Here is a 56,118-nt window from a genome sequence, read left to right as displayed (position 1 = left end):
GCCTGTTTAGGCATATCGGGGCGGGCTCGCCACCCTGCCGTTGGGACAATCAGCGGGCCATCTGCCGCGAGACCTTGTCGGCGATCATGATGGTGGGCGTGTTCGTGTTGCCGGAGGTGATGGTCGGCATGACCGAGGCATCGATGACGCGCAGGCCCGTGGTGCCGATGACACGCAGGTCGCTGTCGGTGACGGCGAGCGGGTCATCGGTGCGGCCCATGCGGGCGGTGCCGACGGGGTGGAAGATAGTAGTGCCGATGTCGCCAGCGGCGCGGGCGAGTGCGGCGTCATCATCGCCGACGGAGGGGCCGGGCAGGATTTCGGCGGGGTCATAGGGGGCGAGCGAGGGCTGGGCCATCAGGCGGCGGGTGACGCGGATGGCGTCGGCGGCGACGTGGCGGTCGTCTTCGGTGGCGAGATAGTTCGGGGCGATGATGGGTTTGGCGTGAGGGTCAGCGGAGGGGACGCGGACCTCGCCGCGCGAACTGGGGCGCAGGTTGCAGGCGCTGACGGTGATGGCTGGCGTGCGGTGGAGGGGTGAGCCGAAGGTGTCGAGCGAGAGGGGCTGGATGTGGAATTCGAGATTGGCGCGGGCCTGTGAGGGATCAGACCGTGTGAAGATGCCGAGCTGTGACGGGGCCATGGTGAGGGGGCCGCGCTGGCGCAGGGCATAGTCGAGGCCCATCGCGGCGCGGCGGGGCAGGGAGTGATAGGTCTCGTTGAGGGTACGAGCGCCGGTGACGCCATAGATGGCGCGCTGCTGGAGATGGTCCTGCAGGTTGCGGCCAATGCCGGGGCGGTCGATGCGGGTGTCGATGCCTGCGGACTGGAGCGCCGCGCCAGGGCCGATGCCGGAGCGCTGGAGGATCTGGACTGAACCAATGGCGCCGGATGAGAGGATGACTTCCCCGCGACATCGGGCGGTGTGGCGGGCGCCGTTGCGGACATATTCGATACCGACGGCGCGGGTGCCATCCATGACGAGGCGGTCGGCGAGGCAGCCGGTCTCGACGCGGAGGTTCGGCCGTTTGCGGGCAGGCTTCAGGAAGCCGCGGGCGGCGGACCAGCGCAAGCCCCGTTTCTGGTTCACATGGAAATAGGAGGAGCCTTCATTGTCGCCTGTGTTGAAGTCCGGCACTTGAGGCACGCCCATGTCACTGGCGGCGCTGCGGACGGCGTCGAGGATGGGCCAGGTGACGCGGGGCGCCTCGACGCGCCATTCGCCGCCGGTGGCGTGATGGTCGCTGTCGCCAAGGAAATGATCCTCGATGCGGCGGAAGACGGGCAGGACATCGGACCAGCTCCAGCCGGGCAGGCCGAGGCTGGCCCAATGGTCATAGTCGGCAGCCTGACCGCGCATGGAGATCATGGCGTTGATCGCGGACGAACCGCCGAGCACCTTGCCACGGGGGTAGGCGAGGGCGCGGCCATTCAGGCCGGGCTCGGCCACGGTTTCGAACATCCAGTCGGCGCGTGGATTGCCGATGGCGAAGAGATAGCCGACCGGGATGTGGAACCAGATCCAGTTGTCGGCGCCGCCCGCCTCCAACAGGAGGACGCTGTGCTTGCCCGTTGCCGAGAGGCGATTGGCGACGACGCAGCCGGCGGACCCTGCGCCAACGATGATGTAATCGTATTCGGTTTGCACTGCGCGGCCTGCCTTACCCGACCAGACTGAAGGGGGATTCGTGGGCGATCTGGAGGCGTTCCTTCAGCGTCTGGCGGACGAGCAAGTGGGCGCCCTTGATGAACTCGCTGGGCGTGCGCCCGTTGAAATGCCTGAACTCGCGAATGAAGTGCGACTGGTCGAAATAGGCTGTGGTGGCGATGTCTCGCCAGTCTGTCAGCTCCTGCCAGGTCAGGCGGTTGGCGGAATGGAGGGCGCGGAACTTGCGGTGGAGGCGCTTGGGCGCGCTGCCGAAATAGAGCTTGCAGAGCCGCTCGACCTGACGGGCCGAAATGTCGGTGGCGGCGAGGAGGTCTTCCAGTTCGTTGGGTTCGGGATCTGTGATCCAGCGCGTGGCGAGGGCGAGGAAATCCTCGTGGACGCGGCGGGCGGGATCGTCCAGCGCGGCGAAGAGCGTGTCTGCGGCAGCGGCGCGGCTGGCGGCGTCCGTGGCGTCGAAGATGGGCTGGATGTGTAGCGCGCATTCCGGTGGCACATGGTCGGCGAATGGCACAGTGCGGTCGGCCAGCGTGTTCGCGGGAATGCCCAGCATGCGGGCCCAGCCAAGCGGCGTGATCGCCGCGCCGAAGATGAGCGTGTCATCGTCAAAGCCGACACTGCACCATTTATAGGTCGGACCACAGAGCAGGGCCGAGCCGGCCGGAAACGTCTCCTCCTTGCCGTTCATGTTTGTGCGGACGGCGCCCCGGACGACGAAACGGACATTGGCGATTTCGGCGCGCATGACATCGTCGAAGCCGACGGGGATGGTGGTGTCATAATAGCTGCCGACAAGGGCGCGGATATCGGCGCGGGGGAGGACATATTCGAACTGCATCATGGCTTTCCGCTCCCCGTTGCAGGCCTCATGCCCGTCTCCGTTCTGATGCAAGTTGAACAGGATGGCGAATTTATACAATCCCGGATTCGGATTTGCGGAAATAATCCGAGATCGCCATTCCGGTTCCGGTGGCCGTCAAGGCCGGGCTGGACAGGCGTTTCGCAAGGGGGATTCCTTGCTCCAGAACGCCCGGGGATAGGCGAAGTGGAGGCGCGAGTGAGCGCCGAACGGAATGAGCTGGGTGAAGGGGACGCACCGCTGTGGACTGGGCCGACGCGCCTGCGCCACAGTCTCCGCTGCGATGATACGCGGCGGTCAGCTCGCTTCGTTCGCTTTCAAGCGCACATGATCAGCAGCACGTGCGGCCGGCATGGCGAGGCCATCCGGTTGCGTGGAGTCTTGTTTTGGCAGGCATGGTGGCGTCAGGACGTGTCCAGCATATCAGGCGCTGAAATCAGGTGCAATTCGCGCAGAGGCAGGACGGTCCCAGGCCGCGCGGGGCGGGCCGTGGCCGCGAGGGTTTCCGGCATGTCGGAGGCGAGGCCCGGCGAGGCCCATGCGGGCACGACCGGGGCCTCGTACGTGTAGCGCGAGGGATCGCGCGGCGCGTCGCTGATGAAGTCGATACGGAGATTGCCGTAGCGATCAACGTGGAAGAGCACGTCGCGCTTGTTGGACTGGATCCACGCTCCAAGGCGCCATAGCTGGAACCAGAGCCATGGCCAGCAGACCGGATGCACGAAGGCATAGAGTTGGGCGCGGGCGGGAAGATCCATGCGGACATTCTAGGCCGGGCGCGGTAGGGGGCGGACAAGTATTCAGGCAGGCCTGTGGTTGTTGCAGGATACGGGCCTGGACCTGTGGGAAAGCGTGCGGATCACACGGCTGCGGATCAATTGTGATGCCGAAAATCGCACTGCGAGCCGCAACAAGAAAGAAACATCTCCTTTGAATACAAGGCCGTCATATTTCCATCAGATGGAAATCAGGCGGACCTCCGGACAAGGATTTACGGATGCGTGAGATTGGCGGGACAGCAAACGAGCTGTCCAGACGCACTCAGGAAACTTGTCTCATGTCCAGCCTCTTCAAAGCATTGGTCGCCGCTTCCGTCCTTGTCGTCCTGACAGGCGCGGCCGCAGCAGACGACTCATTCATTGCCGATTTTGAATTCTCACCCGACGCACCCGTTGATGTCACTTATGCGAACTTCGAGAAAAGGGCGAAGAAAGCCTGCCGCGTCGAAAGCCGCATGGTGGGCGGTGTCGCAGCCCGTGTGCAGATCGAGAAACTCTGCCGCGAGCAGCTGATGACCGACGCGGTTGCCGCCACGAAGATGGACGCGCTGATCGCCCATCACGAGGGGCGCACCCTGCTAGAAACAAAACTTGAGCTCGCAAGCCGGAACTAGGGTTCTCCAACCCGACCTCAATTGTTCCGGCCCGAAAAGAAGGGGCGCTCGCAAGGGCGCCCCTTCGATACATTTCAGGCGCTGGCAAACCAGACGGCGCTGACGGCCCCGAAGGCGAGCGCGGCAGAGATAAGGACGCGGAGCCAGGAGGCGCGGGCATCGGTGGGATTGTGGGGCGCGAAGTCTGCCTCGCTGCGCCGGCCGGTGAGCATGGGGCGGACGAGATTGTCACGGAAGACAAGGTAGTAGGCCGCGATCGCCACGACGTGGAGCGCGATCAGGGCGAGCAGGACGTTAAAGCTGGTCTCGTGGATTTCGGCAAAGAAGCGGCCGGTTTCGAAGGAGACCTTGGTGGCGAGCGGGCCGGATTCCAGACCATCCACATCGACCAAGAAGAGGCCGGTGGTGACCTGCGTGGCAAGGGCCAGCAGCATGGCGATGACGCTGAGCGAACCGACGGGATTGTGGCCTGCGTGCGGGGTGTGGCGCCGGGCGAGCAGGTCACGCCCATAGGTCATGAGTGACCGCGGAGAGGACACGAGGCGGTAAAGCCGGGCCGTTCCCGGACCAATCAGGCCCCAGACAAGGCGATAGGTGAGGAGGCCGAGCAGGACGAGGCCGACCCGCCTGTGCCAGTCCATCATGCCCTGTTCGGCCGTCCACCACATGGTCGCGACGCCAAGCACGATGAGCCAGTGGAACAGACGGATCGTCCAGTCCCAGACAAGGACGTGCTTTTGCGGTTCCGGCATCAGGATCTAGTCGTCTGCGCGATAGGTTTCGTGGCAGGATTTGCAGGTGGCGCCGGTGGCTTTGAAGGCCTCGCTGATGGCGGCGATGTCGCCAGCCTCGGCGGTGGAGGCGAGCGTGGCGGCGGCGGCCTGGAAATCAGCGATCTTGGAATCGAAGTCCGCCTTGTTTTCCCAGATGGCGGGGAGGGCATCTGTCTTCACGCCGGAGGCCGGGCCGGAGCCTTCGGGGAACCAGTCGCCCATGTCTGCGGTCTCGGTGGGCACGCTGGCAGCGGCGGCCTGGATGGCGGCCATGTCAGGCTCGCCGGCCTTGAGATTGTCGCTGATCGTCTTGAAAGCCTTGCCGACGGCTTTGAGGTGGGTCTGGCGGGCGTCGACGACTTCGGTGACGGTCATGCCATTGTCGAGAACAGTGGCGGTTTCGGACGCCTCAGGCGCAGCCGGGGCATCGCCGGAGCCGCAGGCGCCGAGCAAAGCGAGGCCGGCGAGGGCAGCAAGGGTGAAGCGGGTCTGGCGAATCGTCATGAGGCTCTCCGTTCTTGGTCTGGAGCCAGTCGTAGGCAATCCGTGTGACAGGCGCAATCTCTGCCGCGCGAGGCGGTGGCCGAAAGCGCTGTGCGCCTCAAGGGCAGGCAGGCGCGCGCTTTGCAGCACGGGCGACCGGCATGGCGGGGCCACCCGGAGCGTGGTGTTGCGTTCCTCCTTCGACTTCGCTCAGGCTGAGGGTGGTGTGGTGTGAGGGCGAGTGGTGGGTATCGCTGCGCTCAACCCACCCTACGAGCCTAGGGCCGCAGTGGCCCTGACCGGTGCCTATTCGGCGGCGACCAGCGTGAACTCTTCTTTCCATTGGGCCATGACATCGCGGTTGTCGTGGTCCCATGGGTGGAAGCCGGGCTTGAACCATGAGAGCCAGACCTTCCAGCCCTTGCCGAATAGGGCGGGCTTCTTCCAAAGAAATTCCTTTACGGCGCGTTCGGCATCCTTCTGGGTATAGCCGTCGATGACGAGCATCCTGGCGGCGTAGTCGGCGATATTCGACGTGAAATTCTGGGTGATGAGCAGCATGGACAGGCAGCGGCGGAAATAGCGCTTGATCGGCGCCCAGTCTTTCGTTGCCTCAAGGAAGACGTCATAGGCGACGGCCTTGTGCTCGGTCTCTTCCATGGCGTGCCAGCGCCACAGGCGCTCCAGCGCGGGATCCGTCTTGCTGAACAGGGGCGCACCGTCGATTTCGAGATCGATCATCAGGTCGGCCATCATCGAGGTGAAATGCTCAAGGCAGATCGTGGCCATCAGCATACGGAAGCGGCCACCGGCGCGGCCGAATTCTATGTTCGTATTGATCTCGGATTCAATCTCGGCGACCGGGTATTTCGTGCGGTCGATCTTGTTGTTCAGGAGGTGATGTTCGCGCGAATGGATGGCTTCCTGGGCGATGAAGTCTTTCACGTCCTGCGCCAGCTTGCCGCTGACTTCGCCGCGATAGGCTTTGACGGCATCAATGAAGAGGCGCTCGCCATCCGGGAAGGTGAGCGACATGACGTTGAAAATGGCCGTGGCAACGGGGTCGCCATCGAGCCAGGGGCCGGTGTCTGCCGCGTCCATGTTGAAATGGATATCCCGGGGGAGAATCGTTACATCGTCAGGTGTGCGCTTGTTCGTCATCGTTATTAGTGCCTTTTTAGAGCGGAACCGTTACTGAACATGTAGCCAAGATGGATACTACTGACAAAAATGTCAATAAACAATAAACCGTCCCCGCGTGTGCGCCGCTCTCCGGAGGAGTCGCGCAGCAATATCCTGTCGGCGGCGGAATCGCTGTTGGTGGAACAGGGGCCGCAATCGCTGCGGCTGGCGGACGTGGCAAAAGCGGCGGGCGTGGCCAATGCCACCGTGCTGCACCATTTCGGCTCGATCGATGCCGTGCAGAAGGCGCTGATGGAGCGCATGATTGGCGACCTGGTGGACGCAATCATGGCGGTCGACGTGTCTGCGGATGCGCCTGCGGAAGCGCGCGGCGTGGCGCTGCGCACGCTGTTCGACGCGTTCGAGACGCGCGGCGCGGCGCGGCTGGCGGCGTGGCTGGAGCTGACCGACGAGACGAGCCGGCTGACGCTGGTGCGCGAAGCGGTGCAGGAAGTGGCGCAGAAGAAGATTGCCAATACGGGCGTGCCGACGGAGATGGCCGAGGAGCTGATCCTGCTGAGCGTGACGCTGGCCGTGGGCGTCGGCCTGTTCGGGCCCTCGCTCAGTACGCTGATCGGCAAGCCGCCGGAGCGGGCGCGCGAGCTGACGCTGCAGATGTTGCTGGCGTACCTGCAGAGCCTGTCGGCTTAGGGCTCGGCGCCTATTCCATCGGCAGTTCGAGGAAGTCGAGCGAGCGCTCCATGACGACGGTGCCGAGGTGTTCGCCGTAGACGCGCATGGCGTATTCGAACATGGGCGAGCCGACCTCGTTGAAGCCGACGCCGCAATTGCCGGCGGCGCTCATGCCGGCCGTCATCATCAGCGAGCCGAGCACGCCGGTGGCCTCCTGCTTCTTCTCCTGCAGGGCCAGCAGCATCAGCTGTTTCATCTGGGCGATGTCGGCCTCTGTCGCATTGGCGACCATGCATGCGGCGACCTCATCGGCCCGGTCCTCGGCAAGGGCCGGGGCGGCGGCAAGGCTGGTGACGGCAAGTGCAAGGCAAAGCGTGCGGATCATGGGAGGACTCCTGAATTTGACCGCCGAGGGATAGGCGCGGATCGTGGCAGGAATGGGGTGGAGCTGCGCAGGGGAGGTTACGGTTGCGTTAGGGTGGTAAGCGCATGGCTATTTAATAGCGCTCATGCTGAGCGAAGTCGAAGCACGAGCGCGGGCGGAGGTGCTCAACTTCTTCATCCTTCGACTTCGCTCAGGATGAGTTCGGTGTGTGGTGGCGGGATCAGTCTGGTTCGTCTTGGGAGTCCGGATGGGTGAGTTTGTAGAACTTTCCCAACTCCCTGATGGGTGGTGCTGACTGCGATTTCGACAAGGCCTTGAGGCCGGCCCAATCGCCGCGAACGAAGGCTTCCTTCTTCGCTCGGCTCCAGCCTTTTATTTGGCGTTCGAAATTGACCATGCTGGTCGGGTCCGGGAACGCGCCCGCCCAGATCAGCTCGACAGGCCTTCGCCTGAACGTGAAGGCTTTCGGATCGACGCCTTCATTGTGAGTCCAGACGCGGTTTTCCACGTCCTCTCCCCTGTGGGAGCCGACATAGTATTTCCCGTCTGAACACAGCAGAAGATAGACCCAGAATTGCATCACCTTCTTTTAGCGCTCATCCTGAGCGAAGTCGAAGGATTGAGCGCGAGCGTATAGGGTTTTTGGTGCGGGAACGCCATCCTTCGACTTCGCTCAGGATGAGCCTGTTCTTGGGGCGATGGGGAGAGCGCGTAAGGCGGATTAAGCGAAGCGCGATGTACTTTTCAGTACGTGCCACGAAAGCGGTGCATTGCGACCTGCGGCCCTAATACACCCTACTTTGTTTTTCCGTCTTGTGACGATTCAATCCGGAGAGCCTGTTTCGACAGAGAATGGTTCGGCAAATTCAACAACGCGTTTCGATTTCAAAAATCCCTGCCGTTTGATCCGGTAAGGAGTATAGGCATGTCTTGCGTAGTCCGCGCTCTCAAGGGATATTCTGACACCATCTGGAAATGCAGGTGAAAATTGGCTCGGAATATTTACGTCAGCGGCGACTGCTATAGCGATCACTGTTCCATCAGAAAGTTTAGTCCGAAGTGCATTGTTCAGGAATGAGAAAGCCTCTTGTTTGTCCGGGTGCTCTTCTCCCATCCAGGCGCCGCTCGCGCTGAGTTCGCCCTGCTGATCTATGGTTGCACCAAAGGGATAGAACTCCCCTGCTTTTTCGAGCATGAGTTTGGCAAAATCCAAGCAGTAGATCAATGCAGAATGAAGTTGTTCTGATGTTGCGGTCATCGCTGTATCCTGAAGTTAATCTCTTAGGCAGTTTAACCGCCGAGCTTCTCCGCAGCTTCTTCCGCGAAGTACGTGATTATGCCGCTCGCGCCAGCGCGTTTGAAGCACATTAGTGACTCCATCATGACGCGGTCGCCGTCGATCCAGCCGTTCAGGGCGGCGGCTTTTATCTGTGCGTATTCGCCGGAGACCTGGTAGGCGAGGGTGGGGACGCCGAATGTGGTGGCGACGCGGTGGACAATGTCCAGATACGGAAGACCCGGTTTGACCATGACCATGTCGGCGCCCTCGGCGAGGTCGAGCGCGACTTCGCGCAGGGCTTCCTCGCTGTTGGCGGGGTCCTGCTGGTAGGTTTTCTTGTCGCCCTTGAGGGACTTGGCCGAGCCGATGGCGTCGCGATAGGGGCCGTAGAAGCCGCTCGCATATTTGGCGGCATAGGCGAGGATCATCATGTTGGTGAAGCCCTCGTCGTCGAAGGCCTGGCGGATGGCGCCGATGCGGCCGTCCATCATGTCTGACGGGGCGACGATGTCGGCGCCGGCGGCGGCATGGGCGAGGGCCTGCGTGATGAGCTTTTCGACGGTGGCATCGTTCGGGATGGTGCCGTCGGCATCGAGCAGGCCGTCATGGCCGTGGGTTGTGTAGGCGTCGAGGGCGACATCGGTGATGAGGCCGATCTCGGGGGCGGCATCCTTCATGGCGCGCAGGGCACGGGGGACGAGGCCGTCGGGGTTTAGGGCGCCGGAGCCTGTCTCGTCTTTCCCCTCTGGGCCGATATAGGGGAAGATGGCGATGGCGGGGATGCCCAGCTCGCTGGCGCGCTTGGCGGCGAGGGCGGCTTCCCTGACGCTGAGCCGGTCGATGCCGGGCAGGCTGCCGACGGGCACGCGGCCTTCGCCATCATGCACGAAAATGGCCCACACGAGGTCGGCGGGCGTGAGCGTGTTTTCGGCGACGAGGCTGCGGATCCAGGGGGACTGGCGCAGGCGGCGCATGCGGGTGGCGGGGAAGGATTGGGGAAACTGGGTCATGCGCGGATAGATGCGGCAGATCGGGGCGATCTACAACCAGCCAATGCGACGCATCATGAAGCAGCGCTTGGACAGGTCGAGGCTGGTGGCCTGCACCTTTTCAAGGTCGACCATCCAGTCGGCCTTCTTGGTGGCGGCAATCTCGCGGAAGCCGAGACGGCGGTAAAAGGGGCCGTTCCAGGCGAGATCGCGGAAGGTGGAGAGCGTGATGTATTTCAGCTTGCGGGCCTTGGCCTCGCTGGCGAGACGGGCGATCAGGGCGCGGCCGAGGCCCTTGCGGCCATGATCGGGATGCACGCTGATCTGGTCGAGATAGAGTGTGCCGCCGCGCTGGGAGGTGAGCGCGAATCCGACGGCGCGGCCCTTGTGATCGCGGGCGACGAGGAGGTCGTCATTGGCGATGGCCTGCTCGAAAACCTCTTCCGGGACATGGTCATTCAGGGCCTCTGCCGAGAGGAGACCGGTTTCGGCAAATAGCGTGCTGGCCGCCAGATCCACGCGGATCAGGGCAGGTATTTCATCGCGAGCGGCGCGCGTGATCGAATAATCGTCGGGTAAACGGCGCATTGACTCTCGTGGCGGCAGTTTGTCATTGCTGGCGAGTGTAATGAATAAGGGACAAAATGCCAATGAGCGCCATGTTTACAGACGAGCAGGTCATGATCCGCGATATGGCGCAGAAGTTTGCCGTGGAGCAGCTGCTGCCGCATTCGGAGAAATGGGATCAGGAGAGCCATTTCCCGGTCGATGTGATCAAGCGCACGGCGGAACTGGGCTTTGCGGGCATCTATGTGAAGGACGATGTGGGCGGGTCCGGCCTGACGCGGACCGATGCGGCGCTGATCTTCGAGCAGCTCTCCTATGGCGACGTGTCGACGGCGGCGTTCATCTCGATCCACAACATGGCGAGCTGGATGATCGACACGTTCGGGTCAGAGGAGCAGCGCCTGGCTTGGGTGCCGCGGCTGACCTCAATGGAGCTGATCGCGAGCTATTGCCTGACCGAGCCGGGCGCGGGATCGGATGCGGCGAGCCTGAAGACGAAGGCCGTGAAGGATGGCGATGACTATGTCATCACCGGCACGAAACAGTTCATCTCGGGCGCGGGCACATCGGACGTTTACGTGCTGATGGCGCGCACGTCTGATGATGGTGCCAAGGGCGTGTCGGCCTTCATTATCGAGAAGGGCACGCCGGGGCTGTCGTTCGGCGCGAACGAGCGCAAGATGGGCTGGAAGAGCCAGCCGACGGCGCAGGTGATCCTCGATGGCGTGCGCGTGCCGGCAGCGAACCGGATCGGCGAAGAGGGGCATGGCTTCCGCTTCGCGATGGCGGGGCTGGACGGCGGCCGGCTGAACATTGCGGCCTGTGCCCTCGGCGGCGCGCAGCTGGCGCTGGACAAGGCGGTGGCCTACGCCAAGGAGCGGATGCAGTTCGGCAAGGCGCTGGCGGAATTCCAGTCGATGCAGTTCAAGCTGGCCGACATGGAGACCGAGCTGCAGGCGGCGCGCGTGATGCTGTACGAAGCGGCCGGGCGGCTGGACGGCAAGACGCCGGACGCGACGCGCTGGTGCGCGATGGCGAAACGGTTCGTGACGGACACGGCGTTCAAAGTGGCCAATGACGCGCTGCAGGTGCATGGCGGCTATGGCTATCTCGCGGACTATGGCGTGGAGCGCATCGTGCGCGACCTGCGCGTGCACCAGATTCTCGAGGGCACGAACGAGATCATGCGGGTGATCATCTCGCGGGACATGCTGAAGGGCTAGGGGTTAGCGCCAAAGTTTAGACCAACAGAAATAATTCCCAGAAGTAGCATTGCGATCTTGTCCGGATTTCGTAATCTGCCACCAATAAAAATTGGAACGTCTTATCCTGGGCGCGGGAATCCTCCCCGTTGTGGAAGATAATTCCAATCAACAAGGGTAGGGAACATAATGAATAGATTTGCCAGCGCGGGCAGTGTGCTCGCGATTCTGGGTGCCGTGGCATTTCCGGGCGTTGCCGCCGCAGATTGCACGAGGGTAGGTGCCCCCGCCGCAACCGAGATCATCGTTTTTGGCGACGCTGAATGCACAGGTCCGAAAGAGACATACAAGTTGGGACGCCATGCGCGTCTCGAGGGCTGGAGCGACGAGATATCGTCGATGAAGGTCGGTCGGAACGTGAAGGTCACAATCTACATTGACCGTGACCTGGGGCCAAAGGCTGATTCCGCGACGCTATGGGGCGGGAATTATCCGCACATGCAATGGTTCGGCGACGCGATCAGCTCGCTTGAGATTTCTGCGGCCGGAGATGGCCCGACTATTACCATGTATGAGCATCCGCAGACTGAAAATACCAAGCCGAACCAGACGATTCACACTGTTGGCCTTGGCAACTATAATCAGAGCCCAAAAAAAGCATGAGCTGCTACTGGCCGACCTGATGTCTTCCATCCGTATTCCGGCGGGCGTGAAGGTTACGCTTTATGACGGTCACAATTTCGAAAGCCAGAATGAGGTCTTTGATGGCGGTAGCAATGGCCTTGATGTGAACTTGCTGAAGGAGGGCTGGGATGACCGGGTATCGAGCCTGAAAGTCGAACGCCTGGGCTATGAGATGTACAAGGTGGATACCTGGAAAGAAGCCGAGACGAACGCAGGCTCTGACAAGGAAATGATCGGCGGTTCGAACGTCTGCAAAAACGATGTGAACGCAACGAACCCAATTACGTGTACCCTCGAGATTTCGTATTCAGAAACGAAGAGCAGCTCCTTTTCATGGAACCAGAATACGTCGGTGACCGTGGGCGTTTCGCTGGCCTCCAGCGCATCCGTCGAAGTGCCGGGTGTCGGTGCCGCCGGTAGCGAGCTGACAGTGAGTACTGAATTGGCGCAGTCGTTTGGTACCGATTCCAGCAAGGGTGAAGAGACGTCCAAGGCGATCACCGCATCCCAGGAAGTGACGGTTCTGCCGGGCGAGGAAATCAAGGCCTCGGTTATGGGGCGCAAGAACACAAAGACATTTTACCCGCGCTATCACTACCGCCCCGAAGGCAGTAAAACGGAAGCGAATGCCTACACACGCAACGGTACAATCACCGTCGATATGTTCGCTGAGGTCGAGACTGATACGAAGGTGATCAAGAACGCCGTGACGCGCAACAGTGCGGCGATCCCGTCAATCACGCGCGGTTCGGCGTTGGAGGTCAACAAGAAGTATTTCACGAAGGCCAAGAATTACTACGTGGTGCTGCAGGATGACGGGAACCTCGTTGTTTATGACAAGGGTGACGCGTTCGTATGGGGAAGCCATAATGACGCGCAGGCGCCTCTCAACGGCAAGAGCGCCGAGCTTCAGATGTCCGGCAATTTTGTTCTTCTGGATGCGCGGGATAATATCATTTGGCAAACCGGTGTCGAGAATCCACAAGCCGTTCTTGCGATCGAGAACCGCCAGCTGAAGGTGCTTGACCAGAGCAACCAGACGCTCTGGCCGAAACAATAGAACCAGAGGGCCGATCCGTGCCTGTTACATGATTGGGGCGCATCGAGGCCATTGGCCATGATGCGCCCCTTTTTAATTTCAGAGGTTGGCGGCGCTTGTGGTGCGCTGATTTTCGCACATTACAGATCAGTATACATTACGAAAAATTGTGGCTGGTTTGCGCGTATAATGATGATTTCGTGCTGTTCGCGCCTCGACATAAGGGCGGCGATGCGGTGAGCTGTGCGTCCTTGTAGCGTGTGATGATGGAGGGCCCGCGATGAATGTGGTCCGGAATATATGTGTGGCGGCGATGGTGCTGGGTCTTGGGGCCTGTGCGAGTGCGCCGCGGAGCCTCAACGACAATCTGATTGTGCCGGGCGAGCGGGTGGGCGATGTCAAACTGGGCATGACGCTGTTCGAGCTGTTCGCGGCGAAGGGCAATCCGCGCAAGACGACGCCGATACCGAATACGCGGGCGACGACCTATTTCTATGACGGGCTGACGGTGGCCGCCGACGACAATGTGTACTGGATCATCGCGGACGATCCGAGCTATCGCACCGATGTGGGCGTTGGCCCCGGCGCCGAGCAGATCCTGGCGCGCGGCGCCTATGGCAAGCCGAAATGCGTGGTGACGCAGGATGATGTCACGCTGTATGGCTATGGAGACATCTATTTCGACGTGGATAATGTGTCGGGCAAGGTGAAGGATGTGGGCATTCAGCGGGATTCGCAGGCGTGTGATGGGTGATGCGGCTGCGATAGGCTTTTGTGACCTATTTGGGCGAAAGGGTTTGAACTCCTTCGGGTGATGCGGCAGCTTGCGGGCAGCCTGACATTACCGGAGTTGCCCTATGCGCCTTGTTGCCGCCCTCGCCATTGCTGCCCTTTCATTCTTGCCGCCTGCCTGTGCGGCGCAGCCGAAGGCGTCTGTGGCGGCTGAGGCGCCGGTTGCGGGCGACTGGGGCGCGGCGACGAAGGGGCTGACGCGGAGCGAGGGGTTTCTTGATCTCTATGTCGACGCCAAGGGTGGGCGCGTGCTGGCGGCGTTTCCGGCGCCGGACGGGGACGGGCTGTCGCTGCGGGCGATCCATTCGGCAGGGCTTACGGCGGGGCTTGGTTCCAATCCCATCGGGCTCGACCGGGGCTATTTTGACGAGGGCGGCATTCTTGCGTTCCGGCGTGTCGGCAAGAAGCTGGTCGCGGAGAAGGAGAACTGGACCTATCGGGCGAGCGCGGACAATCCGCTGGAGCGCAAGGCGGTGCGGGAATCCTTTGCGCGGTCTTTCCTCTGGTCGGGCGATATCATTGCGGAAGGTGCGGACGGCGCGCTGCTGGTGGACCTGTCGGGCTTCCTGACGCGGGACGCATTGGATGTGCGCGGGGCGCTGAAAGCCAATGAAGATGGCGGCACTTTTGCGATTGCCGAGGACCGCACGATGCCGGACACGGGCGCGGCCTTTGCCTTTCCGGACAATGTGGAATTCGATGCCTTCCTGACGCTGATGAGTGACGACCCGAAATCTCAGGTGCGGGCGACCGCAGCGGATGCGCGGGCCTTCACGCTGGTGCAGCACCAGTCGCTGGTGCGCCTGCCGGACGATGGCTATACGCCGCGCCCGTTTGATCCGCGCAGCGGGGCGATTGATGTCGGCTTCTATGATTTCTCGGCGCCGCTTTCCGGGCAGGTGCGCCAGTCTTTCGCCCGGCGTTTCCGACTGGAGAAGCAGGATCCGACAGCGGCGAGCAGCCCGGCGAAGACGCCGCTTGTGTTCTATGTGGACAGCGGCGCGCCGGAGGAGATCCGCAACGCGCTGATGGAGGGCACGTCCTGGTGGGCGGATGCCTTTACGGCGGCGGGCTTTCCGGATTCGTTCGAGGTGAAGGTTTTGCCGGAAGGCGTGAGCCCGCTCGATGTGCGCTATAATGTGATCCAGTGGACGCACCGGCAGACGCGGGGCTGGAGCTATGGCGGCGGCGTGTATGATCCGCGTACGGGTGAGATGCTGAAGGCGAATGTCATCCTTGGTAGCCAGCGCGTGCGGCAGGACCGAATGATTTTTGAAGGCCTCGGCGGCACGGCGAAGACGGGCACGGGCGAGGCGGACGATCCGGTGGAGCTGGCGCTTGACCGTATTCGCCAGCTGGCCGCGCATGAAGTAGGCCACACGCTGGGCTTTGCGCACAATTTTGCGGCCTCGGCGAATGACCGCGCGTCGGTGATGGATTATCCGGCTCCACTGGTGACGGCGAAGGCGGATGGCACGCTGGACTTTTCGCAGGCCTATGCCGTGGGCATTGGCGCGTGGGACAAGGTGGCGGCGCGCTGGCTGTATGGGCAATATGCACCGGGCGCTGATGCGGTCGCCGAAGGCAGCAAGGTGCTGAGCGCGGCCTATGCGAGCGGATTGCGCTTCGTGGATGATCCACAGGCGCGGGGCACGGGCACGAGCCACCCCTATGCGAGCGTGTGGGACAATGGAAACGATCCGATTGCGGCGCTGGGCGAGACGATGCGTGTGCGGAAAATAGCGCTCGCGAAATTCGGGTTGGGCGACATTCGGCCGGGCCAGCCGACGTTTGACCTGCGCGCGGTGCTGGTGCCGGTTTATCTTTATCACCGGTATGAAGTGGCGGCAGCGGCGAAGTCCGTTGGCGGGTATGACTTCCAGTATGCGGTGAATGGGGATGGCGGCGGACGCGGCATGCCGGTGCCTGCTGATCGGCAACGCGAGGCCCTGGCTGCGCTGGTAGCGACGCTGGACCCGGCTGCGCTCGACCTGCCAGATGCGACATTGAACCTGTTGAACACGCCGCTCGATTCCTTCTTCGGGACGGATAGCGGCGCGGAATATTTCAACGGGGAGACGGGCGCGATGTTCGACCTGCTGGCGGCGGCGGATACGGCGGCGTCAACGACGCTGGGCGCGCTGCTGCATCCGGCGCGGGCGGCGCGGCTGGTGGAGACGGCGCGGCGTGAGCCCGGCGCGCTGACCTATGGCGAGGTGCTGGGCGCAATTGAAGGCGCGGTGTTCATGGCGACGGGAGCGCCGCGGCAGGCCACGATCCTGCACCGCGAGCAGGTGCGCTATGTGTCGACGCTGATAGATCTGGCGGCGGGCGGCAAGGCGACGCCGGAAGTGGTGGCCGAGACGAATGGCTATCTGATGGCGCTGGGCCAGAAGCTGGAGAAGCCGGTGGCGGGAACGGATACGGCGACGCGGACCGATCTGGTGCGGCGGATTGCGGCGCATCTGGCGCGGCCAGCCGAAGCCCATATGCCGGGCGCGAAAGGCACGGATGTGCCGCCGGGCAGCCCGATTGGCGGCGGCAGTTCTGAGGAATGCTGGCATTGCGATACGGCGCTGCTGGCGGCGGGCGGGTAGGCGAATTGCGCGCTTGCCTGAAGCCGCGTCTGGAGTAGGCTGATCCCATGAGACCGGGTGAAGTCGGCGGATCGGGAGAGACCTATGCATATCGAGACATTGCCCGGCGTGGGCGCGGAGATTACGGGCGTGGACCTGCGCAAGGTGACGGACGGGGAGTTTGATGCGCTCCGGCAGGCCTATGCCGATCATGGCGTGATCTTCTTTCGCGATCAGGACCTCAGCGAGGAAGACCATATCGCCTTTGCCGAGCGCTGGGCACCGATCAATGTGAACCGGTTCTTTGCGGCGCATCCGAACTATCCGCAGATTGCCATGGTGGCCAAGGAGGCCGACCAGAAGGACAATATTGGCGGTGGCTGGCATACCGACCATTCCTATGACGCGATCCCGGCGATGGGATCGATCCTTGTGGCGCGCGTGTTGCCGGAGAGCGGCGGCGATACGTTCTTTGCCAGCATGTACCGCGCCTATGAAACTCTGGACGATGAGACCAAGGCCGAGATCGAGGGCCAGCGCGCCTTACATTCGGCGAAGCAGATTTTCGGCTCCCAGGGGCAGACTTATTACAACAAGACAGATGCGGGCGGCGAGCGGATCGGCAATGCGGCGGCGGCTGACGTGCTGGACGATGTGGTGCACCCGATGGTGATCACGCACCCGTTGAGTGGCAAGAAGGCACTTTATGTGAACCCGGCTTTCACGATGGGCATTGCGGGGCGGACGCAGGAGGCGGCAATGCCATTGCTGGCGAAACTGTATGCGCATGCGATGAATATGGAGAATGCGTACCGGTTCAGCTGGAAGCCGGGATCGGTGGCTTTCTGGGACAACCGCTCAACCTGGCACTGGGCGCTGAATGATTATCACGGCCAGCGGCGCATCATGCACCGCATCACGCTGGAAGGCTGCGCGCTGAACTAATCTTCTATGGGGACGACGTTGGCGAACTCGACCCCGGTCTCGCTGCCGCTCTGCCAGCGGCGAATGCAGGTGCGGGGGGTCTTGAAGTGCGGCATGCGCATGGTGAAGCGTTCGGGCAGGTCAGCGCCTTCGGGCGTGACGATACGGGCGCCGCCGGGCGAGACATCGCGGATTTCGCAACTCAGGCGCTTGAACAGGCCTAGTTTGATGACGCCGGTTCCGGTAATCGGCTTTCGGCCGCCCCTGCGATTTGGTGTCGTGTCCATGACGGCTCCTCGGGGACGCCGCGTGCCTGTATTGGTGCGTCCACAAGTATATATGCCAGAAACTGGTAAACAGATTGTCCTGTATTGATGGTCGTTTTAAAGCATTCGCATAAGAGAAGAAAAAGGAAAGCCAGATGACTGAAGACGTCAGGATCGAAGTTTACAAAGGCTTGGGCCGTATTACACTGACCCGGCCATCTGCGCTGCACGCGCTGAATGCGCCCATGTGCGAGAGCATCCTGTCGGCGCTGGAGCGCTGGGCGGAGGATCCCACGGTTCATCTGGTCATGGTGGAGCATGAAGAGGGCACGCGCGGCTTCTGCGCCGGCGGCGACATACGCATGCTTGCGGAAAGCGGCGCGGGGGATGCCAGCGAGGCGCGTGCCTTTTTCAATGTCGAGTACCGGATGAATGCCGCGCTGAAGACATTCCCGAAGCCTGTGCTGGCGATCATGGACGGCGTGACAATGGGCGGGGGCGTGGGCCTTTCGGTGCACGGCTCGCACCGGGTGGCGACGGAGCGGACGCTGTTCGCCATGCCGGAGACGGGGATTGGCCTGTTCCCGGATGTGGGCGGTGGCTGGTTCCTGCCGCGCCTCAGCGGGGCGCTCGGCACATGGCTGGCGCTGACAGGCGCGCGGCTGAAGGGCAGTGACGTCGCAGCGGCGCGGGTGGCGACGCATTTCATACCGTCAGAACTGATCGGCAATTTGAGGAAGCAGATTGAAGGCGCTGACTTCTCGGTGGACGCAGCGAACCTGCTGAACGAGATCCTGCGGACGCTGACGCATGCCGTGACGGACGCGACCTATAGCCCGCATGTCGACGTGATGGATCGCTGCTTTGCGCTGGATACAGTGGAGGCGATCGTGGCAGCGCTGGAGGCCGATGGAGGCGAGTGGGCGCGCGAGCAGCTGGCTGTGATGGAGACCAAGTCGCCCGAGACCATGAAAGTGGCCCTGCGCCAGCTGCGCGAGGGCGCTGCGGCGGAGACGTTCGAGGACAATATGCGGATGGAATACCGCATTGGCTGGCGCAAGGTGCAGAGCGCCGACTTCCTTGAGGGCGTGCGGGCGGTGATCGTGGACAAGGATAATGCGCCCAAATGGTCGCCCGCGCGGCTGGAGGATGTCGGCGTGGCGGATGTGGCGCGCTATTTCGAGCCGCTTGGGGCGGACGAACTCGAATTCGACTGATCGAGCGGTTTGGGGTGGACAACCGGCTGCTCCCTCGGTCAAGAACGACGCGGCAGCTGATGGAGCGATTCAATGCGTGGTGAGGTTTTGAAGGCAGATAGCCCTGACGGGGCAGGCTTGATCCTGGGTGAGGATGGGCAGCGTTACCAGTTCTCGCAGGTTCAGGTGCGCAATGGCTCGGTGCTGCAGGCGGGCCAAACCGTCGATTTCGTCAGCATGGGCGAGGAGGCGCGGGACATCTATGCGCTGGGCGCTGCGCCCGCGGCCGCACAAGCGGCGGCGGCGGCGCCTTATCCGGCGGCTCCGAGCATGTCGGCGCCTGCCTATGCTGCACCTGTTCCGCAGCCGAGCGACGGCCTGTGGACCTATTTCATAAGGGCGTTGACGAAGAACTTTGCCCAGTTCAATGGCCGGGCCCGCCGAGCGGAATACTGGGGCTATTTCCTGTTCGTGCTGATCACCTACTTCGTCTTCTTTATTATTGATGTCGTTCTGAGCCTGTCATTCTATGGAACGAGTGAATATGGCGACCCGAACATCGTTCCGGTCCTGACCATCCTGTTCTGGCTCTATAATATACTTCCAGGCCTATCGATCAGCGTGAGGCGGTTGCATGACCAGGACCTGAGCGGCTGGCTCGTCCTGCTCAACCTCGTGCCCTATGTCGGTGGGTTCATTCTTCTGGTCTTCATGTTCATGGACAGCAAGTCGGCCACCAACAAGCATGGGCCGAGCCCGAAGTATGCTGGTGCCATGACAGCCGATACATTCGCCTGACGCTGTATAAGTCTGCTTAACCAAGTATTGATGATGAATAGATGGCCGCCTCCTTCGGGACGCGGCCATTTTTTCGCGTGATGCGGGAGTTTTAGGGGTGTTTTGGGGCAAAAAGCCGTTTCGTCGCAGTAACGGTTAATGCATTCGGCCAAATGTTAACTCTCTTCACTTGAAAAAGACCTATGCTTATCAATTCATTAGGAATGCCAGCGTAAATATACTCAAACTACAACAAAAGTTGAGTGATGGTGATACTAATGATGATTTCTGAAATGCAGGAAACTGCACCCCTTTCCGTCGGCGAGTCTTTCCTCAAGTCTCTCTCCCTTCTTGAACAGGCGCACCGTCGTCTTCACGATGTCGTCAAGGACGATCTCGAGCGCGGTGGTGAACGGTCGCTGACCGGCGTCCAGGCTCTGCTGATCTATGAGATTGGCGATGACGAAGCTCCGGCTTCGGTCCTGCGGGCCCGTGGCGCCTTTGCCGGCACCAGCCTGTCGTACAACGTCAAGAAACTCCAGGAAGGCGGCTACCTGATCCAGACGCGTTCCGAGGATGACAAGCGTACGGTGACCTTGCGTCTGACCGAGCGTGGCCTGAAAGTGCGTGACCGCGTGGCTAACCTGTTCGAGAAGCAGGCTACCGCTCTTGAACCAACGGCGAGCGTGCGTCATGACGATCTCTCGCAGCTGAACAAGACCATTTCGCGCCTTGAGCGCTTCTGGTCCGACCAGATCCGCTTCCGCCTCTAGGCGAACGCCGCAATCTGCGTCTCCAAGTAAAAGCCCCTGCCGCATGGCGGGGGCTTTTTGCTGTGAGGGGCAGTTAGGTTATTGACCTCAACCTTGGTTGAGGTCCGACAAGGCCATGTTTGAAACCACTGGAGAACAGACATGACCCTTGAGCACGCGACGATCCGTATTGCCCGTCCGACGGATGACCTGGACGCCTTGCTTCCATTTTACCGGGACGGGCTGGGCTTCAGCGTTCTTTATGAATTCCGCGACCATGATGATTTTGATGGCGTGATGCTGGGGCATCCCGGCGCGCCCTATCATATGGAGTTCACAACCGCGCACGGCCATGCTGCGGGGCGTGCGCCGACCGAAGACAACCTGCTTGTGTTCTACCTGCCGGAAGCGGATCGGTTCGCGGCGGCCGTGGAGCGTATGCGCGCGGCGGGGTTCAGTCCGGTTAAGGCATTCAATGCCTATTGGGACGCGAAAGGCGTGACGTTCGAGGATCCTGACGGTTATCGTGTTGTGTTGCAGAATACGTCCTGGGGTGCCTGATAAAGGCTGGATACGGGGCGCCATTTTTTGCTGGGCGGCGCTGCGTTTTTCCATTAACCTTTGCAACCATGCGGGGATGGGGTGCAGTTCTTCTCGGTGCGATTGTCGCCGTAGGTCCGGCTGAGGCGGGCCCTTGGGCGCGTGATCTGGGCGGCTTTTACCTGCGCGGCCTCGTCTCCAGCGAGACGCTCGAGGGGATCAACGGCTACCGGGCGGATGTCTATGGCGAGTATGGTCTGACCGACCGCTGGACGCTGACGGGCAAGAGCGAAGCGGTGGCCTACCAAGACAGTATTGGCAGCATTGACCGCCAGTCATATCGGCTGACAGCGCGGCGTCAGCTCTGGTCGCGTAAGGGGTTCACGTTCGGCGTTGAGGGTGGTCCGGTATATGGCAGCGCGATTGCGGGCACTTATGGCTGCGACGAGTGGGGCGCTGAGGCGCGGCTTAGCAGCGGCTATTCAGGCGTGCGGCGCAGCCTTGGTTATTACCTGTTCGCCGATGTCGCCGCGATCAGCCACCAGGACGGCTGTGTTCGCGAGCGGGCGGAGTTCGGTTATGGCGCCGATATCAGCGACCGCATCTTCGTGACGCAGCAGGTGTGGCTGGAACGCAGCAATGACAGCGCGGACTCGAACAAGTACGAGTCGCAGATCGGCTATCACTTCGGGCATGTCGATGTGGCGGTTGGCTATCGCGAGGAATTTGGCGGCGCGTATGAGGAGAGCGCCTGGCTGGTGGCGCTCACCACACGGCGCTAAGGCTGAGGCGCTTCCTCGTTCGGGGCGTCGCCTTCAGCTGACGTGTAGCCGGTCTCAAGCATCAGGTAGGCGATGAGGGCATCGCGGTCTGCCGGCTTGCGGACGCCGGCAAAACTCATGCGGTTACCCGGCAGGTAGGCGCGCGGATTGGTCAGCCATTCGTCGAGATGGTGCGGCTCCCAGATGAAATCGGCATTAGTCAGCGCATCGGAATAGGCAAAGCCCGGAAGCGAACCGACCTCGCGGCCAAACAGGCCGTGCAGGTTGGGGCCGACGAGATTGCCGGCACCCTCAGCCGTGAGGTGGCATGACTGGCAGAGTTTGAACGTGCGCTTGCCGATCGCGTAGTTGGCCGCGTTGTAGGGGGCGGGGAGGCTCGCGAATTCAGGGCTGGGTTCGCCGGGCGCTACAGCAACAGGTGCGGGGGCCGGGGTTGACGCCGCGACCGGCGCCGGGGTTGCGGCAGGCGCTGCGGTGACTTCAGGCGGGGTGGATTCGTCGGCGCCAGAGCCGCCACATGCGGCAATCATGGCAAGGGCGGCGATTGCGGCAACGGGCTTCAGCATGGTCTTTGTATCCTCTTGAGACAGTCGAGGGCCAATGTGAGCCGAAGCGTTGCGGGTTGCAACCGCCTGAAACGCGACACTTCGCGCTGACATATATGGCCTGATGCGGGACCGCGACAAAACCCGCCTGCTGGGTTAGGGTTTGCGCATGCCTGATTCCGTTCGTCCCCAGCCGCAAATACGCAAACTGCCCCATGATGTGGTCAACCGCATCGCGGCGGGTGAAGTGGTCGAGCGACCCGCCGCCGCCGTCAAGGAACTGGCGGAGAATGCACTGGATGCGGGGGCGACCCGCATCAGCATTGCCATCGAGGATGGCGGCCTGAAGCGGATGACGATCGAGGACGATGGCTGTGGCATGTCATCGGATGACTTGCTGCTGGCGCTGGAGCGCCACGCGACCTCGAAACTGGTGCCGGGTGATGACGGCCGGGTGGACCTCTTGAACATCCACACGATGGGGTTTCGCGGCGAGGCACTGCCCTCGATTGCGTCGGTCAGCCGGATGACCATCACGTCACGCGCGACTGGTGAGGACGCTGCGGACGTGTTTGTCGAGGCTGGACGGATCGAGGGGCCAAGACCGGCGGCATTTACCGGGCGCGGCGATACCGGCACCCGCATTGAAGTGCGCGACCTGTTCCATGCGACGCCCGCGCGATTGAAATTCATGAAGGGCGAACGGTCCGAGACGATGGCCGTATCGGATGTGGTCAAGCGGCTCGCCATGGCGAACCCGACGGTCGCCTTCAGCCTTGAAAGCAATGGGCGCAGCCTGTTCCGACACGCGGCAGAACCAGAAGGCGAGGATGGCCAGCTGTCGCGCCTTGGCGCCATCATGGGACGGGACTTCCGTGACAACGCCGTGGCGATCGATGCGGAGCGGGAAGGCGTGCGGCTGACCGGCTTTGCAGGCCTGCCGACGCTCAATCGCGGCAATGCGCAGATGCAGTTCATGTTCGTCAACGGGCGTCCCGTGAAGGACCGGATGCTCAACGGCGTTATCCGCGCGGCCTACCAAGACTTCCTGGCGCGCGATCGCCACCCGATGGCGGCGCTGTTTGTCGAGCTGGACCCGGAATATGTCGACGTGAACGTGCACCCGGCAAAGACGGAAGTGCGCTTCCGCGATGCGGGCAATGTGCGGGGGCTGATGATTGGTGCGCTGCGGCACTCGCTGGCGGCGGCGGGGCACCGGGCCTCGACGACGGTGGCGGGCTTTGCGTTGGGCAAGGCGAAGGCCGAGGCGCCGATGCCGAGCGGGGCGCTGTTTGCGTCGCGTCCCGCCTATGGTGCGAATGACGGTTACGGCGCGGCGCGGCCTCCGGCGGATGCCTATCAGCCGGGCGTATTCGCGGAGCCGCCAAGACAGCCTTATGATGCTGAGAATGCACCGACGGCGCGCATAGAGCCGGTGCCAGCGCCTGCACAGGTGGATTTCCCACTCGGCGTGGCGCGGGCCCAGCTGCACGAGACCTATATCGTGTCGCAGACGGCGGATGGCATTGTGATTGTTGACCAGCATGCGGCGCATGAGCGCCTGGTCTATGAGGACATGAAGCGCCAGATGGCGGCGGGCGGCGTGAAGCGACAGGCGCTACTCATCCCTGACGTGGTGGAGCTGACCGAGGACGAGGCAGCGCGCGTGCTGGAGCGGGCGGGTGAGCTGGCCGAGCTGGGGCTCGAGATCGAGGCATTTGGGGCGGGCGCAGTGTGCGTGCGGGCGACGCCGGCGCTGTTCGGCGAGATGGACGCGATCGGCCTGATCCGCGACCTGGCGGATGATTTTGCAGAGTATGAAGCAGGGCTGGCGCTGAAGGAGCGGTTCGAGGAAGTCATGGGAAACATGGCCTGTCGCGGATCTGTGCGTGCGGGCCGGCGGCTGAATGGCGATGAGATGAACGCGCTGCTGCGGCAGATGGAGGCGACGCCCCATTCTGGCCAATGCAATCATGGTCGACCGACCTATGTCGAGCTGAAGCTCGCCGATGTAGAGCGCCTGTTCGGGCGGCGCTAGCGTCAGCTTTCAGCGCCGACGCGTTCACAGGCGGACACATCGTGAGCTGCGACATTCGCATGGAAATCGGCTTGCCTTCAGGGCGCATTTTCTGGGGCATTGACGTTGCGCAAGTGCCCTTTCGTGTGATTGCGCGCGGGGTAAATCCTGCCTAGTGTCCCGCCCATGAGCCGGGTTTCACAAGCGATCAGTATCAGTGACTTGCGCACGCTGGCGAAGCGTCGCCTGCCGCGCATGGTGTTTGATTATATCGATGGCGGGGCCGAGGATGAAGTGACCTTGCGGCATTCCGTCGACCGGTTTGCCGATTATGGCTGGCAATGGAATTCGCTGGTCGATAGTTCGCAAATCGATACCAGCACGACTGTGCTGGGCGAGACGATTGCCCAGCCGTTCTTCATTTCGCCCACCGCCGCCTCGCGCCTGTTCCACCCGCGCAAGGGAGAGCTGGCGGTGGCCGCAGCGGCGCAGAAAGCGGGTATTGCCTATTCGGTATCGACGCTTGGCAGCCAGACGCTGGAAGACATCGCGGCGGTGGCGCCCGACGTGCCGAAATTCATCCAGATCTATGTCTGGAAAGACCGGGGCATCGTGCGCGAGTTCATGGCACGTGCGAAGGCGGCGGGCTATACCGGATGTATACTGACGGTGGATGCGACGGTTGCCGGCCTGCGCGAACGCGACCCGCGTAACGGGTTCTCCATTCCGCCCAGCATCAATGTGAAAACGGCGACGCAGGCGATGGGGCGGCCCGGCTACCTGTTCGATATGTTCACTTCGGCGCCCATTGGGCCGGCCAATTTCGAAAGTGTCGATACGGGCGGGCGCGATGTGATGGCCGTGATCAACGACCTTTTCGACCGGACCATGTGCTGGAAAGACCTTGAATGGTTCGTCAATGAATGGGGCGGGCCGTTTGCCGTGAAAGGACTCAGCACGGCGGCGGATGCGCGCCGGGCAGTGGATAGCGGTGCAAGTGCCGTCTGGGTGTCGAACCATGGCGGGCGGCAGATTGATACATCCGTGCCAGTGATCGACCTGTTGCCGGAAATCCGCGCGGCGGTCGGTGCGGGTGTTGAGATTATTGCAGACGGCGGCGTGCGCCGGGGCGCGCATGTCCTGAAGCTGCTGGCGCGCGGGGCCAATAGCGTGGCGCTGGGACGCGCTTACCTCTACGGCCTGGCGGCCGGCGGCGAAGCCGGTGTGACGCGGGCGCTCGACATACTCGCAACCGATGTCACGCGCGGCCTGTCGCTGCTGGGTGTGCCGAAAGTGGCGGACCTGGACGGCACATTGCTGAGACTGTGCCGCCCCTGATGGGCCCTATGTGAGGAAGCCGAGATTTTTCTCGGTGAAGTTCGACAGGTTGGGCAAGGCGGCAGAGAGTTCGCCAGAGTCGAGCCCAAACCATGAACCGAGCGTTGCCGCATATTGCTCCACCGAAACTTTCGGGATGAGGCGGCCGTGCGTTGATGTGAACGTATCGGAGCCAAGATCCGGTGTGGGAATGTCACCATAAATTTTCCTGCCGGCGACAGAGCCGCCCGCAACGAAGTGGTGACCGCCCCAGCCATGGTCGGTGCCGTCGCCATTGTCGATCGTCGTGCGGCCGAATTCCGACATGGTGAACAGGGTGACATCGTTCCAGACGCCCTGGTTGATCATCTCTGTGCGGAAGGCGGAAACGGCCTCGGAAAGCTCGGTGTGTCGCGAAGGTATCTGACCGGCCTGTCCGCTGTGCGTGTCGAAATCACCCATGAAGACATAGAAGACCTGACGCTTTACGTTGAGGGCATCACGGATGCTGATGGTGCGTGCCACGCTGCTAAGCTGCTGGGCTGTGTAGCTCGCCGGGAACGTGGCCGTGAGCCCCGGCTTGCCGCTGAGGGCGGCGTCATAGGCATTGTTGTTGATGACCGCATTGCCGGACTGACTGATATAGTCGCGGGCATAGAGATTGTCTTCGGAGAAGCTGGCCTTGGCGACATAGTCGTCGAGCGCGCGCCGCGCGGCATCATACTTGGACTCGCCGCCGAGCGTGTAGATATCGTCGACAAGCTTGACCTGTTGCGCCCCGGCAAAAGAGGTTGTGAACTGACTAGCTTCGGTGCCCGAGAGGAACACGTCATTGGGGCCTGCCGAGACCATCGCATAGAGCGGGTTCATCGTGGAATCAGACCGGATGGCGGCATCGGCAAAGGCGCCGCCCCAGCCATACTGCGCGCCTTCCACACCAAGCGACATCCATGTGGATTGCTGGTCGTTGTGCGAGAAAAGGCGTGGCGGCAGGCTGAAGGTTGCCTTCTCGAGATCGGGGCGGGTCGTCGGTTGTATCAATGGGCCGACATTGCCGACGATGGCCATTTCGCCCGCTTCAAACATGGATTGGAAGCCTGCCAATTGCGACGGCAATCCATACTGGCGCGAGCCGAAATTGGCGGCGTTGGTTGGGTTGATGGGCAGGAGGTTGCTGCGGTCGCGAGAACCGCCCGGTCCATAGGCGCCGAACAAGCCAGGCCGGGCCTTGGCCAGCAGGTCGTAGGAGGCCACATCGCGCGGGAAGACTGTATCCGCATGATCCATGCCGCCTTTTAGAAAGATGCAGACAAGCGCCTTGTATCCGGACGTGCTGGCAGCAAAGGCCTTGCCGCTGGTCAGCGTGCTGAGGACGCCGGTGCCGGCAAGAAAGCCTGTCGCGGCTCCGGCCTGGAGAAAGTGGCGGCGATTCATTTTAGCCATTCTGGTTATCCCTGAATCTGGAGCTATCGCTGGATGGCGTAAGCGGATGAGGTGATCGTCATGAAGGCGGCGAGCTTGGCACGTTTCTCGCGGTCGGAATCAGACGCAACGGGTATGGAGGAGACGGCTTCGACAATGTCGGCCTTTGCTTCATCCGTCATCGTGTTGCCGGTGAGCAGGAGGTCGAGATAGTCGGTTAGCGCCTGAGCATCGTCGGCAATAGCGATTTCCGGGCTGTAATCCGGGATGAAATTGTCGGCAGGTCCGCTGGTGTCGAAGATGAACGCCGTCATGAAGTTCATGAAGCTGACGATTGAGCCCTGGTTCACCACCTGGAACTCCGGCGCGGTCAGTCCCTGTGCACCTGTCTCTGTTCCCGGGGCGACATAGCCGGGCCGGTAGAAGTTGAACACGGATGGAGACCGCATGGGCTGCTGGCCAAGGCCTGTGGATGGCGATGACGTATCATCGAGCATGCCTTCACGAGACGAATCTATGTTTCTGACATCAAAGGCGCGGGCCCAGTTGACGAACTTCAGGACAGGCTCGCGGATCTTGCCTTCGCTCTCATAATTGTTGGCGTCATTGACGCTCGGGTCGAGCAGGATGGCTGCCACTGTGGCTTCGAGGTCGCCGCGCTTGCCGGTGCCGAAGACGCGTCCGTTGAGGGCGGTGAACGTACCGGCGTCAAATACGTCCGCGACGCGTTTGACATATTCCGGGCTGGGCGAACTTGCGGTGAAGCGCTGGATCAGCTGGCGGGAGACGAAAGGCGCCGTGTTCGGATGCTCGAAGATCGTGTCGAGGGCAATCTTGATGCTCTCGTCGCCACCCGTGTTCGGAGGAATGACCACGCCAAGAAAACGCTTCTCTTCAGACGAATGCATGTAATCGAACATGACGAGTCGCTTGTACTGCGAGTTTGCGTCTTCCTGATAGAAATTGGGACCCGCCCAGCTCAGGCCAGTGAATACCTTGGCGAGCCCTTCGACATCATCATTGTCGAAGGTTTCGACCTGCTTGCCATTGACCAGTTTCGGTGTGCCATCCTGATTCAGCTCGACCACACCAATGCTGAAGAGTTGCATCACTTCGCGGGCATAGTTCTCGTCCGGCATGCGGCCCGTTGCCGGATCGCCCTTTTCGTTGCGCCAGTAGGTGAGGTAGCGCGACATGGCGCTGGAATAGGTCACTTCTTCAAGCAGGTCGCGGAAGTTGCCGAAGGCATTCTTCGACAGCACGTCCATGTAATAGGCAATTTGAGGCGTCGCATTATTGGCCGTGTCATCCGAGACGACGAACAATTGGGACAAGGCAAACAGCATGCGTGTGCGCAGCTGGTCGTTGCCGGCAATCATATTGTCCCAGAGCATGTCGCGATGCTTGTAGCCGTCGATATTCTCGCCACTATCCCGGCGAGCGAGCAGGGCGCTCAGGTAGAGCGACGCCGGCTTGTCGATCTCAGCCTGCAGCCAGTCTTCCGCATCGGTACCGACGAGCGACACGATGCTTGAAAAGTCGCCACCAAAGGTTGCCCGTCCCAGCCATTGCTGGGCCTCGACCCTGTTGTCGATCCGCGTGTCATATGTCCCGGTCGGCGTCGGGCCCGTGGTGGGCGGAGGAGGTGGCGATGGGGGGGGAGGTGGTGGCGGAGGAGGAGGGGGAGGCGGCGAGCCCGGCGTGGTGGGCGGGTTCGGCGTATCTATGCCGCCGCCCGTGCCACCGTCACTGCCACCACCGCCGCAGCTCGCGACGAGGCTCGCAAACACGAAGCTTGCGGCGACTGTCTGCACATATTTGCGCGACCGCTGTTTCATTGAAAATCCCTCTACACTTGCTCAACGTGTATTGCGGCTTCTCCGGCATTCGTGAACTGAAGGATTGGTTAGAATCCGCTGTCCCCATTGGGCTTTCGTGACATTCTGTCCATGCCCGGAGTTGAACTGATGGGCTCATTGCCTCATCCCCGACAAGAAGCGCAATAGTTAATGTCATCAAAATCTGAGGAATATCAGGGGGCCGCAGGCAAAGCCTCGAAATTGGTCGCCTAATGACTGCTGCAGCCATTGGGATTCGCACGGGCTCCCGCTCGCAACAAGGTAGAAACATTAATTATTTATAGGGTTGAAATTAAAGCAGTCTTGCGCGGATTTCAGGCTAGCTTTTCGGCTTTGGCGCGGGCTTCGACGCCTTGCTTTTTTCCGCCTTGCGTTGGTTCTTGCGCTCGCGTTTGAACGCGTCCGCCTTGCCCGATGCGACCCACCAGAAAATGCGCCACGCCTCGCCGAGCGTCATGTGCGGTGCCGGCGCGATCGTGCCGACCTTCTCTTTCGCCGCGATACGGGGGGCCTTTCGTTTGCGCGACCGGCGCTTTCCGACGGGCTCTGCGGGTTCGGGTGGCGACGTGATCGTCTCCACCTCCTCCGCATCCGTATATTCCACTTGGGCCGGCACATCGCCCTTCTCGAATTGCGGTTCGAGATTGTGCAGGAGATGTTCGTCCGAGAAGTCGATGGCCAGTTCGACCCAGAGGGGCAGGTGATCTGACATCTGCCAGGTCAGCCAGCGTTTGGAATAATAGTCCTTGTCCTTGGCGCGATCCTTGGGCGAGCCATCGCCATTGAGGTCGCGGTGGCGCGTCGGCAGCACCGGTGCGTAATGGTCATAGTGCTCAGGGGTGAACAGCGTCTTGGTGAAGTTGAAGACGCCGGCCGACAGAAACGTGACTTCATCCTTGCGCGTGCGGAATGCGATCTGATCGTAATACTTCGTGCCGAGAATGTTGGAAGGGAAGAGGTCTGGCGGCAGCTGGAACCCGGCCTTGGTCAGCGCCTGCATCGTCTCATCGACCGTGTTCTTGATATTGAAGTCGCCCAGTAGGATGAAGTTCTCGTTCTCGCGTTCGGCGCGGCCCGCCATCTCCTTGGCGATATATTCGATTTCCTTGACGCGGCGCTGGTAGCCTTCGCTCTCCTTGCCATCGTCACCAAAATAGATGTGCACGGTACAGAGGGAAAACTTGAACCAGCCAGCCTGGAACGACACCATGAAGGGCGTTCGAGCGAATTGCTGTTCGTCCGGCAACAATGCGTGCTTGGGCAGAACGATCTCGCCAGCGATGTTGCGGAAGCGCACCTTCCGGCTGTCATAGACGAAGGCCATGCGCTCACGGTTTCCGGAAGGGCCAACGGTCACGTCAGTGGCGATAAAGTCCCAGCCGGGGCCCATAAGGCGGATGACATCCTTGATGGGCGAGAGGTCTTCGTTGACTTCCTGGATGGCGCAGATGTCGAAGGCCGACAGGATTTCGGCAATGTAGAACAGGCTTTCGCGGCGGCGCGGGCCATGGCGGAACTTGTTATTGTCGAAGTCGCGCAGGTTCCAGGTGCCGATAATGATCGAGGCATCCTTGGTCTTGCGGGGCACGCCATCGGGCAGGGCAGACTTCAGCCGGGCGCGCAGATCAAGCAGGCGCCGGGATGTCCAGTCGCGCTCGGAGAGCGAAAATAGCCGTGTGTCCCGAAGGTCCGTATACCAGGCCATGCCCCGTCAGCTCCGCATTCTGCGCTGGTTAGCATCTCGTCAAGTTTGGTTACTGAAGGGTTAAACCGAGACGACCCGCCCCGGATTCATGATGCCGAGGGGGTCGATGGCGCGTTTGATGGCGCGCATGGTTTCGGTGGCAGCGAGGGGGCGCAGGTTGGCCAGTTCGTCGCGTTTGAGACGGCCAACGCCGTGTTCTGCGCTGATCGACCCGTCATGAGCCATCGTCTGGTCATAGATGATGCGTGTGACGGCAGGTGTGTGACCCTTGAGAACGGGGGCATTGGCGCCAGCGGGTTCGCAGACCGAATAGTGCAGGTTGCCGTCGCCGACATGGCCGAAGATGACGAATTCTGCGCTGGGCACGACTTCGAGGACGGCGGCATTGCAGCTCTCGATGAAAGCCGGGATGCGGCTGACGGGGACGGCGATGTCCTGGTTGATGGACGTGCCATAGGCGCGCTTGGACAGCGGGATCGTTTCGCGGATGTGCCAGAAGCTTTGCGCCTGCGCCTTGCTGGCGGCAACGACGCCGTCTTTCACGAGATCCTGTTCAAAGGCGGCTTCGAGGGCTTTCTCAAGCGCGTCGCGGGCGTGGGCTTCGTCCACCATGGAGACTTCCATGAGCACGCGCCATGGCAGATCGGACGGCAGCGGGTCGCGGGTGCCGGGCACATCTTCCAGTACCATGTCGATGGCACCGGACGGGATGATCTCGAAACTGGTGACCGTGTCGCCGGCATGCTGCCGCACGAGGGCGAGGAGGGAGATAACGTCTTCCGTGCTGGAGCAGCAGACCCAGGCGCTGGCGCGCTGGACCTGCGGGAAGAGCTTGAGCGTCGCGGCGGTGATCAGGCCAAGTGTGCCTTCGGCGCCGGCGAACAGGTGTTTGAGGTCATAGCCTGTATTGTTCTTGCGCAAGCCCGAGAGGCCATTCCAGACCTCGCCGGAGGGCAGGACCACTTCGAGCCCGAGGATCAGGTCGCGCATCATGCCATAGCGTAGCACGGCGACGCCGCCGGCATTGGTGGAGATCAGGCCGCCGATCGTGGCGGTGCCTTCCGAACCGAGGGAGAGGGGAAAGAGACGCCCTGCATCTTCGGCCGCCTGTTGCGCGGTGACGAGCGGCGCACCTGCTTCAATGACGAGGGAATTGTTGAAGGGGTCGACACTGCGCACGGCATGCATGCGCGTCATCGAGACAACAATCTCGCCATGTGGCGTGCCGGCATCGACGAGGCCCGTATTGCCGCCCTGCGGTGTGAGGGCGACGTGGTGGGCGGCGCAGAGCTTCACGAGCGCTGCGGCCTCCTCAGTGCTGGCGGGGCGGGCCAGGAAAGGCGTTTCGCCTGTAAAGGAGCCGCGCCACGGCGTTGCGACCTTGCCCAGCTGTTCGGGATCCTCGCTCCAGCCCTTTGGGCCGAGCAGGTCCTTGGCAGCGGCGAGGAAGGCGACGGGAGGTTTTGTCATGATGTGTGTTTTCGCATTTCTTCGGCGATGGCGATACCGCCCTGGTGGGTGGACAGGCCAGCGATCACACCCGCGCGCGGTTCTGCGGATTTGTTCTGGCCGAGCTTGGTTGTGCCTTCGAAGCGTTCAGGCGCGAGGGTGAAGGCGCGGATGCCACGCAGCATGGCCTCGAAACGTCCAGGCGTCATCTTGTGGCGCGTCCATTCGGGCTTGGGCGCGAGCGGGGTTTCATGGAGATGTGAGAGGTCGTCGAGCACCTGTGTTGCGCCTGCATCGTCCATCAGCGTGACGGGGCCCTCGGCCTCGACTGACAGGTAGTTCCAGGTAGGCACCTGATCGTCCATGCCATACCAGTCGGGCGAGATGTAGGCGTCAGGGCCCGTGAACACGATCAGGGCCCGGCTGCCGGACTGCAGCGCGGCGGTGACGGCATTATTGGCCGAGAGATGGAAGCGCAGGGCGACCTTGCCGTCTTCATGGTCGATCAGGACGGGGGCATGCGCAGCCATGACGCGGCCACCCTGTGTGGCGCAGACAAGGGCGAACGAATAGGCGCGGGCCCGCGCGACGAGCGTGGCGATATCGGTCTCGTGGAAGGAGCGGGCTGGGTGCATGCGTGTGACTTAGCAGGAGTGGTGTGACGGCGCGAGAGGATCAGTCGCGATGGGCAGCGCGGGCGAGGCGGTCATTGATGGCTTCGCCAAGGCCTGTGTGCGGAATGGGGGCGACGGCGATCCGCTCATAGCGCAGGTCGAAAGCGCGCAGCATGGCGAACAGGTTGGCGGCGGCCTCAGTCAGGTTGCCGGTGGGCGAGAGATTACCTTCAAGCGGGCAATGATCGCCAAAGCCGAGATAGCCCTCGCCGGACATGGGTGTTGCTGCATCAAGGCGGAGCGTGGCGCGGGGCGCATAGTGGCTCTTCAGTTGACCGGGCGCAGTGATGCCGGAAGCGTCGCCGGGGCGGGCCAGCGTGAGGCCAAGCACGGCCTCGATCTCGGCCGTTTCGAGGGCGCCCGCGCGGAGCAGAACGGGCGTCTCGCCGGTAAAGGCGACGATGGTGGACTCTATGCCGCGCTCGCACGGGCCGCCGTCGAGAATGTAGGCAACCTTGTCGGCGAGATCGCTGCGGACGTGCTCCGGCGTGGTCGGGCTGACATGGCCGGATCGGTTCGCTGAGGGGGCAACAAGCGGGCCGCCGAATGCATCAAGCAATGCTTGCGCCACCGGGTGGGCCGGACGGCGCAGGGCAATCGTATCGAGGCCGGAGCGGGCGAGGTCGCAGGTCCGGCCTGTCGCGGCGACAGGAAGGACCATGGTGAGCGGACCGGGCCAGAAAGCTTCCGCTGCCTTGCGCGCGAGGGGAGTGAACACGGCTTCGCGTTCGGCCATGGCCTGAGAGGCGACATGAGCAATCAGCGGGTTGAAGCGCGGGCGACCCTTGGCCTCGTAGAGGCCTGCCACCGCTTCCGGATTGGCCGCATCACAGGCCAGCCCGTAGACGGTCTCGGTCGGCATGGCGACGAGCCCGCCCGTCCGCAGCACATCTGCAGCACGGGCCAGCATTTCTGGCGTCGGGGTTACGATCTTCGCGGTCATGCGCGCGGCCATAGCATTGCGATGCGAGCGGCGGAACCTATTTGCGCGTTGCCTGACCGGTGACGGTCACCTTGACCGCATCCTTCACCCATTGGGCGTTCGGGTCTGACGTCTGGCCAAGATCGAGTTCCTTGCGGTCGAACGTCGCTTCGCCATTGAGCGTCGCCACATCGCCATTGATATCGAGCGTGAAGGCGAGCGGCGTGCTGACGCTGCGCTGTTTCAACTGCAACGTGGCGGTCGCTGTATAGCCCGTATCTGTTTTGGCAAAGTCGGACAGGCGAACCGTGGCGGCAGGATAGGTCTTGACGTCAAACCATTCCGGGGCGCGCAGGCTGTCATTATAGAGCTTCTTGGGCGTCGTCGCCGTTCCTGTCTGGATCGTGACCAGCACGGCCGAGTTGGCCAGATCGTCGGGATAGAAGGCAACATCCGCCGTCCAGTCCTTGAACGTGCCGGTGAAGTCATTGCCGTCATGTACGCCCGAGAAACTGATTTCGGAGACATCATAGTCGACAACCCAGTTCGCCTCGATGGCGGCAGGCGCTGCAGCTTGCGCTTCACCTTCCGGCGCAGGTGGCATCGGCGCAACAGCGCCCGCAGACTGGCCGATGACCGGCACAGCGGCAATCAGCGCGAACAGCAGCGTGGAGCCACCCAGAGCAACAAGGAAACCGCGCGCTGGCGGTTTCGGCGGCGCGGTGCTGCCGAACAGGCCGGGGATCATGCGTTTGAGAACGCCTTCCTCGCCGGAGAATTCATGCTTGATGGCGCCAGCCACATGCAGGACCAGCAGGCCGATGATGACCCAGGCGCCTTTGGAATGAAGCGTTTCGAGAACGGCGTGGACGATTTCGTTTCCGCGCAGGCCATTCAGGAAAGGCAGGTTGGGCCAGCTGACCGTGCCGAAGAGAACGGTCGGAACCTGGAATTTCGAGGTCGAGACCAGGGCCCAGCCGAGCAGGGGCATGGCGATTATCAGGACATAGAGGCCCATGTGAACATAGTGCGATGCCGTCTTCTCGAGTGGCTTCATGTCCGCCGGGAGGGGCGGCGGCGGATTCATCACGCGCCATGCCACACGCGCAACGGAGAGGATGAGGATCGAGATGCCGATCGACTTGTGCAGTTGGTAGCGCGCCTCGTTGTCTTCCATGTTCCAGCCGAGCCAGATCATGAAGAGGATGAGTATCGCGATCGCCCAGTGAAGGGCGATCGCGACGGCTGTGTAACGTGATGTATGTGTAGCGGACATGAAGTCGGGTTGTTCCTTATTCGGCCGGAGCGCCGACTTCGGCGAACTCGGCTTCGATGACGATTTCGACTTCGTCGCCGACATAAGGCGTGCCAGCCGACAGGCCGAATTCCGAGCGTGTCAGTGTGCCCGTGGCGGAGAAGCCGATATGGTCTTCTTCAGGCGCCCAAGGGAAGTTGGCGACGCCGTTGTACTTCACGTCGAGTGTCACGGGCTTGGTCACGCCGAGGAAGGTCAGGTCGCCGGTCACGGTGCCGGTGTCAGGGCCTGTTGTGGTGATATCGGTGGACTTGAACGTGATCTCCGGGAACGCGCCGGCATTGTAATAGTCAGGGCTCTGGCTGAGTTCTTCGTCGAACGAGTTGTACGGGCTGTCGGGGTGACCGGCCTTGAAGTCGCCAGGGTAATCGGTTTCGACAGATGTCGGGTCGATCGTGGCGGTCAGCGACGTGGCAGACGCATCATCGGAATTGAAATCCAGCGTGGCGTCAAAATTCGTGAAGCGGGCTGTGTAGTTCGACAGACCCATGTGCTTCACGCGCCAGGTCAGAGATGCGTGTGTGGGGTCGAGCTTGTAGGTGGCTGTTTTGCCGTATTTCACTTCGGCAGCGGGTGCCTCGGCTGGTGCAGCGGTTGGTGTCGCTTCGACGGGAGCGGCGGCAGGTGTTTCAGCCGTTTCGGCTGGGGTCGAGGCTGGGCCGCTGCACGCAACGAGCGCGATGGCGGATACGGAGGCTAGAAAAAGGCGCATGGGGATAACTCCTGATGGCTGAAAATTGCAGAACGGTAATTCTGGACTGCACTTGGACCTTGGCCGTAGGCGCGGTAACTGCTTATCGCGAATAACATCTATTCACAATCCGGAGACACCCCAGATGGCCTATGATGCGCCTCTCGACGAAATGGCTTTCACCCTTGAAGCTGTTGCAGGCTTGAAGCGCCTAGAGGGCCTTGCCGGGCTGGAGGCCTATGACCCGGAACTGCTTGCGCCAATCCTGGACGAAGCAGCCAAACTCGCGCGCGACGTGCTGGCACCGCTGAACCAGACCGGCGATTCGCAAGGCGCGACGCTTACAGAGGACGGTGTGAAGGCTGCGCCGGGCTTTGCCGAGGCTTATGCCGCCTTCCGCGATGGTGGCTGGATGGGCTTGACCGCGCCGGAAGAGTGGGGCGGCCAAGGCCTGCCGAAAGCCCTGTCGCTGGCGGTGATGGAAATGTTTCATGCGGCCAATATGGCGTTCGGCCTCTGCCCTCTGTTGAGCTTTGGCGCAATCGAGGCACTACTGGCGCACGGCACGGATGAGCTGAAGGCAGCCTATTTGCCGAATCTCGTGTCCGGCACATGGACCGGCACGATGAACCTGACCGAGCCACAGGCGGGCAGCGATGTCGGCGCGCTGAAGACGAAGGCCGTGCCGCAGGAAGACGGCAGCTATGCGATCAGCGGCCAGAAAATCTACATCACCTGGGGCGACCATGATGTGGCGGAGAATATCGTGCACCTCGTGCTGGCACGCCTGCCGGATGCGCCGGCGGGTTCACGCGGTGTGTCGCTGTTCCTGGTGCCGAAATTCCTGCTCAAGGAGGATGGCACGCCGGGCGCGCGCAACGGCGCCAAGTGTATCGGCCTTGAGAAGAAGATGGGCATCCACGCTTCGCCAACCTGCGTGATGGAATATGACAATGCCAAGGGCTGGCTGATCGGCGAGCCGAACAAGGGCCTCGCCTGCATGTTCACGATGATGAACGCAGCGCGCCTGAATGTCGGCCTGCAGGGCGTTGCTGTCGGCGAAGCGGCCTACCAGACGGCCTTTGCCTACGCGCAGGAGCGCAAGCAGGGCATGATCAAGGGCGTCGATGGCCCGGTGCCGATCTTGCACCATGCCGATGTGCGCCGCACGCTGACCACGATGCGGGCCCGCGTCGCTGCGGCGCGCTCCATCTGTTATGCCTGTGCCGTGGCGGCCGACCTTGCCGAGGCAGCGCCAGACGCGGAAACGCGCCAGGCTGCCAAGCTGCGCGAAGACCTGCTGACACCGATTGCGAAGGCGTGGTCGTCCGACATGGGCGTCGAAGTGGCGAGCATGGGCGTGCAGGTGCATGGCGGCATGGGCTTCATGAATGAGACGCTGGCGGCGCAGCTTTACCGCGATGCGCGGATTGCGCCGATCTATGAAGGCACGAACGGCATTCAGGCGATCGATCTTGTCGGGCGCAAGCTGAGCGGGACGAATGGCGAGTCGATGCGGGTGATGCTGGGCGAGGTCGAAGCTTCGGCGGCAGCGGCGCGGGCGACGAATGACCCGCAACTGGTCCAGATCGCTGACAGGCTGAAAGCGGGCGCCGATGCACTGCGCACCGCCAGTGACTGGATGCTGGAGCAGATGAAAAGCCGCAATCAGGACAAGGCGCTGGCCGGGGCGACGGCCTATCTGGAACTCGCAGGGGACGTGATAGGCGGACATTTCCTGACCAAGGCGGCCGTGGCAGCCCGCACCAGCGACGGCGCCGCGCGGGCGCGCCGGCTGGCATTGGCAGGCTTCTTCGCCGAGACGGCCTTGGCCGCAGCGCCGGGCAAGGTGGCCAGCATTACTGAAGGCGGCAGCCGGTTCCTCGAGAATAGCGAAGCGCTGTTCGGGGTCTGATGCCGGCTCAGGCCTTCAGTTTCGGCAGGACAGCAAGGCAGAGCAGCGAGCCGCACGATACGGCGGCGGCAATCGCGGCGAGCGGCGTAATGCCGAGCGTCACGAAGGGCGCCGCAGCGGCGGTGCCAATGGCGGTCGTCATCAGGATTGCCAGAAGGACAAGCGCGGCGCCACGGGCGTCATCGCCGCCGGATGCAACAATCGCGCGGTAGAATCCGGGCGGCCCCCGAAAGCCGAGCCCGGCGTTGACGGGCGCAAACAGGATGGCGAGCGCGATTGGGCCGCTGCCGCCGAGCAGGCCATAGACCAGCAGTGATACAACGCCCGCTGCCGATAGGGCCGTGCCGAACCAGATCATTGGTTCAGCGCCGAACCTGTCGACGAGGCGACCGGAAAGGTTTGAGGCGATGATGAAGACCGCAATGCCTGCGACCTGCATGATGATGAAATCATTCAGCGTGCCGCCGAGGCCTTTCGTGATCATGGCCGGTGCCCCGAACACAAAGATGAGCAGGCCGCCGAGCGTGAAGGCCTGGCTGAGAGCATAGCGCAGGAACACGGGGTTCAGCGCGAGGCGGAGATAGCCGCCAGCCCCGCGCGTCGGGTCTGGCGCGGGCAGGCGGTGACGCAGGACGCCGACCAAAGCTGCGACGACGACGCTGAGGACGCCGATCACGATGAACGAGCTTTTCCAGCCAAAGGCGACGAGCAGCCAGACGCCGACCACCGGCGCGAGCGCCGGGACGAGGGATTCGACGCTGCCCATGAAGCCGAGGGCCCGGACGGCGCGCGCCTCGCTGAACATGGCGCGGATCATGCCCGGCGCGAAGACTGCTGCGGCCGAGCCTGTGAGCCCTTGAAGGAAGCGCAAGCCCACCAGAACGGTCAGGGAATGGGCAAGGATGCACCCCAGCGAGATCAGGGCGTAGGCCATGAAAGACCAGACAAGGAGGTTTCTCTGGTCGAAATGCGCACCGAGTTCGCCGTAAAGGATGAGCCCGACGCAGCCGCCCGCCACGAAAGCGGCCAGCACCAGCTGGGCCATGGCCTGGCTGCCGCCGAGCGTCTCCGGAAGCGTAGGGATTGCAGGCAGGATAAGGTCTGTTCCCGCAATGCCGAGCGTCGTGCCCAGAATGAGCAGCGCAAACGCCAAGGCAGGCGCGGACAGGGGGGCGGGCGTTTGAGACATGGGAGCGGGCATATGGCCGGAATCGCCCAGCGTGTCGACATCAGGTTGCGAGGGGCCGGGCCTGCCTATATGACGGGCGAAACCGCCGCAGGAGGCATCATTCGGCCATGGCGTGGACCAAGACATATTCCGGCAGTGAGCCGATGCGCGTCAACAAGTGGCTGGCGACCGAGGGCGTATGCTCGCGGCGCGAGGCCGATGCGCTGATCGAGAAGGGCCTCGTCAAGATCAATGGCGAAGTGCTGACCGAGGCTGGCTACAAGATCGAGGATGGGCAGACGCTCAGCCTGACCGAGAAGGCGGCGCGGCGGCTGGATAACCAGCTGTCGCTGATGTTCCACAAGCCGATCGGCATTGTGTCGGGCACGCCGGAGCCGGGCGAGATACCCGCCGTGCGCCTGATCAACGAGGAAAGCCTGTCGGGCCGGGCGCATGCCATTCCGGGCCGAAACAACAAGCTGGCACCATTGGGACGGCTGGACAAGGATTCGCGCGGCCTGCTGATCATGTCCGAAGATGGCGTGCTGGCGAAGGCGCTGATCGGTCCGGAAAGCAAGCTGGAGAAGGAATACCACGTCAAAGTGCGCGGCGACGTGACGGAGGAAAAGCTGAAGCTGTTGCGCCACGGGTTGGAGCTGGATGGACGCCAATTGCGACCGGCAGCGGTCACGGTCATCAAGGGCAATGAGCTGAAATTCCTGCTACGCGAGGGCCGTAATCGGCAAATCCGACGGATGTGCGACCTGGTGGACCTGCGCGTGCTGGACCTTATGCGGGTGCGGATCGGGCCGCTATCGCTAGCGGGGCTACCGGAGGGCAAGTGGCGCCCGATCAGTGCGCGGGAACGCGATGAGCTGCTGCGCTGGGAAGCCAAGGGCTTTTCGGCTGAGCCGACGGCGCCCGTGATCGCTGAACCGGTGCGGCGCCCGGCGCCGGCTGGCAAGCGACCACCTGCCGGGGGCGAACGCCCGCCCGCCGCTGGCAAGAAACCATTGGGCAAGCCCCGCAGCGACGCGCCGCCATCGTCCAAGCCGAAGCCCAATGAGCCGAAGTTCAAGCGGACGAAACTAACGCCTCGCAAACGGACGCCGATAAAATGAGAGACCTCGTCATCGTGATGGGTGTCGCAGGCAGCGGCAAGACCACGGTGGGCGCCGGACTGGCAGAGGCGGCGGGTTGGCCTTTCGTCGAGGCCGATGCGTTTCACCCTGATGCCAATCGCAAGAAGATGGCGTCGGGGACACCGCTGACTGATGAAGACCGCGCTGGCTGGATCAGCGCTATCACTGCGCATGTGGCGCAGAGCGACGCGCCGCGCATGGTGCTGGCCTGTTCAGCGCTGACGCGGTTCGTGCAGGCGCGCCTGGTGCGCGATAGCGGGCGTGTATGCCGCTTTGTCTGGCTGGATGTGCCAGCGGACGCCTTGCGGGCGCGCATGGCGTCGCGGGCAGGGCATTTCATGCCGGTGAGCCTGCTGGATAGCCAGCTGGCGGCGCTGGATGTGCCTGATAGCGCAGAGCGGATAAATGCCATGCGCCCGGTGAGCGAGCTGGTTCAGATGCTACAGGAAGCCTTGCCGTCGCCTGACCCAGCGTGATGGCTCGACGCATGGCAAGCTTGGCATATGCTGGGTCATGGACGGATTTCAGACAAAAACACCGAAGCGGCCCAATCTCGACTATCCGCACGGCGATGTGCGGCCCGAGCTGGCCGAAGCGATTGAGGTTGCGCCGGGGATTGAATGGGTCAGCATGCCGCTGCCTTTCTCCCTCAAGTTCATCAATCTCTGGCTGATTGATGACGGTGACAGCTGGACGATTGTCGACACAGGCATGCCGCTGAAGGAAACGCGCGAGGCGTGGAAAGCGCTGCTTGATGCACGGGTAACGCCGGAGAAGCCGCTGAAGCGTGTGATGGTAACCCATATGCACCCGGACCATGTCGGTTGTGCGGGCTGGCTCTGCTATAAATACGGCGCCGAGCTGTGGATGAGCCGGCTGGAATATACGACGTGCCGCATGCTGGTGTCGGACACGGGGCGCGAGGCACCGCAGGCGGGAATCGACTTCTATCGCCGGGCGGGCTGGAACGATGCCCAGATTGACAATTACAAGGAGCGGTTCGGCGGCTTTGGCCGCGGTGTCAGCCAGATGCCTGATTCCTTTCGCAGGCTGGCGGATGGCGACACGTTGCAGATGGCCGGCGAGACGTGGGAAGTGGTCATGGGAAATGGCCACTCACCGGAGCATTCGTGTCTGTATTGCCCGGCGCTGAACGTGGTGATCTCGGGCGACCAGCTGCTGCCGCGCATATCGTCCAATGTGTCGGTGCACCCGACAGAGCCGGAGGCCGATCCGCTGCTGGACTGGATGATGAGCTGCGAGAAGCTGCTGGCGCACTTGCCGGAGAATGTGCTGGTTCTGCCCGCGCACAATGAGCCTTTCCGGGGCGCGCATGCGCGGTTGCGCCACTTGATTGACGGGCATGAGACGGCGCTCTCGCGCCTTAAGGGCCGGATGCAGAAGGGGGCCCTGACCGTGATGGACACGTTCACGAGTCTTTTCGGCCGGGCCATACAGCCTGACGAAGTCGGCATGGCGAGCGGCGAGGCCATTGCCCACCTGAACTGCATGATTCATCGCGGCGAAGTTGTCCGGATTGCTGGCGAAGACGGCGTTGATCGCTACGCCCTGGCCTGACACCTGCTGCTGAAGCCCTTGTCATGACGGGCAATTTGCAGTGCCGGAACAGTTTACACCTTCGCAAGAGAAGCGTGTTTCGTCTAAGTAGATTCCTGAGAGACACAGATCAGGTGAGGCCTCAATGGCAGACGACGGCGAAAAGGCCCACTCCGTGGATGAGGACGAATCCCTAACTTTCGGCCAGAAGGTTAAGCGGGAACTCCACGAATGGGCGGTCACGCTCGCAGTCTTCATTCCGGTCTTCATGATTTTCTCGGGCCTGCTGTATGAGCAACGGGTTATCCCGTCCGAGAGCATGGTGCCGACGCTGCAGGTCAGTGACCGCGTGGCCGTGTCCAAGTTTGCCTATGGCTATGACCGGTACTCATTGCCGTTCAGCCTTGGCCGTTACCTGCCTATTCCAGAGGGGCGGATTTTTGCCCGTACGCCCAAACGCGGCGATGTCGTGGTGTTCGAACACCCGCATACGGCGCGTGTGATGATAAAGCGCGTGATCGGCCTGCCGGGCGATCGGATCCAGATGATCGGCGAGACCGTCTACATCAACGGCAATCCCATCGACAGCGAGTTTATTCGCACTGTGCGCTATGTGCCCCATGGACGGAGCCGTGCCGTGACCGCGTATGAATGGCGCGAGACGGCGGAAGATGGAACGTCCTGGCTGACGCACCGTCAGGAAAAGGGTGATCGGGGCGACAATACGGTCCTGTTCGTTGTTCCGGAGGGGCACCTGTTCCTGATGGGCGACAACCGGGACAATTCGCTCGATAGCCGGTTCCTGTCGGGCCATTGTCCACCGATTGATGGCGTAGTGGACCGTGTTGGCTGTCCGCTCAGCGTTGAATCTGACCAGGCATCCGTTGGTTTCGTGCCGATGGACCACTTGGTCGGACGGACCGAAACGGTGATCATGTCGCTTTATCGCTGCAAGTTCGAAGACAGCGAGCCTTGCAAGAAACGCGTGTGGCGCGGGCTGTAGGCTTGTATTCATCAACAGGTTGCCGCGCGAGCGGGCGATTGACGCCTTGCCGCATGCCGCCAACACCGCTAGTGGCAATTCCTAGACCGGGCTCGCGGGGCCCTGAGCAGGTTTGAAGACAGGCTGATTGGCGATGCCAGATACGACATCGACAGAAACCCGGCGCGGCCCGATCGTGGTCTCGCGCCATGGCCGGCCACAGCTTGACCGGACAGCTGGCCCGCGTCTTGGATGGCGCGATTACAAGGATTGGTGGGCTCGCTACGAGGAAAGCCCTCTGCGCGACGACCAGAATGCGCCGGAAGTCCTGAAAGGCCTTGTTGCCGATTCCACACTCGTGTTTGCATCGGCGCGTATCCGGGCACAGCAGACGGCTGAACGCGCGGCGCCTCATATGACGGCTGTGCATGACCCGGTTTTCAATGAGGCGCCATTGCCGCCGCCGCGCCTTGTGGGCGTGAAATACCTTCCCAAGACATGGAATATCCTTGCGCGCGCAGCCTGGCTGAGCGGCCATGCGCTGGATGGCGAGAGCGTTTCGGAAGCGCGTGTGCGGGCGGCTGAAGCCGCCGCGAAACTGCATGCCGCGTCTGAAGGGCAAAAAGTCTACCTGGCCGCGCATGGCTGGTTCAATCGCATGCTGCGGCCGGAGTTGAAGAAGCTCGGCTGGCGCTGTGTGCATGATGGCGGTGACAGTTACTGGAGCCATCGCATCTACGAATACACCGGCAAGTAACCGCTTAGGTGGTTGTGGAGCCCATGTGAGCGCTCTAGAGTCACCCAATATGACCAACGGGCAGAACACTATGGCTGATGCAAAAGACAAATCCGTCGAGAAGATGAGCTTTGAGGACGCACTCGCCGAGCTGGAAGGCATCGTCAAACAGCTGGAAGCCGGTGAAGTCGAGCTGGAAAAATCCATCGCTATTTATGAGCGCGGTGCGGCGCTGAAGGCGCATTGCGAATCTCGCCTCAAATCAGCCGAGCTGAAAGTGGAGCAGATCGTCCAGGGCGCAGGCGGCGTTACGACCGAGCCTGCAAGCTTTGACTAGGGCCGATGCACCTATGGGGGATGAGGCTGACTTCGAGCTGCGCCTGAAGGAGGTTGCCGACAAGGTGACCGTCGCGCTTGACCAGCTGATCCCGCCTGCCAGCGGACCGGAAGCGGACCTTATGCGAGCCATGCGCCATGCCGCGCTCGCCAATGGCAAGCGGATGCGCCCCTTCTTCCTGCTGGAAACCGGCGCCATGTTTGAAGCGCCGGAAAAGACCCTGCTGCGCACAGCTGCCGCGCTTGAGTGCATCCATACATATTCGCTGGTGCATGATGACCTGCCCTGCATGGACAATGATGATTTCCGGCGGGGGCAGCCGACAGTGCACAAAGCCTTCAACGAGGCGACGGCTGTGCTGGCCGGTGATGGTCTGCTGACGCTGGCTTTCAAGATTCTGGCGTCTGCCGAAACCCACGATGATGCCTCTGTTCGCGTGATGTTGATCGAAAGGCTTGCGGATGCCGCAGGCGCGCGGGGTATGGTGGGCGGCCAGATGATCGACATGCTGGAAGAAGACAGCCCGCGCGACCTGAATACGATTACGCGGATGCAGCGGCTGAAAACGGGTGCGCTTATCTCCTACGCCACGGAAGCGGCGGGGATTATCGGTCGGGCACGGGAACTGGAGCGCAACGCGCTGGCCGGATTCTCGAATGATCTTGGTCTCGCCTACCAGATTGCAGATGATTTGCTGGATGCGACGGGCGATGAAACCGCCGTTGGCAAGCCGCTTCGGACCGACGAAATTGCCGGAAAAGCGAATTTTGTGACCCTTCTGGGGGTGGACGGCGCCCGACAGAGAGTGCGGCTACTCGCCGCTCAAGCGAAGGAACACCTCGCAATATTTCGTAATAAGGCCGATATTCTGCTGCAATCCGTTGATTTTGTACTGGATAGAACACGTTAAGTAAGGCGTGCCATAGTATAAACACTTACAATACGTCTTAAGACAGACTGCGACTATTCAAGGGTCCACAGAAAGATGACCGAACTCAGCCCGAACCGGCTTCTCGACGCGATCAATTCGCCCGACGACCTGAAAGGCCGGTCGCGGGCGGAACTGAAGCAGATTGCGCAAGAGGTCCGTGAGGAAGTCATTGATGTTGTGTCGGTGACTGGTGGGCACCTTGGGTCCGGGCTTGGCGTGGTTGAGCTGACCGTGGCGATCCATGCCGTGTTCGATGCGCCAGACGACAAGCTGATCTTCGATGTTGGTCACCAGTGCTACCCCCACAAGATCCTGACGGGACGGCGCGACCGTATGCGCTCACTGCGTCAGGGCGGTGGTCTCTCCGGTTTCACCAAACGCGACGAGAGCGAGTATGACCCGTTCGGCGCGGCGCATGCTTCGACCTCGATTTCGGCGGGCTTCGGCTTTGCCAAGGCGCGCGACCTGCAAGGCAAGGACAATGACGTCATCTGTGTGATTGGCGACGGCGCCATGACCGCCGGCATGGCTTATGAAGCGATGAACAATGCCGGCGCCGACAAGTCGCGCCTTATCGTGATTCTCAACGATAATGACATGTCGATTGCCCCGCCGGTTGGCGCGATGAGCAATTACCTGTCGAAGCTGGTTTCGTCGCGGCCTTATCGGGGCCTGCGCAAGATCGCGAAGAAGATGGTGAGCCCAATGGGGCTGGAGTCGCCGGCGCGACGCGCAGAGGAATACCTGCGCGGCTTTGCCATGGGCGGCACCATGTTCGAGGAACTGGGCTTCTATTATATTGGGCCGATTGATGGGCATGACCTCGATACGCTGATCCCGATTCTCGAGAACGTGAAGGCGATGCGCGAGGGGCCGATCCTGATCCATGCGGTCACGCAGAAGGGCAAGGGCTATAGCCATGCCGAGAAGTCGGCCGACAAGTATCATGGCGTGTCGAAGTTTTCGGTCATTACCGGCGAACAGGCCAAGGCCAAGCCAAAGGCGCCAGCCTATCAGAAAGTGTTTGGCCAGACGCTTACCAAGCTGGCCGAGACCGATCCCAAGATTTGCACGATTACGGCGGCGATGCCTTCGGGCACCAGCACGGATATTTTCGAGAAGTCGTTCCCTGAGCGCAGCTTCGATGTGGGCATTGCCGAGCAGCACGCGGTGACATTTGCCGCTGGCCTTGCGGCGGATGGAATGCGCCCGTTCTGCGCGATCTATTCGACCTTCCTGCAGCGCGGCTATGATCAGGTGGTCCACGATGTGGCGATCCAGCGTTTGCCGGTCCGCTTTGCGATCGACCGCGCTGGCCTTGTCGGCGCTGACGGTCCGACGCATGCGGGCAGTTTCGATATAGGCTTTATGGGCGCCCTGCCTGGCATGGTCTGCATGGCCGCCGCTGATGAGGCGGAGCTTGCGCGTATGGTCGTGACCGCTGCGCAGATTGATGACCGACCGAGCGCTTTCCGCTACCCACGCGGCGAGGGTACGGGTATTGCGATCCCGGACGTGCTTCTGCCGCTGGAAATTGGCAAAGGGCGTATCCTGCGCGAAGGCACGACGATTGCGCTGCTTTCCTATGGTACGCGTCTGCAAGAAGCACTCAAGGCGGCCGAAATGCTTTCGGCGCAGGGCTTGTCCGTGACGGTTGCGGATGCACGCTTTGCCAAGCCTCTGGATACTGACCTTGTCGAGCGGCTTGCGAAGAATCATGAAGTGCTGATTACGCTTGAAGAGGGCTCGACGGGTGGCTTTGGCAGCTTCGTTCTGGAGCACCTGGCCCGCGTTGGCGCGCTGGATCGTGGTCTGCGCATTCGGCCGATGACGCTGCCGGATGAATTCCAGAACCATGATACGCCTGACGCCATGTACGAGGAAGCAGGCCTGACGGCGCGTCATATCGCGGCCCGTGCCATCGAAGCGCTGGGACGCGGAGACATTGCAGAAATCGACCGTCTCGCTCGCGCTTAGCAGACATGACGGAAATGCAATTTGTTCGGCGAGTCTGACCCGGAGTAGGGTGCCTGCATGACTCCCAAACTGATTCCTCTTCGCGCACTTGTTGTGGCCGTCTTCCTGGCAGGCTGTGCCACTGCGCCTCCCGCTGACATGGGCCCGGCCTTTGATGTCGCAATGTCGGAAGCTAAATCCGACTCAAATCCCTATGAGGCCGACAAGACGCTGACTACCCTTCTGGAGCGTAGTGACCTTTCGACTGATCAGCGCGCCCGCGCGCTTTATGCCCGCGGTAGCCTTCGTCGGCAGGCAAGCGATGACCGCCCCGGTGCGGTGAAGGATTTCGAGGCGATGCTGAAGCTGGCGCCTGATCATCCGCTGGCGCCGAATGCGAAAGAAGAACTGGCTTTTGCCGAAGCTGATGTCGAGACGGTCGAGGCCGGACTCAAGCGCATGCTGACCCTGTCCCAGTGGTTCGACAGCAAATGGGTGCTCGGCGAACATGACGAGGCGGCAGCGCGCTATCGCAAATCTGGGATCAGCCCGAATGAAGCGCAGGTTAGCAAGCTGAAAGCCGCCGGCTATCTTTGCGAAGATGAGGATGGCGGCGCGCCCGTCTACACGGTGGGCGATACGCGACCGGATCTTGAAAACACGTATTGGTGTGGTAGCGGGGCGCCTGAAAAATCGGCGCAATCGTAAGAAACACACTTTCTCCACAATGCCGCCCTGTCTCCGCTCGCCTTGGGCGGTTAGGGAAGGTTATCACACGCCCACAGACTGTCCCCATGGAGCCCGACACATGATCCGTATTTCCCTCCTCGCCGCAGCTTCGGCTCTCATGCTGGCGGGTTGCGCTTCGGCCCCCGAAACGGCGAAGGTGCCCGGCGGCATCTACGCAGAAGCATCCAGCACGGCGCCTGATAGCGCTTTTGAACTCGCCATGCAGACGGTCGAGAACCTCGTTGATGCCGGCAACACCCAGGCTGCAGTGGACCGTATCACCCAACTGCTGGGCAGCCCGACGCTGACGAAGGATGAATATGCCGAGGCGCTGTTCCGTCGCGGTGAGATCCGTTTTGGGCCGGGAGGCTATGACGCTGTCGGTGCGGTCGAGGATTTCGAAGAGATTGTTGATTCCTATAGCGATACGGAGTGGTACACGGCGGCTGTTCCGATGCTGGATTCCGCGCGCGGCAAGGTGACGACGCTGGAAACCCAGCTTGCCCAGCCCGAGACAAGCAAGATGCAGAAGTTCAATTTCCTGATGGAACTTGGCATGCATCAGGATGCGATTGACCTTATGATCGCGAATGACCTTCTGCCGAGCAATGAAGCCCTGATCGCCATGTATGACATCGGCTATCTCTGTGAGGGAGACGAACTCACGGGCCGGAGTTATGAAGCTGTGGAGGCTGATGGCACGACACGCGAATTGCGGTTCTGCGACTTCGGCAAATAAGTTTCGGCGACAATATTGCCGAAAATACCCTGCAGCAGACACTGCGGGGTATTTTTTTGCCCTGAAAGCGGCGTTTCCACACATGGGGTACTTTAAACCCCTGAAGCGGCGTGGTTTCTGTGTTTCAGAGAAGAAATCACCGGAGGATACCGAATGCCTGCAGATAGCGCTGCGCCAGCCTGGCCTGTCATGTCGATAGCGGATGCCAATGCCGCGCTTGGTGGGCCGGGTTCGCCCCTCGAGATCAAGGATGGCGAAGTCGATGGCGTGAAGCTGAAGGTTTATGTCAACGCGCCCCCGACAATCCGCTCCATCCTTGAAATGGCCGCCGCCACATGGCCCGAGCGCGATTATATCGTCTACGAAGACGAGCGCGTGACTTTCAAGGCGTTAATGCGGGCAGTTCAGCATTTCGCGAAAGTGCTGCGTGAGACCTATGGCATCCAGAAGGGCGACCGGGTTGCCATCATCATGCGCAACTATCCGCAATGGCCGGTAGCCTTCTTTGCGGCTTGCAGCATCGGCGCCATCGCGACACCGATGAACTCATGGTGGACGGGCGACGAACTGGAGTACGGCCTCTCCTTTGCGGGCGTGAAGCTCGCCGTTGTCGACGGCCAGATCTATGAGCGCATGCGCGAGCATATGAAGAAGCTGCCGGAACTGGAGCATGTCATTATCGCCCGGGACAAGGGTGAGGATCATGCTGATCCGCGTGTGAAAGGTCTTGAGACTTATATTGGCGACGCCAATAGCTGGAGCGCGCTGGACGATATCGGCCTTCCTGCTGTCGAGATCGGTCCGGAGGACGATGCAACGATCATGTATACGTCGGGCACTACCGGAAAACCGAAGGGCGCGTTGGCGACAAACCGTGCTGTCATTTCCAACATGTTCAATTCATCGACCTGCCAGGCGCGCATGCTGCTGCGTCGTGGTGAGGCCATTCCGGAGCCAGACCCCAACGAGCAGAAGGCGACACTTCTGGCCATTCCGTTCTTCCATGCGACCGGCTCGTTCGCGATCCTGATTCCGTCAATGCTGCGCGGTGACAAGATTGTCGCGATGTACAAGTGGGATGCTGGCGAGGCGCTGCCGATTATCGAGCGAGAGAAGATCACGGCTGTGGGCGGTGTGCCGGCTATTGCATGGCAATTGCTGGAGCATCCGGATCGGGACAAGTTTGACCTGTCGTCGATTCAGGCAATCTCGTATGGCGGTGCACCGTCTGCGCCGGAACTGGTCAGCACGATCAAGAAGCGCTTTCCCGATGCGGCGCCCGGCAATGGCTGGGGTATGACCGAGACGTGCGCCACGGCAACGCTGAATATCGGCGAGGATTATGTGAACCGGCCATCCAGCGCTGGCGCGCCTCCCGGCGCAGTGGAACTCAAGATTTGCGATCCGGATGGCAACACGTTGCCTGATGGTGAGGTCGGCGAGCTCTGGTGCAAGAGCCCCTCGAACTGCAAGCGCTACTGGAACCGGCCTGAAGCCACTGCGGAGACGTTCCGCGAAGGCTGGGTCGTGACGGGTGACCTGGCGCGCATTGATGAAGAGGGTTTCCTCTTCCTCGTTGACCGCGCCAAGGACATGCTGATCCGAGGTGGCGAGAACATCTACTGTATCGAGGTCGAGAGCGCACTCTATTACCATCCGGCAGTGATGGACGCGGCTGTGGTCGGCATTCCGCACAAGGTGCTGGGAGAGGAAGTTGGCGCGGTGGTGCAGCTGAAGCCGGGCAAGACGGTGACGCAGGATGAGCTGCGGGCGCATGTGGCCGGAATATTGGCGGCGTTTAAAGTGCCGGTCGAGATCCAGTTCCAGGACGAGCCGCTGCCGCGCAATGCCAATGGCAAGATCCTGAAGCCCGAACTGCGTAGCCGATTCACGGCCCGCGCGTGAGCGAGACGCCTCCCAAGTCGGTCGCGCTCGAAGCTCGCGAGGCCGGCGAGGACGGGCGGCGCTTTTCGCCCTCGGTGGCGCGTAATCGGGAGCCGATCCGGGGCGTGTTTGCCAAGCATGTCGCGCGCGAAGGGCGTGTGCTGGAGGTTGCTTCCGGCACGGGCGAACATGGCGCCTTTCTTACCGATGAATTGACTGGTCTTGAGTGGACATATTCGGACGTGGATGCGGATAGCCGGGTCAGCCAGGCTGCCTGGGTGGCTGCGGCGACGCATGATCGGCTACATGGGCCGCTGACACTCGATGCAAGCCTTGCTGACTGGGGCGAGGCGGAAGCCGCGCGGCCGTGGGATGTCGTTGTCTCGATCAACATGGTTCACATTGCGCCGATGAGCGCGGTGGAAGGCCTCATTGCTGGCGCTGGAAGACTGCTGAAGCCCCAAGGGCGTCTGTTTCTTTACGGACCGTTTGGCCGAGATGGGATCATGGCGCCCTCCAATGCACGTTTCAGCGAAGACCTGAAACGGCGTGACCTGGAATGGGGTGTGCGAGATCTCGATATGGAGCTGCTTCCGCTCGCCTCGCTGGCAGACCTGATCCTTCAGGACATCATCGAGATGCCCGCCAACAATCTGGCTGTTGTGTTCGAGCGGACCTGACTGAACTCTGCTGCGCTGATTGACAGGCACGGCGGCGCGGAACTTACATGAGCGACACCAGACAGACAGGTAAGCTGACATGACTTTTTCGAGACGGAATGTTCTTGGCGTCGGGGCAGGGTTATCTGCCGTCGGCCTTCTCGGCGCCTGTGCGGGTCGCGGACCTCAGTCAGGTGCGCCAGTCGAACAGCGTCGCTTGATGATCAATGGCAACATGGTCATTCCGGGCAATTCCGATGAGCCGCTGAGCGATGAGGACAAGGCGCTCATACGCGCTACGGACATTTCAGCGCTCAAGATTACGGCTGGCGGCAGCCAGGGTACATATGAAGAGACGCTGGAAGAGCTGGCGTCCTACGCGAAGGTCTTCGCGAATAATCCCGACATGTTCATGAGCATCGACTCTGTAGCGGATATCGAGACCGCGTTTGCGATGCAGCGTGTTGGCATCATTCTCGGTTTTGAGGCCTCCACGATGCATGACGGCAAGACCGAGCGAATTGCAGAGTTTGCAGGCCGCGGCGTATGTGTGATGCAGCTTTCCTACAATGTGGCTTCTCCCTTCGGTACGGGGGTGATGGTGACGGAAGTTCCAAAGGGGCTGACCGAACTTGGCCGCGAAGCAATTGCCGTCATGGAAGCAAACAGGGTGCTACTCGATCTCAGCCACTCGGACCGCGAGACGACGCTGGAAGCCATAAAGATTTCAATCCACGCTCCAGCGATCACGCATGCGGGCTGTGCTGCCGTGAATGCGCATCCGCGCAACAAGACGGATGATGTTCTTCGCGCACTTGCCGACAAAGGTGGCGTGGTTGGGCTTTATGAGCTGAGCTACCTCACACCCGAGCTGACGCAGACACCCCTCTCGGCCTATATGGCGCACCTGGAGCATGCGCTGAATACGTGCGGGGAGGACCATGTCGGGATTGGCAGCGATGCGCTGATGCTGGTGTTCGATACGAGTCCTGAGAGCAAGGCGGCGTGGGACGAGTCCATTGTTGCGCGTCGAGAAGCAGGGGTTGCGGCGCCCGGGGAGGGGCCGATGCCCTTCGTGGACGGGCTGAACGGCCCGCAGCGCATGTCTGTGATTGCCGACAAGCTCGCACTACTGGGCTATAAGTCCGGTGTGGTCGACAAGGTGATGGGGCGCAATTTTGAGCGCGTCATGAAGCAGGCGTGGGCGACAATCTAGCGGGTGGACTTTCCGGCAATCCCGTTTGAAATACGCGCCATGAAACAGATCATGAGTGTTGCCTTCGTAGCGCTGCTGGCCGCTTGCCAGACGGCGCCCGTTCAAACGCCTGCCGCTGACGCGCCTGTCGGGGCTGCCGCAGTGGTGAAGCCTTCAGCGGGCCAGCAATGGCTGTTCGGCTCCGCCGAGGCGAGCGTTATCATGCGCCAGACATGGGAAACTATTGCGGATTATGTTGAGGCCAAGGCTGCGGAGGCGCCGACTTATGGTGTTGTTCTTACGCCAGACAGTTCGCCCGTACAGCCGGGTTTCCTCGCGTGCGAGGGCAGGCCGCTCGCGGCGGTGTTTGATGCGGATGAGACGCTGATATGGAACCTCGGCTCCATGGCGGCTTTCGAGCGCATGGGCATCGGTTTTGATCCGGCCATCTGGGACGAGTGGGAAAAGACAGGCGCAGGCAAGGCGGTGGCCATTCCCGGCGCTTTGGAGGCGCTGGCGCGCATCCGCGAGGCTGGTGTTACGGTGATCGTGAATACGAACCGTGCGGCTGAGAATGCCGCCGGGACTGAAGCGACATTGGAGGCCGCCGGCATTGGCGAGTTCTCGCACGGCTCGACGCTGTTCCTGCGTGGCGACGCGCCGGACGGGACCGGCAAGGATGGGCGTCGCATGATGATCTCGGAGAATTACTGCGTGATCGCGTTGGTCGGTGACCAGCTGGGCGATATCGCGGATCCCTTCAATGCGAAAAACCTGGGTGTGTTGGACCGGAAAGTGCTGACAGAGGCACCTGCAATTTCAGGCCTCTGGGGCAATGGCTGGTTCGTGTTGCCAAACCCGGTCTACGGTCCGTCGATCCGGGGCGACTTCGACGACATCTATCCTGAGGCAACGCACTGGGCGCCATCAGCGGCGAGCGAACTGCCCGCCGCCAACTAAGGCTTAGTTGCCGCCGCCGAACTGCTCGGTCCATGCGGCGACCTGCTCGTCCTCGATTTTCTGGAAGAGCACGTCTGGTGGCGTGATCGGCATGCCGTGGGGCAGGGCGTCCAGCAGCTTCGCGAAATCCGTATTCGGTTTGGCGCCCGGCAGGTTGCGGTGCTCTTCCGGGATGCCTAGGGCATCGAGGATTTTCTTACCAGCATCCGGGATGATCGGCAGGGCGAGGATGCCGAACAGGGCCGCGAGGTTCAGGCCTGCGCGCACGCCCACGGCTGCTGCATCGACATCATTCTTGTATTTCACCCACGGCTCGGCCTTGGTGAGATATTCGTTGCCCGCAGCCCAAATGGCGCGCGTCTCGGCGGCGGCCTTGCGGAACTCCATGGCTTCATAATGTTCGATGAGGCGGGGCAGGCGTTCGGCGAGTTCGGCGGTCATCCACGCTTCTGCCTCGCCTCGCTCGCCTGCAGCGGGCACCTGACCGTCGAACTTGCTTGCGGCATATTTGGTGATGCGGTTGATGAAGTTGCCAAGCACGTTGGCAAGGTCTGAGTTTACCGCCGCCTGGAAGCCTTCCCATGTGAAGGCCGCGTCGGAGCCTTCCGGTGAGTTGGCGATCAGGTACCAGCGCCAATAGTCTGACGGCAGCAGCTCAAGCGCCTGGTCCATGAAGACGCCGCGCTTGTTGCTGGTCGAGAACTTGCCACCATACCAGGTGACCCAATTGAACGCCTTGAGTTTGTCGACGGTCTTCCACGGCTCGCCGCTACCAAGCAGCGTGACGGGGAAACTGACCGTGTGGAAGGCGACATTGTCCTTACCCATGAACTGGACGTATTCGGTTTCGTCGGCGCCCTTATCGGTGCGCCAGAGGGCTTCCCAGTCGCCGCCGGTGGCCTCGGCCCATTCCTGCGTGGCGGCGATATATTCGATCGGTGCATCGAACCAGACATAGAAGACCTTGTCCTCATAGCCGGGGCGAGGCGCACCGTCTTGGCCCAGCACCTTGATACCCCACGAGAGGTCGCGCGTGATGGACCGGTCGATGAGTCCTTCGTCCAGCCATTTGTTGGCAATCGAGACAGCGAGGCTTGGCCAGTTGGCGCCCTTTTTGTTCACCCATGCGCGGATTTCGTCCTGCGACTTTTCCTGCAGCAGGTAGAGGTGATTGGTGTCGCGGATCTCGATATTCGTACCACCTGAGACGGCGGAATAAGGATTAATCAGGTCGACGGGGTCGAGCAGGTTTCCGCAATTGTCGCACTGGTCGCCACGCGCTTTTTCGAAGCCGCAATGGGGGCAGGTGCCTTCGACGTAGCGGTCTGGCAGGAAGCGGCCATCATCTACCGAATAGACCTGTTTAGATGTGCGTTCCTCCATCAGGCCTCGAGCTTCAATTGCCTGCGCGAAATGCTGTGTCAGGGCGTGATTGGCCGGACGGGAGGAGCGGCCGAACCAGTCAAAGGACAGGTTGAAGCCTTCCCCCGCCTTGCGCTGGATTTCGAATTGTTCGTCGCAATAGGCTTGCACGCTCATGCCCACGGCCTGGGCGGCCAGTTCGGCGGGCGTGCCATGTTCGTCGGTGGCGCAGATATAGGTCACTTCGTGGCCCATCAGGCGCATCACGCGGGCATAGACATCTGCCGGCAGCATGGAGCCAGCGAGGTTGCCGAGGTGCTTGATGCCGTTGATATAGGGCAGGGCGGACGTAATCAGGATGCGCCGGGGTCGCGACATGAAGGTATTTCTTTCCGGTTTTGCCTTCGGGGAGGCGTGATTCGGGCTGTTTGCCCGCTGGAACGGGACTTTTAGCGCGATGGGCCGGAAAAGAAAGAAACTTGGGCGGAATTGGACAGTTGCCACTGTCGGGAATGTCGCCAGTTCCAAAAAAGCCCCGGAAGGTCGTGGGACCAGTCCGGGGCAGTGTTTGGACGGAGGGGAGCGGTGAACCACCCTCCGTGCCAGCCAAATGAATGGGTATTAGAGGCCGTAGCCTGGCTGAGCCGTCAGCAAGATATCTACACGGCGGGCCAGCGGTGCGTTGGTGCCGACAGGCATGGCGACATCTACCTTGGGCGAAATATCGGTGTGAACTTCACGTGCCTGGATCCCGCGGGCGTTGAACGCTTCGAGAACGGCCGCTGCGCGGGCTTGGGACAAGTCTGCGAGATCTTCGTCGTCATGGGCTTCCTCAGAGACCACTTCCGCGTTGATTTCGGTCACAGCGCACCCAGCAAGCCGCTCACTGGCTGCATTCACGGCACGCATCGAATACGAGGACAGCATGGATTCATAGGCCGAGAAATAAACGGACATGCTGACATCCTCACAGGACTTGGCGTGGGATATGTCAGCCGGTTGGGTCGGCGGGGCAGGGGGCACTTCGGCAAATGCCGGGGCCTGCATAACGGCGGCGACAGTCAAACCGGCGAGGGCGATCATCGAGCGTTTCATGGTGTATTCCTTCATGCACTTATCGTTGTTGATACTGGACCTACGCATGAAATGAGGCTGAAAGGTGCAAGCCGTTGGGCGAATGGGGCGGTTGCAAGGTGATTGCGAGAATTTGGGCATTTGCCGAAATGGTAGCGCAATCAAAAATGCGGTCAGACTGCCGCAGGGTCATTGCTTTCTTTTGCTGCAGTGCAACATATAGCGCATGGACAACCGTGCGATTTATACGAGCCTCAAGACGGGCAAGCGCATTTACCTGAGGCCTATTCGGCCTCAGGACAGTCTGCGCATACGCGAAACAATCGCGAACTTGTCGGAGCGGTCACGCTATTATCGTTTCTTTTCAGGGATGAAGAAGGTGCCGGAGCCTGTGCTGGAGCGCCTTGTGGCTGTCGACGGCGTTAATCATCTTGCCTGGGGTGCGCTCGACCTTGGAGAGCATGACCTGCCCGCCATCGGTGTGATTCGTGTCGTGCGCGACCCCAAATCGGGCGTTGCGGAGCTTGCCATCGCCACCCTGGATGCGTTTCATAATACCGGCTTGGCGCGTATCCTGATGGCCGTCATCATCTGCGATTGCTTGCAGGCGGGGATTGAGACGATGCAAGCGAATGTGCTCGCGGAGAACAAGAAGGCGCGTGCGCTGTTCAAGACATTTGGGGGTGTCTGCACCCATTCAGACGGTGCTTACCTGACCTATACGCTTGATGTCGCCAAGATGGACGAGCTGATCCACGGCGTCGACATTCCCGAAGCCGTGAACGATGTTTTCCACGCTTTTGACCGTTTCAATGCCTACAAGCCTCGTTTGGCGGGCTAAGTCAGCGCGTCGCACAAACCTGACTTGCGCCCGCGCGCTGATCGAAGTAGTGAGACCCGTTCCAGCCGCCGGTTTAGCTCAGCTGGTAGAGCATCTGATTTGTAATCAGAGGGTCGGGAGTTCGAGTCTCTCAACCGGCACCATTATAAAACAAGGACTTATGGGTTAGCGGGGCGGTCTGATTAGGCCGCTTTTCTTGTTGGGGTAACGCATCGGGTAACGTTTGGTGATTTTATCAAGCTGACCTGAGACCCATTTGGTCCCGCATTTGAATAGAGAGTCTGTCGCAACGGAGA

General features: G+C 61.6%; 55 protein-coding genes and 1 tRNA gene. 32 read left to right on the top strand and 24 right to left on the bottom strand.

All coding sequences use genetic code 11. From position 1 onward, the window contains the following. Positions 1-49: 49 nt before the first annotated feature. From V7651_RS00280 to V7651_RS00270, 3 genes are all read right to left on the bottom strand, one after another. Complete coding sequence (locus V7651_RS00280) at positions 50-1,648, bottom strand: GMC family oxidoreductase (protein WP_335611823.1); 1,599 nt, start codon at positions 1,646-1,648, stop codon at positions 50-52. Positions 1,649-1,661: 13 nt separating this feature from the next. Beyond that, a complete protein-coding gene (locus V7651_RS00275; protein ID WP_335611822.1) occupies positions 1,662-2,507 on the bottom strand; it encodes a helix-turn-helix domain-containing protein in 846 nt (281 codons plus the stop codon). Between the two features lie 422 nt (positions 2,508-2,929). Further along, entirely contained in the window at positions 2,930-3,283 is a 354-nt protein-coding gene (locus tag V7651_RS00270; RefSeq protein ID WP_335611821.1) for a hypothetical protein, read from the bottom strand. 299 nt (positions 3,284-3,582) lie between these two features. On the opposite strand from V7651_RS00270, the gene V7651_RS00265 reads away from it, so the two are divergent. Next, a complete protein-coding gene (locus V7651_RS00265) occupies positions 3,583-3,918 on the top strand; it encodes a hypothetical protein (protein ID WP_335611820.1) in 336 nt (111 codons plus the stop codon). Between the two features lie 74 nt (positions 3,919-3,992). Here the strand turns inward: V7651_RS00265 and V7651_RS00260 are convergent, their stop codons facing one another. The 3 genes from V7651_RS00260 to V7651_RS00250 form a co-directional block, all read right to left on the bottom strand. Beyond that, the gene (locus tag V7651_RS00260) at positions 3,993-4,670 is read right to left on the bottom strand and encodes a cytochrome b/b6 domain-containing protein (RefSeq protein WP_335611819.1); all 678 of its coding nucleotides are present in this window, start codon (positions 4,668-4,670) and stop codon (positions 3,993-3,995) included. 6 nt (positions 4,671-4,676) lie between these two features. Further along, the gene (locus V7651_RS00255) at positions 4,677-5,195 is read right to left on the bottom strand and encodes a c-type cytochrome (protein ID WP_335591468.1); all 519 of its coding nucleotides are present in this window, start codon (positions 5,193-5,195) and stop codon (positions 4,677-4,679) included. Positions 5,196-5,480: 285 nt separating this feature from the next. Further along, the gene (locus V7651_RS00250) at positions 5,481-6,335 is read right to left on the bottom strand and encodes a metal-dependent hydrolase (protein ID WP_335611818.1); all 855 of its coding nucleotides are present in this window, start codon (positions 6,333-6,335) and stop codon (positions 5,481-5,483) included. 69 nt (positions 6,336-6,404) lie between these two features. On the opposite strand from V7651_RS00250, the gene V7651_RS00245 reads away from it, so the two are divergent. Beyond that, positions 6,405-7,007, top strand: a complete 603-nt coding sequence (locus V7651_RS00245) for a TetR/AcrR family transcriptional regulator (RefSeq protein WP_335611817.1) — start codon at positions 6,405-6,407, stop codon at positions 7,005-7,007. Positions 7,008-7,017: 10 nt separating this feature from the next. Here the strand turns inward: V7651_RS00245 and V7651_RS00240 are convergent, their stop codons facing one another. The 5 genes from V7651_RS00240 to V7651_RS00220 form a co-directional block, all read right to left on the bottom strand. Beyond that, a complete protein-coding gene (locus V7651_RS00240; protein ID WP_335611816.1) occupies positions 7,018-7,374 on the bottom strand; it encodes a hypothetical protein in 357 nt (118 codons plus the stop codon). A 220-nt stretch (positions 7,375-7,594) separates the two neighbouring features. After that, positions 7,595-7,954, bottom strand: coding sequence for a GIY-YIG nuclease family protein (locus V7651_RS00235; RefSeq protein ID WP_335611815.1), 360 nt, complete (start codon positions 7,952-7,954; stop codon positions 7,595-7,597). Positions 7,955-8,197: 243 nt separating this feature from the next. Continuing rightward, positions 8,198-8,632 carry a hypothetical protein gene (locus tag V7651_RS00230; RefSeq protein WP_335611814.1) on the bottom strand — a complete coding sequence of 145 codons (435 nt, stop codon included), beginning with the start codon at positions 8,630-8,632 and terminating at the stop codon, positions 8,198-8,200. A gap of 32 nt (positions 8,633-8,664) precedes the next feature. Continuing rightward, positions 8,665-9,663, bottom strand: coding sequence for a porphobilinogen synthase (gene hemB / locus V7651_RS00225; RefSeq protein WP_335611813.1), 999 nt, complete (start codon positions 9,661-9,663; stop codon positions 8,665-8,667). Positions 9,664-9,693: 30 nt separating this feature from the next. Then, positions 9,694-10,230 carry a GNAT family N-acetyltransferase gene (locus tag V7651_RS00220; RefSeq protein WP_335611812.1) on the bottom strand — a complete coding sequence of 179 codons (537 nt, stop codon included), beginning with the start codon at positions 10,228-10,230 and terminating at the stop codon, positions 9,694-9,696. Positions 10,231-10,292: 62 nt separating this feature from the next. Between V7651_RS00220 and V7651_RS00215 the strand changes: the two genes are divergently transcribed. The 6 genes from V7651_RS00215 (at position 10,293) to V7651_RS00190 (ending at position 17,447) form a co-directional block, all read left to right on the top strand. Then, a complete protein-coding gene (locus tag V7651_RS00215; protein ID WP_335611811.1) occupies positions 10,293-11,432 on the top strand; it encodes an isobutyryl-CoA dehydrogenase in 1,140 nt (379 codons plus the stop codon). A 168-nt stretch (positions 11,433-11,600) separates the two neighbouring features. Beyond that, positions 11,601-12,074 carry a hypothetical protein gene (locus V7651_RS00210; protein WP_335611810.1) on the top strand — a complete coding sequence of 158 codons (474 nt, stop codon included), beginning with the start codon at positions 11,601-11,603 and terminating at the stop codon, positions 12,072-12,074. 19 nt (positions 12,075-12,093) lie between these two features. Next, positions 12,094-13,155, top strand: coding sequence for a hypothetical protein (locus V7651_RS00205; protein WP_335611809.1), 1,062 nt, complete (start codon positions 12,094-12,096; stop codon positions 13,153-13,155). A gap of 259 nt (positions 13,156-13,414) precedes the next feature. Beyond that, positions 13,415-13,888: a hypothetical protein gene (locus V7651_RS00200; RefSeq protein ID WP_335611808.1), complete on the top strand. Its 474-nt coding sequence runs from the start codon at positions 13,415-13,417 to the stop codon at positions 13,886-13,888. A 103-nt stretch (positions 13,889-13,991) separates the two neighbouring features. Beyond that, positions 13,992-16,523, top strand: a complete 2,532-nt coding sequence (locus tag V7651_RS00195; protein ID WP_335611807.1) for a zinc-dependent metalloprotease — start codon at positions 13,992-13,994, stop codon at positions 16,521-16,523. Positions 16,524-16,607: 84 nt separating this feature from the next. Beyond that, positions 16,608-17,447, top strand: a complete 840-nt coding sequence (locus V7651_RS00190) for a TauD/TfdA dioxygenase family protein (RefSeq protein WP_335611806.1) — start codon at positions 16,608-16,610, stop codon at positions 17,445-17,447. On the opposite strand, the gene V7651_RS00185 is transcribed toward V7651_RS00190, so the two are convergent. Next, on the bottom strand, positions 17,444-17,713 hold the full coding sequence (locus V7651_RS00185) for a PilZ domain-containing protein (RefSeq protein ID WP_335611805.1): 270 nt from the start codon (positions 17,711-17,713) through the stop codon (positions 17,444-17,446). The genes V7651_RS00190 and V7651_RS00185 overlap by 4 nt on opposite strands. 134 nt (positions 17,714-17,847) lie before the next feature. Here V7651_RS00185 and V7651_RS00180 point away from each other — a divergent pair, with 134 nt between their 5' ends. The 5 genes from V7651_RS00180 to V7651_RS00160 all read left to right on the top strand — a co-directional run bounded on the left by V7651_RS00180 (position 17,848) and on the right by V7651_RS00160 (position 21,739). Further along, positions 17,848-18,909: an enoyl-CoA hydratase/isomerase family protein gene (locus V7651_RS00180; protein WP_335611804.1), complete on the top strand. Its 1,062-nt coding sequence runs from the start codon at positions 17,848-17,850 to the stop codon at positions 18,907-18,909. A gap of 72 nt (positions 18,910-18,981) precedes the next feature. Then, positions 18,982-19,686: a DUF805 domain-containing protein gene (locus tag V7651_RS00175; RefSeq protein WP_335611803.1), complete on the top strand. Its 705-nt coding sequence runs from the start codon at positions 18,982-18,984 to the stop codon at positions 19,684-19,686. A 257-nt stretch (positions 19,687-19,943) separates the two neighbouring features. Next, complete coding sequence (locus V7651_RS00170) at positions 19,944-20,438, top strand: MarR family winged helix-turn-helix transcriptional regulator (protein ID WP_241765632.1); 495 nt, start codon at positions 19,944-19,946, stop codon at positions 20,436-20,438. Between the two features lie 141 nt (positions 20,439-20,579). Then, a complete protein-coding gene (locus V7651_RS00165; protein ID WP_035535908.1) occupies positions 20,580-20,978 on the top strand; it encodes a VOC family protein in 399 nt (132 codons plus the stop codon). A gap of 68 nt (positions 20,979-21,046) precedes the next feature. Continuing rightward, entirely contained in the window at positions 21,047-21,739 is a 693-nt protein-coding gene (locus V7651_RS00160) for a hypothetical protein (protein ID WP_035535909.1), read from the top strand. Here the strand turns inward: V7651_RS00160 and V7651_RS00155 are convergent. Then, positions 21,736-22,305, bottom strand: a complete 570-nt coding sequence (locus tag V7651_RS00155) for a c-type cytochrome (RefSeq protein WP_335611802.1) — start codon at positions 22,303-22,305, stop codon at positions 21,736-21,738. The genes V7651_RS00160 and V7651_RS00155 overlap by 4 nt on opposite strands. Before the next feature lie 148 nt (positions 22,306-22,453). On the opposite strand from V7651_RS00155, the gene mutL reads away from it, so the two are divergent. Together mutL and V7651_RS00145 are read left to right on the top strand one after the other, a co-directional pair. Next, positions 22,454-24,322, top strand: coding sequence for a DNA mismatch repair endonuclease MutL (mutL, locus tag V7651_RS00150; RefSeq protein WP_335611801.1), 1,869 nt, complete (start codon positions 22,454-22,456; stop codon positions 24,320-24,322). Between the two features lie 165 nt (positions 24,323-24,487). Then, entirely contained in the window at positions 24,488-25,639 is a 1,152-nt protein-coding gene (locus V7651_RS00145) for an alpha-hydroxy acid oxidase (protein ID WP_335611800.1), read from the top strand. A gap of 6 nt (positions 25,640-25,645) precedes the next feature. Here V7651_RS00145 and V7651_RS00140 read toward each other — a convergent pair whose 3' ends face one another. The 8 genes from V7651_RS00140 to V7651_RS00105 all read right to left on the bottom strand — a co-directional run bounded on the left by V7651_RS00140 (position 25,646) and on the right by V7651_RS00105 (position 35,676). Continuing rightward, the gene (locus V7651_RS00140) at positions 25,646-27,061 is read right to left on the bottom strand and encodes a DUF1501 domain-containing protein (protein ID WP_335611799.1); all 1,416 of its coding nucleotides are present in this window, start codon (positions 27,059-27,061) and stop codon (positions 25,646-25,648) included. A 23-nt stretch (positions 27,062-27,084) separates the two neighbouring features. Further along, positions 27,085-28,878, bottom strand: coding sequence for a DUF1800 domain-containing protein (locus tag V7651_RS00135; protein WP_335611798.1), 1,794 nt, complete (start codon positions 28,876-28,878; stop codon positions 27,085-27,087). Between the two features lie 340 nt (positions 28,879-29,218). Further along, entirely contained in the window at positions 29,219-30,604 is a 1,386-nt protein-coding gene (locus tag V7651_RS00130) for an endonuclease/exonuclease/phosphatase family protein (RefSeq protein ID WP_335611797.1), read from the bottom strand. 60 nt (positions 30,605-30,664) lie between these two features. Further along, on the bottom strand, positions 30,665-32,074 hold the full coding sequence (locus tag V7651_RS00125; RefSeq protein ID WP_335611796.1) for an FAD-binding oxidoreductase: 1,410 nt from the start codon (positions 32,072-32,074) through the stop codon (positions 30,665-30,667). Continuing rightward, the gene (locus V7651_RS00120) at positions 32,071-32,688 is read right to left on the bottom strand and encodes an FMN-binding negative transcriptional regulator (RefSeq protein ID WP_335611795.1); all 618 of its coding nucleotides are present in this window, start codon (positions 32,686-32,688) and stop codon (positions 32,071-32,073) included. The genes V7651_RS00125 and V7651_RS00120 overlap by 4 nt, the downstream gene beginning before the upstream one ends. Positions 32,689-32,728: 40 nt before the next feature. Then, positions 32,729-33,670 (bottom strand): L-threonylcarbamoyladenylate synthase, encoded by a 942-nt coding sequence (locus V7651_RS00115; protein WP_335611794.1) that lies wholly within the window; start codon positions 33,668-33,670, stop codon positions 32,729-32,731. 37 nt (positions 33,671-33,707) lie between these two features. Next, a complete protein-coding gene (locus tag V7651_RS00110; RefSeq protein ID WP_335611793.1) occupies positions 33,708-34,925 on the bottom strand; it encodes a cytochrome b/b6 domain-containing protein in 1,218 nt (405 codons plus the stop codon). A 16-nt stretch (positions 34,926-34,941) separates the two neighbouring features. Then, positions 34,942-35,676 (bottom strand): YceI family protein, encoded by a 735-nt coding sequence (locus V7651_RS00105; protein ID WP_035535917.1) that lies wholly within the window; start codon positions 35,674-35,676, stop codon positions 34,942-34,944. Between the two features lie 124 nt (positions 35,677-35,800). Between V7651_RS00105 and V7651_RS00100 the strand changes: the two genes are divergently transcribed. Next, positions 35,801-37,570, top strand: coding sequence for an acyl-CoA dehydrogenase (locus V7651_RS00100; RefSeq protein WP_335611792.1), 1,770 nt, complete (start codon positions 35,801-35,803; stop codon positions 37,568-37,570). Positions 37,571-37,577: 7 nt separating this feature from the next. Here V7651_RS00100 and V7651_RS00095 read toward each other — a convergent pair whose 3' ends face one another. Beyond that, the gene (locus tag V7651_RS00095) at positions 37,578-38,759 is read right to left on the bottom strand and encodes an MFS transporter (protein WP_335611791.1); all 1,182 of its coding nucleotides are present in this window, start codon (positions 38,757-38,759) and stop codon (positions 37,578-37,580) included. A 107-nt stretch (positions 38,760-38,866) separates the two neighbouring features. On the opposite strand from V7651_RS00095, the gene V7651_RS00090 reads away from it, so the two are divergent. The 14 genes from V7651_RS00090 to V7651_RS00025 all read left to right on the top strand — a co-directional run bounded on the left by V7651_RS00090 (position 38,867) and on the right by V7651_RS00025 (position 52,545). Then, the gene (locus V7651_RS00090; RefSeq protein WP_335611790.1) at positions 38,867-39,859 is read left to right on the top strand and encodes a pseudouridine synthase; all 993 of its coding nucleotides are present in this window, start codon (positions 38,867-38,869) and stop codon (positions 39,857-39,859) included. Beyond that, the gene (locus V7651_RS00085) at positions 39,856-40,356 is read left to right on the top strand and encodes a gluconokinase (protein ID WP_335611789.1); all 501 of its coding nucleotides are present in this window, start codon (positions 39,856-39,858) and stop codon (positions 40,354-40,356) included. Before V7651_RS00090 ends, V7651_RS00085 begins: the two co-directional genes overlap by 4 nt. Positions 40,357-40,393: 37 nt before the next feature. Further along, complete coding sequence (locus V7651_RS00080) at positions 40,394-41,458, top strand: MBL fold metallo-hydrolase (protein ID WP_335611788.1); 1,065 nt, start codon at positions 40,394-40,396, stop codon at positions 41,456-41,458. Positions 41,459-41,582: 124 nt separating this feature from the next. Beyond that, positions 41,583-42,440, top strand: coding sequence for a signal peptidase I (gene lepB / locus V7651_RS00075; RefSeq protein WP_335611787.1), 858 nt, complete (start codon positions 41,583-41,585; stop codon positions 42,438-42,440). 133 nt (positions 42,441-42,573) lie between these two features. Beyond that, positions 42,574-43,176: a histidine phosphatase family protein gene (locus V7651_RS00070; protein WP_335611786.1), complete on the top strand. Its 603-nt coding sequence runs from the start codon at positions 42,574-42,576 to the stop codon at positions 43,174-43,176. 70 nt (positions 43,177-43,246) lie between these two features. Then, complete coding sequence (locus V7651_RS00065) at positions 43,247-43,492, top strand: exodeoxyribonuclease VII small subunit (RefSeq protein ID WP_156950366.1); 246 nt, start codon at positions 43,247-43,249, stop codon at positions 43,490-43,492. A gap of 13 nt (positions 43,493-43,505) precedes the next feature. Then, positions 43,506-44,402: a polyprenyl synthetase family protein gene (locus V7651_RS00060; protein WP_035535924.1), complete on the top strand. Its 897-nt coding sequence runs from the start codon at positions 43,506-43,508 to the stop codon at positions 44,400-44,402. Positions 44,403-44,477: 75 nt separating this feature from the next. Continuing rightward, positions 44,478-46,400, top strand: a complete 1,923-nt coding sequence (gene dxs / locus V7651_RS00055; RefSeq protein WP_335611785.1) for a 1-deoxy-D-xylulose-5-phosphate synthase — start codon at positions 44,478-44,480, stop codon at positions 46,398-46,400. Positions 46,401-46,457: 57 nt separating this feature from the next. Continuing rightward, a complete protein-coding gene (locus V7651_RS00050; RefSeq protein WP_035535926.1) occupies positions 46,458-47,087 on the top strand; it encodes a hypothetical protein in 630 nt (209 codons plus the stop codon). 100 nt (positions 47,088-47,187) lie between these two features. Beyond that, positions 47,188-47,847: a hypothetical protein gene (locus V7651_RS00045; RefSeq protein WP_335611784.1), complete on the top strand. Its 660-nt coding sequence runs from the start codon at positions 47,188-47,190 to the stop codon at positions 47,845-47,847. A gap of 153 nt (positions 47,848-48,000) precedes the next feature. Continuing rightward, on the top strand, positions 48,001-49,752 hold the full coding sequence (locus tag V7651_RS00040; RefSeq protein ID WP_335611783.1) for a class I adenylate-forming enzyme family protein: 1,752 nt from the start codon (positions 48,001-48,003) through the stop codon (positions 49,750-49,752). Beyond that, positions 49,749-50,411, top strand: a complete 663-nt coding sequence (locus V7651_RS00035) for a DUF938 domain-containing protein (protein ID WP_335611782.1) — start codon at positions 49,749-49,751, stop codon at positions 50,409-50,411. Before V7651_RS00040 ends, V7651_RS00035 begins: the two co-directional genes overlap by 4 nt. A gap of 79 nt (positions 50,412-50,490) precedes the next feature. Beyond that, a complete protein-coding gene (locus V7651_RS00030; RefSeq protein ID WP_335611781.1) occupies positions 50,491-51,606 on the top strand; it encodes a dipeptidase in 1,116 nt (371 codons plus the stop codon). 39 nt (positions 51,607-51,645) lie between these two features. After that, positions 51,646-52,545: a 5'-nucleotidase, lipoprotein e(P4) family gene (locus tag V7651_RS00025; protein WP_335611780.1), complete on the top strand. Its 900-nt coding sequence runs from the start codon at positions 51,646-51,648 to the stop codon at positions 52,543-52,545. A 3-nt stretch (positions 52,546-52,548) separates the two neighbouring features. Here the strand turns inward: V7651_RS00025 and metG are convergent, their stop codons facing one another. Together metG and V7651_RS00015 are read right to left on the bottom strand one after the other, a co-directional pair. Further along, entirely contained in the window at positions 52,549-54,285 is a 1,737-nt protein-coding gene (gene metG / locus V7651_RS00020) for a methionine--tRNA ligase (protein WP_335611779.1), read from the bottom strand. A gap of 243 nt (positions 54,286-54,528) precedes the next feature. After that, complete coding sequence (locus tag V7651_RS00015) at positions 54,529-55,002, bottom strand: OmpA family protein (protein ID WP_335611778.1); 474 nt, start codon at positions 55,000-55,002, stop codon at positions 54,529-54,531. 205 nt (positions 55,003-55,207) lie between these two features. Here V7651_RS00015 and V7651_RS00010 point away from each other — a divergent pair, with 205 nt between their 5' ends. Next, complete coding sequence (locus V7651_RS00010) at positions 55,208-55,822, top strand: GNAT family N-acetyltransferase (RefSeq protein WP_335611777.1); 615 nt, start codon at positions 55,208-55,210, stop codon at positions 55,820-55,822. A 67-nt stretch (positions 55,823-55,889) separates the two neighbouring features. Next, positions 55,890-55,965 (top strand) — tRNA-Thr (locus V7651_RS00005). Positions 55,966-56,118: the final 153 nt, after the last annotated feature.

It is taken from the genome of Hyphomonas oceanitis (assembly GCF_036964545.1).
GTDB lineage: Bacteria > Pseudomonadota > Alphaproteobacteria > Caulobacterales > Hyphomonadaceae > Hyphomonas > Hyphomonas oceanitis.
Note: the sequence above shows the minus strand (reverse complement) of the source record. Positions and strands in the feature narration are given on the sequence as shown.

Excerpts from the sequence above, each read along its gene's own strand:
- V7651_RS00275 (WP_335611822.1), bottom strand. The coding sequence starts at position 2,507 with ATGATGCAGTTCGAATATGTCCTCCCCCGCGCCGATATCCGCGCCCTT.
- V7651_RS00270 (WP_335611821.1), bottom strand. The coding sequence starts at position 3,283 with ATGGATCTTCCCGCCCGCGCCCAACTCTATGCCTTCGTGCATCCGGTC.
- V7651_RS00265 (WP_335611820.1), top strand. The coding sequence starts at position 3,583 with ATGTCCAGCCTCTTCAAAGCATTGGTCGCCGCTTCCGTCCTTGTCGTC.
- V7651_RS00260 (WP_335611819.1), bottom strand. The coding sequence starts at position 4,670 with ATGCCGGAACCGCAAAAGCACGTCCTTGTCTGGGACTGGACGATCCGT.
- V7651_RS00255 (WP_335591468.1), bottom strand. The coding sequence starts at position 5,195 with ATGACGATTCGCCAGACCCGCTTCACCCTTGCTGCCCTCGCCGGCCTC.
- V7651_RS00250 (WP_335611818.1), bottom strand. The coding sequence starts at position 6,335 with ATGACGAACAAGCGCACACCTGACGATGTAACGATTCTCCCCCGGGAT.
- V7651_RS00245 (WP_335611817.1), top strand. The coding sequence starts at position 6,405 with ATGTCAATAAACAATAAACCGTCCCCGCGTGTGCGCCGCTCTCCGGAG.
- V7651_RS00240 (WP_335611816.1), bottom strand. The coding sequence starts at position 7,374 with ATGATCCGCACGCTTTGCCTTGCACTTGCCGTCACCAGCCTTGCCGCC.
- V7651_RS00235 (WP_335611815.1), bottom strand. The coding sequence starts at position 7,954 with ATGCAATTCTGGGTCTATCTTCTGCTGTGTTCAGACGGGAAATACTAT.
- V7651_RS00230 (WP_335611814.1), bottom strand. The coding sequence starts at position 8,632 with ATGACCGCAACATCAGAACAACTTCATTCTGCATTGATCTACTGCTTG.
- hemB (WP_335611813.1), bottom strand. The coding sequence starts at position 9,663 with ATGACCCAGTTTCCCCAATCCTTCCCCGCCACCCGCATGCGCCGCCTG.
- V7651_RS00220 (WP_335611812.1), bottom strand. The coding sequence starts at position 10,230 with ATGCGCCGTTTACCCGACGATTATTCGATCACGCGCGCCGCTCGCGAT.
- V7651_RS00215 (WP_335611811.1), top strand. The coding sequence starts at position 10,293 with ATGAGCGCCATGTTTACAGACGAGCAGGTCATGATCCGCGATATGGCG.
- V7651_RS00210 (WP_335611810.1), top strand. The coding sequence starts at position 11,601 with ATGAATAGATTTGCCAGCGCGGGCAGTGTGCTCGCGATTCTGGGTGCC.
- V7651_RS00205 (WP_335611809.1), top strand. The coding sequence starts at position 12,094 with ATGTCTTCCATCCGTATTCCGGCGGGCGTGAAGGTTACGCTTTATGAC.
- V7651_RS00200 (WP_335611808.1), top strand. The coding sequence starts at position 13,415 with ATGAATGTGGTCCGGAATATATGTGTGGCGGCGATGGTGCTGGGTCTT.
- V7651_RS00195 (WP_335611807.1), top strand. The coding sequence starts at position 13,992 with ATGCGCCTTGTTGCCGCCCTCGCCATTGCTGCCCTTTCATTCTTGCCG.
- V7651_RS00190 (WP_335611806.1), top strand. The coding sequence starts at position 16,608 with ATGCATATCGAGACATTGCCCGGCGTGGGCGCGGAGATTACGGGCGTG.
- V7651_RS00185 (WP_335611805.1), bottom strand. The coding sequence starts at position 17,713 with ATGGACACGACACCAAATCGCAGGGGCGGCCGAAAGCCGATTACCGGA.
- V7651_RS00180 (WP_335611804.1), top strand. The coding sequence starts at position 17,848 with ATGACTGAAGACGTCAGGATCGAAGTTTACAAAGGCTTGGGCCGTATT.
- V7651_RS00175 (WP_335611803.1), top strand. The coding sequence starts at position 18,982 with ATGCGTGGTGAGGTTTTGAAGGCAGATAGCCCTGACGGGGCAGGCTTG.
- V7651_RS00170 (WP_241765632.1), top strand. The coding sequence starts at position 19,944 with ATGATGATTTCTGAAATGCAGGAAACTGCACCCCTTTCCGTCGGCGAG.
- V7651_RS00165 (WP_035535908.1), top strand. The coding sequence starts at position 20,580 with ATGACCCTTGAGCACGCGACGATCCGTATTGCCCGTCCGACGGATGAC.
- V7651_RS00160 (WP_035535909.1), top strand. The coding sequence starts at position 21,047 with ATGCGGGGATGGGGTGCAGTTCTTCTCGGTGCGATTGTCGCCGTAGGT.
- V7651_RS00155 (WP_335611802.1), bottom strand. The coding sequence starts at position 22,305 with ATGCTGAAGCCCGTTGCCGCAATCGCCGCCCTTGCCATGATTGCCGCA.
- mutL (WP_335611801.1), top strand. The coding sequence starts at position 22,454 with ATGCCTGATTCCGTTCGTCCCCAGCCGCAAATACGCAAACTGCCCCAT.
- V7651_RS00145 (WP_335611800.1), top strand. The coding sequence starts at position 24,488 with ATGAGCCGGGTTTCACAAGCGATCAGTATCAGTGACTTGCGCACGCTG.
- V7651_RS00140 (WP_335611799.1), bottom strand. The coding sequence starts at position 27,061 with ATGGCTAAAATGAATCGCCGCCACTTTCTCCAGGCCGGAGCCGCGACA.
- V7651_RS00135 (WP_335611798.1), bottom strand. The coding sequence starts at position 28,878 with ATGAAACAGCGGTCGCGCAAATATGTGCAGACAGTCGCCGCAAGCTTC.
- V7651_RS00130 (WP_335611797.1), bottom strand. The coding sequence starts at position 30,604 with ATGGCCTGGTATACGGACCTTCGGGACACACGGCTATTTTCGCTCTCC.
- V7651_RS00125 (WP_335611796.1), bottom strand. The coding sequence starts at position 32,074 with ATGACAAAACCTCCCGTCGCCTTCCTCGCCGCTGCCAAGGACCTGCTC.
- V7651_RS00120 (WP_335611795.1), bottom strand. The coding sequence starts at position 32,688 with ATGCACCCAGCCCGCTCCTTCCACGAGACCGATATCGCCACGCTCGTC.
- V7651_RS00115 (WP_335611794.1), bottom strand. The coding sequence starts at position 33,670 with ATGACCGCGAAGATCGTAACCCCGACGCCAGAAATGCTGGCCCGTGCT.
- V7651_RS00110 (WP_335611793.1), bottom strand. The coding sequence starts at position 34,925 with ATGTCCGCTACACATACATCACGTTACACAGCCGTCGCGATCGCCCTT.
- V7651_RS00105 (WP_035535917.1), bottom strand. The coding sequence starts at position 35,676 with ATGCGCCTTTTTCTAGCCTCCGTATCCGCCATCGCGCTCGTTGCGTGC.
- V7651_RS00100 (WP_335611792.1), top strand. The coding sequence starts at position 35,801 with ATGGCCTATGATGCGCCTCTCGACGAAATGGCTTTCACCCTTGAAGCT.
- V7651_RS00095 (WP_335611791.1), bottom strand. The coding sequence starts at position 38,759 with ATGTCTCAAACGCCCGCCCCCCTGTCCGCGCCTGCCTTGGCGTTTGCG.
- V7651_RS00090 (WP_335611790.1), top strand. The coding sequence starts at position 38,867 with ATGGCGTGGACCAAGACATATTCCGGCAGTGAGCCGATGCGCGTCAAC.
- V7651_RS00085 (WP_335611789.1), top strand. The coding sequence starts at position 39,856 with ATGAGAGACCTCGTCATCGTGATGGGTGTCGCAGGCAGCGGCAAGACC.
- V7651_RS00080 (WP_335611788.1), top strand. The coding sequence starts at position 40,394 with ATGGACGGATTTCAGACAAAAACACCGAAGCGGCCCAATCTCGACTAT.
- lepB (WP_335611787.1), top strand. The coding sequence starts at position 41,583 with ATGGCAGACGACGGCGAAAAGGCCCACTCCGTGGATGAGGACGAATCC.
- V7651_RS00070 (WP_335611786.1), top strand. The coding sequence starts at position 42,574 with ATGCCAGATACGACATCGACAGAAACCCGGCGCGGCCCGATCGTGGTC.
- V7651_RS00065 (WP_156950366.1), top strand. The coding sequence starts at position 43,247 with ATGGCTGATGCAAAAGACAAATCCGTCGAGAAGATGAGCTTTGAGGAC.
- V7651_RS00060 (WP_035535924.1), top strand. The coding sequence starts at position 43,506 with ATGGGGGATGAGGCTGACTTCGAGCTGCGCCTGAAGGAGGTTGCCGAC.
- dxs (WP_335611785.1), top strand. The coding sequence starts at position 44,478 with ATGACCGAACTCAGCCCGAACCGGCTTCTCGACGCGATCAATTCGCCC.
- V7651_RS00050 (WP_035535926.1), top strand. The coding sequence starts at position 46,458 with ATGACTCCCAAACTGATTCCTCTTCGCGCACTTGTTGTGGCCGTCTTC.
- V7651_RS00045 (WP_335611784.1), top strand. The coding sequence starts at position 47,188 with ATGATCCGTATTTCCCTCCTCGCCGCAGCTTCGGCTCTCATGCTGGCG.
- V7651_RS00040 (WP_335611783.1), top strand. The coding sequence starts at position 48,001 with ATGCCTGCAGATAGCGCTGCGCCAGCCTGGCCTGTCATGTCGATAGCG.
- V7651_RS00030 (WP_335611781.1), top strand. The coding sequence starts at position 50,491 with ATGACTTTTTCGAGACGGAATGTTCTTGGCGTCGGGGCAGGGTTATCT.
- V7651_RS00025 (WP_335611780.1), top strand. The coding sequence starts at position 51,646 with ATGAAACAGATCATGAGTGTTGCCTTCGTAGCGCTGCTGGCCGCTTGC.
- metG (WP_335611779.1), bottom strand. The coding sequence starts at position 54,285 with ATGTCGCGACCCCGGCGCATCCTGATTACGTCCGCCCTGCCCTATATC.
- V7651_RS00015 (WP_335611778.1), bottom strand. The coding sequence starts at position 55,002 with ATGAAACGCTCGATGATCGCCCTCGCCGGTTTGACTGTCGCCGCCGTT.
- V7651_RS00010 (WP_335611777.1), top strand. The coding sequence starts at position 55,208 with ATGGACAACCGTGCGATTTATACGAGCCTCAAGACGGGCAAGCGCATT.